At 51.4% G+C, this 57671-nt stretch carries 50 protein-coding genes, 2 tRNA genes, 3 rRNA genes and 1 pseudogene (2 of these 56 running past the window's edge); 33 read left to right on the top strand and 23 right to left on the bottom strand.

From position 1 onward, the window contains the following. The 8 genes from ACO7SM_RS21395 to ACO7SM_RS21360 form a co-directional block, all read right to left on the bottom strand. Positions 1–251, bottom strand: the 5' portion of a protein-coding gene (locus ACO7SM_RS21395; RefSeq protein ID WP_490469144.1) for a cytosine permease. 973 nt of this gene lie to the left of the window's left edge; only the first 251 of its 1224 coding nucleotides appear in the window; it begins with the start codon at positions 249–251; its stop codon lies beyond the left edge, outside the window. Positions 252–276: 25 nt separating this feature from the next. Beyond that, positions 277–666, bottom strand: coding sequence for an allophanate hydrolase-related protein (locus ACO7SM_RS21390; RefSeq protein WP_490470996.1), 390 nt, complete (start codon positions 664–666; stop codon positions 277–279). A gap of 18 nt (positions 667–684) precedes the next feature. Further along, on the bottom strand, positions 685–1641 hold the full coding sequence (locus ACO7SM_RS21385) for a carbamate kinase (protein WP_490470995.1): 957 nt from the start codon (positions 1639–1641) through the stop codon (positions 685–687). Continuing rightward, positions 1641–3059, bottom strand: a complete 1419-nt coding sequence (locus tag ACO7SM_RS21380; protein WP_490469143.1) for a YlbE family protein — start codon at positions 3057–3059, stop codon at positions 1641–1643. The genes ACO7SM_RS21385 and ACO7SM_RS21380 overlap by 1 nt, the downstream gene beginning before the upstream one ends. Further along, positions 3056–4615: an acyl-CoA synthetase FdrA gene (gene fdrA / locus ACO7SM_RS21375; protein ID WP_490469142.1), complete on the bottom strand. Its 1560-nt coding sequence runs from the start codon at positions 4613–4615 to the stop codon at positions 3056–3058. Before fdrA ends, ACO7SM_RS21380 begins: the two co-directional genes overlap by 4 nt. Before the next feature lie 94 nt (positions 4616–4709). Continuing rightward, entirely contained in the window at positions 4710–5573 is an 864-nt protein-coding gene (locus tag ACO7SM_RS21370; RefSeq protein ID WP_490469141.1) for an oxamate carbamoyltransferase subunit AllH family protein, read from the bottom strand. Positions 5574–5578: 5 nt separating this feature from the next. Then, positions 5579–6247, bottom strand: coding sequence for a cysteine hydrolase family protein (locus ACO7SM_RS21365; protein ID WP_490469140.1), 669 nt, complete (start codon positions 6245–6247; stop codon positions 5579–5581). A 249-nt stretch (positions 6248–6496) separates the two neighbouring features. After that, positions 6497–7306: a dienelactone hydrolase family protein gene (locus tag ACO7SM_RS21360; protein WP_490469139.1), complete on the bottom strand. Its 810-nt coding sequence runs from the start codon at positions 7304–7306 to the stop codon at positions 6497–6499. Positions 7307–7566: 260 nt separating this feature from the next. Here ACO7SM_RS21360 and udp point away from each other — a divergent pair, with 260 nt between their 5' ends. Continuing rightward, positions 7567–8328, top strand: a complete 762-nt coding sequence (gene udp / locus ACO7SM_RS21355) for a uridine phosphorylase (protein ID WP_490469138.1) — start codon at positions 7567–7569, stop codon at positions 8326–8328. 133 nt (positions 8329–8461) lie between these two features. Here udp and ACO7SM_RS21350 read toward each other — a convergent pair whose 3' ends face one another. From ACO7SM_RS21350 to ACO7SM_RS21340, 3 genes are read right to left on the bottom strand one after another with little or no spacing between them, the layout of a single operon-like run. Beyond that, positions 8462–8764, bottom strand: coding sequence for a PTS sugar transporter subunit IIB (locus ACO7SM_RS21350; RefSeq protein WP_490469137.1), 303 nt, complete (start codon positions 8762–8764; stop codon positions 8462–8464). A gap of 10 nt (positions 8765–8774) precedes the next feature. After that, entirely contained in the window at positions 8775–10085 is a 1311-nt protein-coding gene (locus ACO7SM_RS21345) for a PTS sugar transporter subunit IIC (RefSeq protein ID WP_490469136.1), read from the bottom strand. Positions 10086–10097: 12 nt separating this feature from the next. Continuing rightward, on the bottom strand, positions 10098–11516 hold the full coding sequence (locus tag ACO7SM_RS21340) for a glycoside hydrolase family 1 protein (RefSeq protein ID WP_490469135.1): 1419 nt from the start codon (positions 11514–11516) through the stop codon (positions 10098–10100). 586 nt (positions 11517–12102) lie between these two features. On the opposite strand from ACO7SM_RS21340, the gene rmuC reads away from it, so the two are divergent. From rmuC to tatD, 8 genes are all read left to right on the top strand, one after another. Continuing rightward, entirely contained in the window at positions 12103–13530 is a 1428-nt protein-coding gene (gene rmuC / locus ACO7SM_RS21335; protein ID WP_490469134.1) for a DNA recombination protein RmuC, read from the top strand. 94 nt (positions 13531–13624) lie between these two features. Further along, the gene (gene ubiE, locus ACO7SM_RS21330) at positions 13625–14380 is read left to right on the top strand and encodes a bifunctional demethylmenaquinone methyltransferase/2-methoxy-6-polyprenyl-1,4-benzoquinol methylase UbiE (protein ID WP_490469133.1); all 756 of its coding nucleotides are present in this window, start codon (positions 13625–13627) and stop codon (positions 14378–14380) included. A 13-nt stretch (positions 14381–14393) separates the two neighbouring features. Then, on the top strand, positions 14394–14999 hold the full coding sequence (gene ubiJ, locus ACO7SM_RS21325) for a ubiquinone biosynthesis protein UbiJ (protein ID WP_490469132.1): 606 nt from the start codon (positions 14394–14396) through the stop codon (positions 14997–14999). Beyond that, positions 14996–16636, top strand: a complete 1641-nt coding sequence (gene ubiB, locus ACO7SM_RS21320) for a ubiquinone biosynthesis regulatory protein kinase UbiB (RefSeq protein WP_490469131.1) — start codon at positions 14996–14998, stop codon at positions 16634–16636. The genes ubiJ and ubiB overlap by 4 nt, the downstream gene beginning before the upstream one ends. A gap of 78 nt (positions 16637–16714) precedes the next feature. Further along, positions 16715–16969 (top strand): Sec-independent protein translocase subunit TatA, encoded by a 255-nt coding sequence (tatA, locus tag ACO7SM_RS21315; RefSeq protein ID WP_162380358.1) that lies wholly within the window; start codon positions 16715–16717, stop codon positions 16967–16969. A 3-nt stretch (positions 16970–16972) separates the two neighbouring features. Beyond that, on the top strand, positions 16973–17518 hold the full coding sequence (gene tatB / locus ACO7SM_RS21310; RefSeq protein ID WP_490469130.1) for a Sec-independent protein translocase protein TatB: 546 nt from the start codon (positions 16973–16975) through the stop codon (positions 17516–17518). A 2-nt stretch (positions 17519–17520) separates the two neighbouring features. Beyond that, positions 17521–18318, top strand: a complete 798-nt coding sequence (tatC, locus tag ACO7SM_RS21305) for a Sec-independent protein translocase subunit TatC (RefSeq protein ID WP_490469129.1) — start codon at positions 17521–17523, stop codon at positions 18316–18318. 41 nt (positions 18319–18359) lie between these two features. Then, positions 18360–19142 (top strand): 3'-5' ssDNA/RNA exonuclease TatD, encoded by a 783-nt coding sequence (gene tatD, locus ACO7SM_RS21300; protein WP_490469128.1) that lies wholly within the window; start codon positions 18360–18362, stop codon positions 19140–19142. Here tatD and rfaH read toward each other — a convergent pair. Continuing rightward, a complete protein-coding gene (gene rfaH, locus ACO7SM_RS21295) occupies positions 19139–19627 on the bottom strand; it encodes a transcription/translation regulatory transformer protein RfaH (protein ID WP_490469127.1) in 489 nt (162 codons plus the stop codon). The two genes, tatD and rfaH, sit on opposite strands and share 4 nt — an antisense overlap. A gap of 167 nt (positions 19628–19794) precedes the next feature. Here rfaH and ubiD point away from each other — a divergent pair, with 167 nt between their 5' ends. Continuing rightward, positions 19795–21288 (top strand): 4-hydroxy-3-polyprenylbenzoate decarboxylase, encoded by a 1494-nt coding sequence (gene ubiD / locus ACO7SM_RS21290; RefSeq protein WP_192613935.1) that lies wholly within the window; start codon positions 19795–19797, stop codon positions 21286–21288. Between the two features lie 41 nt (positions 21289–21329). Beyond that, the gene (gene fre, locus ACO7SM_RS21285) at positions 21330–22031 is read left to right on the top strand and encodes an NAD(P)H-flavin reductase (protein ID WP_490469126.1); all 702 of its coding nucleotides are present in this window, start codon (positions 21330–21332) and stop codon (positions 22029–22031) included. Between the two features lie 167 nt (positions 22032–22198). Here fre and fadA read toward each other — a convergent pair whose 3' ends face one another. Beyond that, a complete protein-coding gene (gene fadA, locus ACO7SM_RS21280) occupies positions 22199–23362 on the bottom strand; it encodes an acetyl-CoA C-acyltransferase FadA (protein WP_490469125.1) in 1164 nt (387 codons plus the stop codon). Positions 23363–23371: 9 nt separating this feature from the next. After that, positions 23372–25561, bottom strand: coding sequence for a fatty acid oxidation complex subunit alpha FadB (gene fadB / locus ACO7SM_RS21275; protein ID WP_490469124.1), 2190 nt, complete (start codon positions 25559–25561; stop codon positions 23372–23374). Positions 25562–25747: 186 nt separating this feature from the next. Between fadB and pepQ the strand changes: the two genes are divergently transcribed. The 9 genes from pepQ (at position 25748) to rrf (ending at position 35318) form a co-directional block, all read left to right on the top strand. Then, positions 25748–27079, top strand: coding sequence for a Xaa-Pro dipeptidase (pepQ, locus tag ACO7SM_RS21270; RefSeq protein WP_490469123.1), 1332 nt, complete (start codon positions 25748–25750; stop codon positions 27077–27079). Then, a complete protein-coding gene (locus ACO7SM_RS21265; RefSeq protein ID WP_490469122.1) occupies positions 27079–27693 on the top strand; it encodes an IMPACT family protein in 615 nt (204 codons plus the stop codon). Before pepQ ends, ACO7SM_RS21265 begins: the two co-directional genes overlap by 1 nt. Before the next feature lie 37 nt (positions 27694–27730). After that, entirely contained in the window at positions 27731–29182 is a 1452-nt protein-coding gene (trkH, locus tag ACO7SM_RS21260; protein WP_203359433.1) for a Trk system potassium transporter TrkH, read from the top strand. 11 nt (positions 29183–29193) lie between these two features. Further along, the gene (hemG, locus tag ACO7SM_RS21255) at positions 29194–29739 is read left to right on the top strand and encodes a menaquinone-dependent protoporphyrinogen IX dehydrogenase (protein WP_490469121.1); all 546 of its coding nucleotides are present in this window, start codon (positions 29194–29196) and stop codon (positions 29737–29739) included. A 376-nt stretch (positions 29740–30115) separates the two neighbouring features. Next, positions 30116–31657: ribosomal RNA gene (locus tag ACO7SM_RS21250) — 16S ribosomal RNA — on the top strand. A gap of 70 nt (positions 31658–31727) precedes the next feature. Then, positions 31728–31804: transfer RNA gene (locus ACO7SM_RS21245), tRNA-Ile, on the top strand. A 110-nt stretch (positions 31805–31914) separates the two neighbouring features. Then, positions 31915–31990: transfer RNA gene (locus ACO7SM_RS21240), tRNA-Ala, on the top strand. A gap of 206 nt (positions 31991–32196) precedes the next feature. After that, positions 32197–35104: ribosomal RNA gene (locus tag ACO7SM_RS21235) — 23S ribosomal RNA — on the top strand. Between the two features lie 98 nt (positions 35105–35202). After that, positions 35203–35318 (top strand): 5S ribosomal RNA (rrf, locus tag ACO7SM_RS21230). Together the 16S, 23S and 5S rRNA genes with 2 tRNA genes alongside form the textbook arrangement of a ribosomal RNA operon. Before the next feature lie 141 nt (positions 35319–35459). On the opposite strand, the gene mobB is transcribed toward rrf, so the two are convergent. Further along, complete coding sequence (gene mobB / locus ACO7SM_RS21225; protein ID WP_490469120.1) at positions 35460–35981, bottom strand: molybdopterin-guanine dinucleotide biosynthesis protein MobB; 522 nt, start codon at positions 35979–35981, stop codon at positions 35460–35462. Continuing rightward, a complete protein-coding gene (gene mobA, locus ACO7SM_RS21220) occupies positions 35963–36547 on the bottom strand; it encodes a molybdenum cofactor guanylyltransferase MobA (protein WP_490469119.1) in 585 nt (194 codons plus the stop codon). Before mobA ends, mobB begins: the two co-directional genes overlap by 19 nt. Before the next feature lie 69 nt (positions 36548–36616). Between mobA and ACO7SM_RS21215 the strand changes: the two genes are divergently transcribed. From ACO7SM_RS21215 to dsbA, 3 genes are all read left to right on the top strand, one after another. Further along, positions 36617–36886, top strand: a complete 270-nt coding sequence (locus ACO7SM_RS21215; RefSeq protein WP_042325406.1) for a YihD family protein — start codon at positions 36617–36619, stop codon at positions 36884–36886. 76 nt (positions 36887–36962) lie between these two features. Further along, positions 36963–37949: a serine/threonine protein kinase gene (locus ACO7SM_RS21210; RefSeq protein ID WP_490469118.1), complete on the top strand. Its 987-nt coding sequence runs from the start codon at positions 36963–36965 to the stop codon at positions 37947–37949. A gap of 25 nt (positions 37950–37974) precedes the next feature. Next, positions 37975–38598: a thiol:disulfide interchange protein DsbA gene (dsbA, locus tag ACO7SM_RS21205; protein ID WP_490469117.1), complete on the top strand. Its 624-nt coding sequence runs from the start codon at positions 37975–37977 to the stop codon at positions 38596–38598. A gap of 12 nt (positions 38599–38610) precedes the next feature. Here dsbA and yihG read toward each other — a convergent pair whose 3' ends face one another. Continuing rightward, complete coding sequence (gene yihG, locus ACO7SM_RS21200; RefSeq protein ID WP_490470994.1) at positions 38611–39465, bottom strand: 1-acylglycerol-3-phosphate O-acyltransferase, YihG family; 855 nt, start codon at positions 39463–39465, stop codon at positions 38611–38613. Between yihG and ACO7SM_RS21195 the strand changes: the two genes are divergently transcribed. From ACO7SM_RS21195 to spfP, 3 genes are all read left to right on the top strand, one after another. Then, positions 39359–39694 carry a hypothetical protein gene (locus ACO7SM_RS21195; RefSeq protein ID WP_490471013.1) on the top strand — a complete coding sequence of 112 codons (336 nt, stop codon included), beginning with the start codon at positions 39359–39361 and terminating at the stop codon, positions 39692–39694. The genes yihG and ACO7SM_RS21195 overlap by 107 nt on opposite strands. 215 nt (positions 39695–39909) lie before the next feature. Further along, positions 39910–42696, top strand: coding sequence for a DNA polymerase I (polA, locus tag ACO7SM_RS21190; RefSeq protein ID WP_490469116.1), 2787 nt, complete (start codon positions 39910–39912; stop codon positions 42694–42696). A 165-nt stretch (positions 42697–42861) separates the two neighbouring features. Next, positions 42862–42909, top strand: a complete 48-nt coding sequence (gene spfP, locus ACO7SM_RS21185; RefSeq protein ID WP_071892919.1) for a small protein SpfP — start codon at positions 42862–42864, stop codon at positions 42907–42909. A gap of 233 nt (positions 42910–43142) precedes the next feature. Here the strand turns inward: spfP and yihA are convergent, their stop codons facing one another. Continuing rightward, positions 43143–43775 (bottom strand): ribosome biogenesis GTP-binding protein YihA/YsxC, encoded by a 633-nt coding sequence (yihA, locus tag ACO7SM_RS21180; protein WP_490469115.1) that lies wholly within the window; start codon positions 43773–43775, stop codon positions 43143–43145. A 280-nt stretch (positions 43776–44055) separates the two neighbouring features. Here yihA and ACO7SM_RS21175 point away from each other — a divergent pair. The 3 genes and pseudogenes from ACO7SM_RS21175 to hemN all read left to right on the top strand — a co-directional run bounded on the left by ACO7SM_RS21175 (position 44056) and on the right by hemN (position 46428). Further along, positions 44056–44239 (top strand): annotated as a pseudogene (locus ACO7SM_RS21175) (hypothetical protein). A 117-nt stretch (positions 44240–44356) separates the two neighbouring features. Continuing rightward, positions 44357–44866, top strand: a complete 510-nt coding sequence (yihI, locus tag ACO7SM_RS21170) for a Der GTPase-activating protein YihI (protein ID WP_490469114.1) — start codon at positions 44357–44359, stop codon at positions 44864–44866. 188 nt (positions 44867–45054) lie between these two features. Beyond that, complete coding sequence (hemN, locus tag ACO7SM_RS21165) at positions 45055–46428, top strand: oxygen-independent coproporphyrinogen III oxidase (protein WP_490469113.1); 1374 nt, start codon at positions 45055–45057, stop codon at positions 46426–46428. A gap of 79 nt (positions 46429–46507) precedes the next feature. On the opposite strand, the gene glnG is transcribed toward hemN, so the two are convergent. The 3 genes from glnG to glnA all read right to left on the bottom strand — a co-directional run bounded on the left by glnG (position 46508) and on the right by glnA (position 50657). After that, a complete protein-coding gene (gene glnG, locus ACO7SM_RS21160; RefSeq protein WP_490469112.1) occupies positions 46508–47917 on the bottom strand; it encodes a nitrogen regulation protein NR(I) in 1410 nt (469 codons plus the stop codon). Positions 47918–47928: 11 nt separating this feature from the next. Beyond that, positions 47929–48978 carry a nitrogen regulation protein NR(II) gene (glnL, locus tag ACO7SM_RS21155; protein WP_490469111.1) on the bottom strand — a complete coding sequence of 350 codons (1050 nt, stop codon included), beginning with the start codon at positions 48976–48978 and terminating at the stop codon, positions 47929–47931. Between the two features lie 269 nt (positions 48979–49247). Further along, complete coding sequence (gene glnA, locus ACO7SM_RS21150; protein ID WP_203359421.1) at positions 49248–50657, bottom strand: glutamate--ammonia ligase; 1410 nt, start codon at positions 50655–50657, stop codon at positions 49248–49250. A 378-nt stretch (positions 50658–51035) separates the two neighbouring features. On the opposite strand from glnA, the gene typA reads away from it, so the two are divergent. The 4 genes from typA to ACO7SM_RS21130 all read left to right on the top strand — a co-directional run bounded on the left by typA (position 51036) and on the right by ACO7SM_RS21130 (position 56171). After that, complete coding sequence (gene typA, locus ACO7SM_RS21145; RefSeq protein ID WP_490469110.1) at positions 51036–52859, top strand: ribosome-dependent GTPase TypA; 1824 nt, start codon at positions 51036–51038, stop codon at positions 52857–52859. Positions 52860–53101: 242 nt separating this feature from the next. After that, a complete protein-coding gene (locus tag ACO7SM_RS21140; RefSeq protein ID WP_490469109.1) occupies positions 53102–53812 on the top strand; it encodes a GntR family transcriptional regulator in 711 nt (236 codons plus the stop codon). 7 nt (positions 53813–53819) lie between these two features. Beyond that, on the top strand, positions 53820–54800 hold the full coding sequence (locus ACO7SM_RS21135) for a sugar phosphate isomerase/epimerase family protein (protein WP_490469108.1): 981 nt from the start codon (positions 53820–53822) through the stop codon (positions 54798–54800). Positions 54801–54905: 105 nt separating this feature from the next. Further along, positions 54906–56171 (top strand): MFS transporter, encoded by a 1266-nt coding sequence (locus ACO7SM_RS21130; protein ID WP_490469107.1) that lies wholly within the window; start codon positions 54906–54908, stop codon positions 56169–56171. A gap of 64 nt (positions 56172–56235) precedes the next feature. On the opposite strand, the gene ACO7SM_RS21125 is transcribed toward ACO7SM_RS21130, so the two are convergent. Together ACO7SM_RS21125 and ACO7SM_RS21120 are read right to left on the bottom strand one after the other, a co-directional pair. Next, positions 56236–57024, bottom strand: coding sequence for a DeoR/GlpR family DNA-binding transcription regulator (locus ACO7SM_RS21125; protein ID WP_490469106.1), 789 nt, complete (start codon positions 57022–57024; stop codon positions 56236–56238). Between the two features lie 39 nt (positions 57025–57063). After that, positions 57064–57671: the 3' portion of a sugar kinase gene (locus tag ACO7SM_RS21120; protein ID WP_490469105.1), read on the bottom strand. The gene runs 289 nt beyond the window's last position; only the last 608 of its 897 coding nucleotides appear in the window; its start codon lies off the right edge, out of view; it ends in the stop codon at positions 57064–57066.

Genomic DNA, 57671 nt, shown 5'->3' with positions numbered 1-57671 from the left:
TTTTCACCAAACGCATATTTCACAATCCCGTAGGTTGGCAGGCGCGCCTTTTCACCCACGCTAATGGTAATGGCCGCCAACAGGGTAAGTATGGCGCCACCCAACAGCACTACGCTGATTAAACTGCTGCTGGAAAGCTGATTACCCAGACTGGAGGATGACAACAGAACAGGTGTCACCGCGATACCCAGCAAAATCATGGCAATATGCAAGCCAGATGCCGTATTGATATTCTCTTCTGTTTTACGCATATCATGTTCCCTCTCAAAATGCGCGTTACACAGTATGGAAATGCCCAGTGTATTTGCGCCAGCTTCCTGATTCAGTAATTTCCCGTTGGCCTTCCGTCAGCCAGTTTTCGGCTAGCACACCCAGTACTTCACTGCCGTCGGCGAGTTTGACTTTACCAATCGCCAACCCGGCGGGTTCGCTCATCAATAGTTCTGCGAAACTTGCCAACGGCAGTTCCCAGATTTCCAGTTCGACATGCGTGCCGCCCTCAGCCACACGGATCATGCCCGGATGGCGGTCATTGATGCTCCACAAACGGTAGTGAGCATCGGTACGGTCTTCACGGACAAAAATACCGCCCGCTTTTTGCATATTGGGGTTCAGTTCCAGACCGCGCATCAGAGTTCCGTTTACGGCCAGTAAGGTGGTGGTCATCATGCTTTTCTCCAAAATCTAAGGGGTTATCCATGTGCCGCTCTGATGCGCCAATGCGGCTTTGATCGCCTGTGGGCTGGTAATGAGGCCGCTGGCGTTTTTGCCCTGTTGCTGGCTGGCATTGATAAAGCTGAGGATGGCTTCGATTTTCGGCTGCATGCTGCCCACGCCAAAATGTCCTTCCTGTAACAGGGTTCGTGCTTCGGAGACGTTAATGGCATCAAGCCATTGCTGTTGCGGAGTGCCGAAATGGATCGCCACTTTTTCCACGCCGGTTGGAATAACCAATAGATCGGCGCTTAACTGGTTGGCGAGCAGGGCAGAGGCGAGATCTTTATCAATCACCGCTTCAACGCCTTTAAGTTGATTTTCCTCGCGTACTACGGGGATTCCACCGCCACCACAGGCGATCACGATGTAACCCTGGCGCACCAGATGGGCGATGGTGTCGTGTTCGATAATGGCTAATGGTGTAGGCGAAGGTACGGTGCGTCGCCAGCCTCGACCGGCATCCTCCATCAGTGTCCAGCCGAGTTGCTGCTGGCGTTCTTGTGCCGTCACTTCATCAAGAAACACGCCAATCGGCTTACTGGGGATGGTGAACGCGTTGTCGTGCTGGCTGACCAGCGTTTGGGTCACGAGAGTGATCACCGGTTTTTGAATGCCACGGCGTGCTAACTCGTTATGCAGCGCCTTCTGGAACATATAACCAATCGCGCCCTGAGTATCGCCAACCGCGTAATCCAACGGTACTGGCGAAACCTCGTTACTGGCTAACTCGGAACGGCGCATAATAAAACCCACCTGCGGTCCGTTGCCGTGGGTGAGCACCAGATCCCATCCGCTCTCGACCATATCGACGATAGGCTTCACGCTTTCCATAACGGCGGCGTACTGATCGGGGATACTATTGTGACGATCATCTAAGATCAGGGCGTTGCCGCCAACGGCAACAACCGCTAAGGGTTTGCTCATCATTTTTCCCCCCCAGCGACAGCCTGCGCCAAAGCGGTGATTGCCTCGACAAAACAGGACATTGGCGCGGTGGTGATCCCCGCACCAATCTGTCCGATACCTGCCTGTTTATGGGCGATCCCTGTATTGATGATCGGCAAGATGCCGCGGTCAGCAACCTTGCGTGCATCGATACCTGCCGCGGTGGGGGCGAAATTAAGTGCGGGTAGTGTAAATGCCGGATTACCGCCCAGCGTGATCGCCTGCATACGCCGACTGTTATTGGTGGCATCGGCAGGCGTACCGCCTACAAACTTCACAATTGCCGGCGAAGAGGCCATCGCGAACCCTCCGACGCCTGCGGTTTCGGTAATTGCGCTGTCACCCAGATCGGCCGCTGCGTCATCTACATCGAAACCGGGGAAGAATAGCCCTTCGACAGCATTCGCTGGTGCCTGAAACCAGCGGTCACCGGAGCCTGAAAGGCGAATGCCGAAATTCACACCGTTGCGTGCCATTACCGTGACCATTGAACTGAACGGGATGTTGGCAGCGGCATCCATCATTGCCTTGCAGGCCGCCATTGATAGATTAAGGAAGAAGTGGTCGTTACTGGTGATGAAGTTCACTGTTCGCTGTACGCTTTCCAGAGGCAATTGGCAGCTCAGCAGGGCAGGCAGTAGTCGTTTAATGAGTAAACCCGTGGCTGCAGCATTGCGGTTGTGGACTTCATCGCCCATATGCAGTGCCTGTGCCATCAGCGGTTTTAGCTCCAGTTCGCCGAGTTGCGCGAGTGCGGCTTTTAACGCAGGTGCCAGTTCGTCGCGCATCCAGTACAGGCGATTAAGAACTTCATCATTATTTGCACCGAAGCGGAGCACCTTACCCAGGCCTTCGTTGAAATTACTGAAGGCACGCTGACCGTTGGTTTTATTTTCAACCACCCATAACGGCATGGACGGGCTGATAATGCCTGCCATCGGCCCAACGGCATGGTAATGATGGCAAGGTTCAAGAGCGATGCTACCTGATGACACCAGGCGTTCAGCGTCTTCATGGTTGCTGGCCCAGCCTTCAAACAGCACGGCACCGACGATCGCTCCTTTAACCGGACCACACATATTTTCCCACGCGATCGGCGGGCCGGAGTGCAAAATCAGTTTGTGTGCAGCCATCTCCGGGATCGCATCGCGAGCAGACATCACGTCGACCAGCGCTGGCTGCGCGTTGAGATAGCGATCCATGGCAACCTGGTTGGCCTCTTCGACCTGCGGATGGCGCATCAGCGCGGCCAGATCCAGCCCAGCTTCGACATCACCCTGCGCAGGCGGCTGCCAGTTGAGGGCAACCACTTCGCCCCCGACTGCCTGAATATTGCTGGCGAAGCTCTGAAGCCCGGCATTGACCACTTTCAGTGGTTGAGAAAATAAGGTGTTCATACACGGGTCTCCTTCTTCTGAGCCTGAATCTGTGCGACCTGGCTGGCCCACAGTGCGGCCTGAGCATTGCAACCGGCGATGATGACGCCAGCGTCACGTAACGCTGCAACCTGTTGGCTACGTTGTTGGGGGTCTGCTTCTGTTCCGCAAACGTGCGCAATCAGCAGTGGCGTGTTGGTTTTATCGATATGGGTAAGTAGTTCCAGCAACTCTCTGGCGGGGGTCTCGGACGCGCCATAACCCAGTACCAGATCAAACAACACAACGGCAGTGTGCGGATCGTTCAGTTCCGCGAGGAGTCGCTGATTACGCAGCGTGGGATCGATCATGGGGTGCGGTTTGCCACGCGTGAAATCATCGTCACCCATGTCGATAAGCGAGTGGTTGCGGCTTTGCCAGAGATTTTCTAACGGCTGATTACCTGATACGGGCGTATTGGATGAGGCTATGAACCCTTTTTGCTGACAGATAAGTTGGGCTTCATAGCAGAAGGTGCCGCCTGCAAACACGCCACGGATATCCTGACGATGGGCTGAAAGCGGCTCACAGGCTTGCTGCAACATGGTGAGGTCTTGCGATAGCAGTTCATATTTCTTTTCTATGGGTGACTGTCCGTTAAGCAACGCCACGGCGACATCGGCAGCACCCGCAAGGGTGGTGGCGGCGATAACGTTCGGCCGGGTTATCTTTGCCGGGTCCGCGCCGAGGAAATTTACGACCACAGGTTTCCCCGTCGTCTGTGCTCGCTCAAGAATACGTTGTGCAACAACCGGTGAGGGGGGCTTCGAAATCAGGACGATAACGCGGGTTGCGTCATCTTGTGCCAGTGCGTCCAGGCCAAACAGCATAGAGATGCCGCCAATCTCTTCACTGAGATCGTGCCCGCCAGTGCCCAGAGCCTGAGAGATCCCGGCACCATGCTGATCAATGCGGCAGGTCACTTCTTGCAAGCCGGTACCGGAAGCGCCAACAATACCGATTTCACCGCGCTTCACCACGTTGGCGAATCCCAGAGGGATTCCGTTGATAATTGCAGTGCCACAGTCCGGCCCCATCACGATACGGTGACGAGTACTGGCTAGCATTTTGATTTTTTTTTCCTGCGCAATGCTCACGTTGTCGCTGAACATCATCACATTCATGCCAAGATTCAGCGCCTTGATGGCTTCCGCCGCAGCGTAATCTCCGGGGACAGAAATCAACGCCAGGTTAGCGTCAGGTTCTTTTTCCAGCGCCATCTCGATACTCACCATTTCGGGAGTGTAGATGCCACTACCGTTATCTTCCGCTGGTTTGCTGGTGAGGTGTTGCTCTGCAAGCGATAGCGCCTCATCGCAGACGTCATCTTCGCCCATCACAGCGATCACCAGATTGTTCGGGCCTGCAGTAATGTTACTGCCGAAGTTTGCATCCTTGAGCTGTTCAAGGTTGGTGAGCGTACCCATCACCACGGACGCTTGTTGAACGCCGGGCAACTTACTGATTTGTGCAGAAATCTGCATTAGAGAAACAGAGTCCTGGTAGAGATTTTCGAAAATTTTATATTTAACTTTCATTGCGTTATGCCTGTTTCTTGCTGCCCGAAAGCTATTTTTGGGCAATGCGATCCCCTGTAGCATTGCGAAAGTGCTACCGGAGAGAGGGGTTAATTCAAAATGTTGTGTTCAGGGTTCTCATGCCGTGAAGGAGACCGGCGAGACAGTCCACCCCTGATGACGCGCCAAATTGCATGACGTCTTCTGCGCAGGCGGCGATTGTGGTGGGCGACGCGTTCTGGGTCAGTTGCTCAAGCAAATGGCAAATCGGCTGTGAGAAGTGCCCGTGTAGCGCGCGGCTCAGGTAGTGCCTGCTGATATCCGTTGTATGTTGCAAATTTTGCTCAATACGTTGTCCCAGTCTGCGGCGGTGGTCGGCGAGTGGTGTAGAAAGCTGCCATGGCCAGAGTGCCGCAAGATAACCCACCAGATAATCATCGCCGTCTGGCGTCAGCCCCTTGCCATAACCAATCAGCTTTGGAATCTGGCGCTCAAGCTGTTCTGGCGATTCCTGCAACTGTCGTCCGTGGTAACTCATCTCTCGTCCACGCCAGCGCAATGCGCTTTCAACCTGATGTTCCAGGCAGAAAAGCAGAAGCTGCGAGGCTAGCGTCGGAAAATGGCGCTGCGCGTTAGGGAATACATCCGGCGTCAACGAGTTTCCCGTTATCTGCGGTTGCCATATTGTCGCGGTGCGCATCTCCACGCTGAAACGGCTGGTTTGCAATCGACCGTGAGTCAAACGAAGTGGTTCAGCGACGGTGGTCGCTTGTCGCCAGTCCCAGCGCGTAGGCAGCGCGACGCGTAGCGCATCGGGCAGGTTTTGATACGTCTGCGCGCATAACACCGTGATGAGAGAACCCTCTTCTGCACGCAGGTTAATCGCGCGTGCAAACACGCTATGTACGCGTAAAACCTGCGAGCCACTCAGAGGGAAGAGATACCCTGCTGAGTGTGCGAAGAGCGCTACCTGCTCCATCTGCGTTACCCTTTCAGTCCTGTAATGATGGCGTTTGCATCGCTAACCCAACCAAAAATCGCCCCCTGCGCTTTGATCATCTCCAGCGCGTATTTCTGGAATTCCGGGAAATAGGAGCCCACGCAATCTTGCGGAATAATGCACTCATAACCGCGATCGTTTGCTTCACGAACGGTGGTGTTGACACAGACTTCAGTGGTGACACCACAAACAATCAGCGTTTTGATGCCGTGGTTTTGCAGAATCAGGTGCAGGTCGGTTTGATAAAATGCGCCCTTACCCGGTTTATCAATCACCGGTTCGCCTGCGACAGGATACAGTTCAGGGATGATGTCGTGACCGGCTTCGCCTCTGACCAGAATGCGTCCCATCGGTCCCGGCTCGCCAATAAAGGTTTTTCCACCACGTGTGAGCTTGGCTTTTGGGCAATCGCTGAGGTCGGCACGATGACCTTCGCGAGTGTGGATAACCAGTAATCCTTTTTCGCGAGCCGCGGACAGCACCGCTTTACAAGGGGCAATTGCGCTTCGAACCAGCGACACATCGTTACCCAACGCTTCGCCAAATCCACCGGCTTCAACAAAATCACGCTGCATATCGATCATCACCAGCGCGGTCGTTTGGGGATCAAAAGGTAAAGCAAAAGGTAGGGCGTGGAATTCGTGCTGCGTCATGGTTAATCTCCTGTTTGCAAATGAAACAATCCGTTTGTTCTGATCGTGAGTATTCAGGAGAAAAACGGTGTTAGACAGGAAAAAAGTTTGGTGCACAGCAACGAAAATTTTGTATTCAGCCAGAGCGCGGGAGACGAATGTGAAGAGGGTCATAACAACGCGTGCAGCAACAAAATAATTGATGCTGTACGCGTTTGAGCTTAAAAAAATTGTTGCAATAGTGTGAGCTAACCCACCTGTTTTCGGTGGTTACTTTTTACTTCCGTACTGCGCAAACCACGCCAGCATTCTCTGCCAGCCGTCTTTCGCGGATTCTTCGTGATAGCTCGGGCGATAATCCGCATTAAACGCATGTCCCGCATCCGGGTAGACGACAATCTCCGCGTTGGCATTGGCGGCACGGAGTGCATGACGCATGGTTTCCACGGAATCAACGGGAATGCTGGGGTCTTGTCCGCCGTACAGCCCCAGAACCGGGGCATTCAGATCGGTTGTGATATCCACGGGCTGTTTCGGGGAGTTCAGCGTTTTGTCGCCCACCAGTTTGCCGTACCACGCCACGGCTGCTTTTAACTGTGGGTTATGCGCGGCATACAGCCAGGTAATGCGACCACCCCAACAGAAACCGGTGATCATCAGGCGATGGACATCACCACCGTTGCGGGAAGCCCAACTGGCGACATGATCCAGATCCGCCAGCACTTGCGAATCAGGAACTTTAGCCACCAGACCACTCAATAGCGTGGGGATATCGGCAAAATCGTTGGGATCGCCTTCGCGGAAATAGAGTTCTGGCGCGATAGCCAGAAACCCTTCCAGCGCCAGGCGGCGGCAAACGTCGCGAATATGTTCATGCATGCCAAAAATTTCTTGTACCACGATGACAATCGGCAGTGCGCCTTCGCTGTTTTTAGGGCGCGCGTGGTATGCCGGCATATCATCGCCCTGAGAGGGAATCGACGTCAGTCCAGCGATGATGGCGTCATCCGTCGTATGAACAATGGTAGAGGCAAGAGGTGAAGCTGCAGGTGCAAAACCCGGTTGTTGTGTCTTTGTCATGGTATTCTCCGTACCCTTAAGAAAATTAGCGCAATGTTAAATATAGACAGCATGCAACAAATCACATTGCCTGAAACGGTCTATCTTTTGTGCAACGGAGAGTGATACTGATAGGTTTATGTGATGTAGATCGCTATTTTGTGGAAATCCAATGCAATTTATTTACATCATGGTGATGAGTGTCACGAAATTGTTTTGAGTCCTTCGGTAGAGTGTCTTTTTGCTTCTTCTGACAAAACCAATTCACAGAGGAGTTGTATATGTCCAAGTCTGATGTTTTTCATCTCGGCCTCACTAAAAACGATTTACAAGGGGCTACGCTTGCCATCGTCCCTGGCGATCCGGAGCGTGTGGAAAAGATCGCCGCGCTGATGGATAAGCCGGTTAAGCTGGCATCCCATCGCGAGTTCACTACGTGGCGTGCTGAGCTGGATGGTAAAGCAGTGATTGTTTGCTCTACCGGTATTGGCGGCCCGTCTACCTCTATTGCTGTGGAAGAGCTGGCACAGTTGGGCATTCGTACTTTCCTGCGTATTGGTACTACTGGCGCGATCCAACCGCACATTAACGTTGGCGACGTACTGGTCACTACCGCTTCTGTTCGTCTGGACGGTGCGAGCCTGCATTTTGCGCCGATGGAATTCCCGGCCGTGGCAGATTTTGCCTGTACCACCGCGCTGGTTGAAGCGGCGAAATCCATTGGTGCGACGACGCACATTGGTGTGACGGCGTCTTCTGATACCTTCTATCCAGGCCAGGAACGTTACGATACCTTCTCTGGTCGTGTAGTGAGCCGTTTCAAAGGCTCCATGGAAGAGTGGCAGTCGATGGGTGTCATGAACTATGAAATGGAATCCGCAACGCTGCTGACCATGTGTGCAAGCCAGGGTCTGCGTGCCGGTATGGTGGCGGGCGTTATCGTCAACCGTACCCAGCAAGAGATTCCCAATGCAGAAACGATGAAGCAAACAGAAAGCCACGCAGTGAAAATTGTGGTGGAAGCGGCGCGTCGTCTGCTGTAATTCTCTCTTCTCTTGTCAAAGGCCGACGCGTTCGGCCTTTTTCGTGTCAACACCCTCACCGGAAAACGCAGGACACGGCGAAATGCACGGCATCCTGCTCTGAACGTACGCAATAACTGAGGCGAAAGACGCGCTATTTTTTTAGCTGTAGCGCCAGAGCCAGTACTCCCGGGCCATTCATCCGACCATAATCCACCATAGGAATGGCTTCGACAGGTACGCTTCCTGCAGTCACTGTTTCTACGCGGGACTTCAGATAGCTCACCTGGGGGCCTAACAAAATAACATCCGCTTTTTTCCATTCTTCGTTAAGTTTGGCATCAGGAATCGCCCAAATATTGGCCTCTATCCCCTGTTGTTTAGCCGCGTCGACCATTTTATTCATCAACATGCTGGTGGACATACCGGCGTTGCAGACAAGCATAATATTAATCATGTGATTACCCTCAGGATGATGTTGCCTGCGCCAGAGCGACACGCTCGGCAAATTTCAGGAAAGGAAGATAGATACCAACGGTAATGGCGATTATCAGTATCTGGAGAACGGAGGCTCTCCAGTCTCCGCCGGTCGCCAGGAAGCCAGAAATAATCGGCGGCGTAGTCCAGGGAATTTGTACCGTGACGTGGTTAATCCAGCCCCAGGCTGTGGCGTAATAGGCAATAGTCAGGCCAATCACCGGGGAGAGAACAAAAGGAATAATCAGCGCGGGGTTGAACACAATCGGGAGACCAAAAATGATGGGTTCGCTGATATTGAACACGCACGGCGCCGTAGACAGTTTGGCGATATCCCGGTAATCGGTTTTGCGGCTAAAGAGGTAAATCGCAATCAGCAGAGCAATCGTATTACCGGAGCCGCCCATCACCCCGAATGTGTCTTTAAATGCCATACAGATAATATTCGGAATGTCCTGGTGCTGGGCAAAGGCAAGGGTATTTTCCTGCATATTATTAAGCAGAAAAGGGTCCAGCAGCGCACCTGAAATTACCCCCTGATGGATGCCCACGGAAAAGAACAAATTGGCGATAGTCGTTATCAACAAGAATCCAGGCAGACTGGTCGTGACGGATTTCAACGGCTGCTGTATCAGGGTTGCAATGAGCGAATTAACATCCATGCCGCTAATGCTTTGAACTGTGAACGAAAACAGAGCAAAGATAACCATGGTCAACATAATAGGAATCAGTGAATTAAACGAGCGGACCACCGCCGGAGGGATTGCGCCGCCGCTGATTGTCACCTGCAATTTTTTTGCCGAGGAGAGGCGGATAAACAGAGATGTCACCACCAACCCCGTTAATATTCCCACGAACATACCGGCAGACCCGGTGGACGCGAAGGAAATCCCCCCAGTGACCGTGACGTGCTGATGCGTGAAAACATCCGTCAGTTGAATACTTTCCGGCATGAAAATGACGACGGTGGCGATAGATAGCAGAACTGGCGCAATCGGGTCGGCATAGCCTTTGTTTTGGCAAAGATGGTACGCAATGGCACCCGCAATCAGCACCGAGATGAAGTTCAGCGAGCCGTTAACCACCGCATTGCCGACCTGCTGCCAGTGAATCAGGGAGGCATTGCTGATGAACCCCGCAAGCACGCCGTCAGGTTTGATGAGCGTATTATTGATAAGTACCATCAGACCCGCCAGGACAAAGAAAGGCATTAAGGTGGCAAAGGCATCACGTAACGAGCGTAAATGAACCTGCCCGCCGATGCGCTGGGCTACATTGACTGCTTGATCCAGGAGTTTCATACCGCATTAACCTCAAAAGTCGACATACAATCCATTGAAATAAAACCCGTTCTGTTGGCTCAGCGCCTGATAGAACTTGCCGCTTTTCTTGATGGTGCGTTGCTGCGTTTTCAGATCGAGGCTGACCAGGCCGTAGCGATTCTTGTAGGCATTGATCCATGACCAGCAGTCGATAAATGTCCACAGGTGATAGCCTTTAATATTGCATCCATCAGCAATGGCCTGATGCAGGTACGCAAGGTGGTTCTGAATAAACCCGATTCGGTAATCATCCTGTACCTGGCCTGCGTGAATAAAGCGTTCTTCGTTGGCTACCCCCATCCCATTTTCAGAAATGAAAGCCTCGATATTGCCGTAGTTATCACGGATATCGACGCACAAATCGTAAATACCTTGCTCGTAAATTTCCCATCCGCGATGTGGATTAAATTTCCTGCCCGGCAGGACATAACTTTCAAAATACCATTCAGGCATAAAAGGGGCGTCGGGACTGAAGGCTGACGTTCGAGCCTTGACTCTGCGGGGTTCGTAATAATTAAGACCCAATATCTGAACGGTGTTTTCGCGAATGTCGCATAAATCCTGTTCAGTGTATTCAGGCATAAGATCGTGGACGCGCAGAGCATCAACCAGTTTAGGTGGGAAGATGCCTTTGACTGAAGGGTCGAGAAAACTACGGTTGTAAAACAGATCGGCGTATTCTGCGGCTTCTACGTCCCTGGGATGTTCGCTTCGCGGATACGTCGGGCTGAGATTAAGGATGATGCCCACTTTGCTTGTTAACTGATGCCGTTTAAACGCTTTAACGGCCAGCGCGCTCGCCAGAATGGTGTTGAATCCTACCTGAACACCGCGTTTGAAATCGATGACATTCGGGTAGTGGAAATCTTCCATATACCCGCCCAGTACGGGGCCAAGAGGTTCGTTGAAGGTAAACCAGTGAAAAACAAGATCGCCAAATTCCTGAAAACACGTATCGCAGAAATGCACATACGCAGCCACAACAGCGCGGTTTTCCCATCCGCCTGACTGCATCATCGCTTCCGGCATATCAAAATGGTAGAGATTCGCAAAAGGCTTGATCCCCTTTGCGTTCATTTCGCTTAACATTGCCCGATAAAACGCGACGGCATCCTGACAAACCTCTCCGGTGCCTTCAGGGAACAGCCTGGCCCAGGAGATCGACAGACGAAACGAGTTGTGCCCGGTCTGTTTCATCAACTCAATATCATCGACATATCGGTGGAAGAAATCGGTAGTGATATCGGTGTTTATACCCTGGTAAAAACGGTGTGGATATTTATCCCATGACATATCCCACTGGGTGCGGCCTTTGCCCGTGTTACCCCGTCCTTCAGCCTGCTCAGCAGACCAGGCGCTTCCCCACCAGAAATCATCAGGAAAACGCATAAACTGGGGTTGAATGTTCATTTCCCCACCCCTTCATTCAGGCCCGTCACTGTCTGTTCATAGTCAACATTTTCGAGATTCATTTTATTTACCAATGAAATAATTAGCTATCTAAGTAATCATATTCCCCTGTAATTTGTTTAGTAAACGCTTTGTTTTTTGGTGTTTTGTTTTTGTGATTGGCTTCACTTAAGGGCAATGATTGGCTGTTACTGCTCATAGTTGCGCTTACGATGGCGTTTAATTCTCTTTTTTAGTAAACAGCGAAGGAGTACGCGGCGCGGACGTAACGCTATGACAAAACAGACGTTACAGACAAAATAATGCCGTCAGTACAAAAGAGGACGGGAGGAATGCAGATGATGGTCAGAGTGAGAGACATTGCGGCCAGCAACAGAAGATATTCTCCTGCCCGTACAACTGATCGTTCGGGCCAGCACGTAATGTTGTCAGACAGCTACGGACTCTCGCAAGCGCGATCCTGATTGAGATTTGCGTAGCGCCTCGCAGGAAACTCCTTTTAAACTGGACGTTTATACAGCACAATTCTATTTTGTGCGGGTAAAGTCTGTTCCATCAGGCTTACGTCGTTTATGCAGGAGGCGTTGTGGATATCTCAATCATTGTTTATGCGGTTATCGCATTGGTGGGCATTGCGATTGGCTGGTTGATGGCCAGCTACCAGCATGCGCAACAGAAAGCCGAACAATTTGCCGAGCGCGAAGAGCTGGTCGCGGATTTAAGTGCGACAAAACAGCAGCTTGCTCAGAGCGATCACTGGCGCGATGAATGTGAGCTTCTCAACAATGAGTTACGTAGTCTGCGGAGTATTAATACCTCCCTGGAAGCTGACCTGCGTGAAGTCACCACCCGCATGGAAGCGACACAGCAGCATGCAGAAGACAAAATCCGCCAGATGATCAACAGCGAACAGCGTCTGAGCGAGCAGTTCGAAAACCTGGCAAACCGGATATTTGAGCAAAGTAACCGTCGGGTCGATGAGCAAAACCGCCAGAGCCTTAACGGCCTGCTGACGCCACTGCGCGAACAGTTGGATGGCTTTCGGCGTCAGGTGCAAGACAGCTTTGGTCAGGAAGCGCGTGAACGCCACACTCTGGCGCATGAAATTCGCAACCTCCAACAGTTGAATGCACAGATGGCGCAGGAAGCGGTCAACCTGACGCGTGCGCTCAAAGGTGACAACAAAACCCAGGGTAACTGGGGAGAAGTGGTGTTGACACGCGTGCTGGAGGCATCGGGTCTGCGTGAAGGTTATGAATACGAAACGCAGGTGAGCATTGAGAACGATGCCCGTTCCCGGATGCAGCCAGATGTGATTGTGCGTCTACCGCAGGGCAAAGACGTCGTGATTGACGCCAAAATGACGCTGGTGGCTTACGAGCGCTATTTTAACGCACAAGATGATTACACCCGCGAAAGTGCGATGCAGGAACACATTGCGTCGGTACGCAATCATATCCGTTTGCTGGGGCGTAAGGATTATCAACAGTTGCCAGGGTTGCGCTCGCTGGACTATGTCCTGATGTTTATCCCTGTTGAACCCGCTTTTCTGCTGGCGTTGGACAAACAGCCCGAACTGATTACCGAGGCGCTTAAAAATAATATTATGCTGGTAAGCCCAACAACCCTGTTGGTGGCGCTACGCACAATCGCCAACTTGTGGCGCTATGAACATCAAAGCCGTAATGCCCAGCAAATTGCCGATCGGGCCAGCAAGCTCTATGACAAAATGCGGTTGTTTGTCGATGATATGTCGTCCATTGGTCAGAGCCTGGATAAGGCGCAGGACAACTATCGGCAGGCGATGAAAAAACTCGCCTCAGGCCGTGGAAACGTGCTGGCCCAGGCGGAGGCGTTTCGCGGGTTGGGGGTGGAAATTAAACGCGAAATCAATCCGGATTTGGTTGAACAAGCCACGACGCAGGATGAAGAGTACCGTTTACGCTCTGTTCCAGAGCAGGCACAGGACGCTGCTTACCCTGATGATGAGGGAGGAAAGCAGCAATCACGCTAGCCCATTCGGGGTAGTTGAACCCAGTAGAAGGGTAGGGCAAATTGCCCCAATCTGTTACACTTCTCGAACATTTTATTGATGAGCAGGCACTGAGATGGTGGAAGATTCACAAGAAACGACGCACTTTGGCTTTCAGACCGTCGCTAAAGAGCAGAAAGCTGAGATGGTGGCCCACGTTTTTCATTCTGTGGCGTCAAAATACGACGTCATGAATGACTTAATGTCATTTGGCATTCATCGTTTGTGGAAGCGCTTCACCATTGATTGTAGCGGCGTTCGACGTGGGCAGACCGTTCTGGATCTGGCGGGCGGTACGGGCGACCTGACCGCGAAGTTTTCACGGATGGTGGGTGAGACGGGTAAAGTCATCCTGGCGGATATTAACGACTCAATGCTCAAAATGGGGCGTGAGAAGCTGCGTAATATCGGCGTCATTGGCAACGTTGAGTACGTTCAGGCGAATGCGGAAGCATTGCCATTCCCGGACAATACCTTTGACTGCATTACCATTTCGTTCGGGCTACGTAACGTAACGGATAAAGATAAAGCATTGCGTTCGATGTATCGCGTCTTGAAGCCGGGTGGGCGTTTGTTGGTGCTGGAGTTCTCCAAACCCATCATTGAACCGCTGAGCAAAGCCTATGATGCGTATTCATTCCACATCCTGCCGCGAATTGGTTCGATGGTCGCAAGTGATGCGGAAAGTTACCGTTATCTTGCCGAGTCCATCCGTATGCATCCCGATCAGGACACCCTAAAAGGGATGATGCAGAACGCCGGATTTGAAAGCGTCGACTATTACAACCTGACGGCCGGTGTTGTTGCTCTGCATCGCGGTTACAAGTTCTGACAGGAGATCGGGGATGCCTCTTAAACCCTTAGTGACCGCAGGAATCGAAAGCTTGCTCAACACCTTTCTGTACCGTTCGACTGCATTAAAGTCAGCGCGGGCGCGCTTGCAAAGCAAGGTACTGCGTGTAGAGCTGAAAGGATTTTCGACGCCATTAGTATTGGTGTTCAGTGAACGCCAGGTCGATGTACTGGGGGCATGGGAAGGTGAGGCCGACTGTACGGTGATAACGCATGCCAGCGTATTGCCAAAATTACGCGACCGGCAGCAACTTACTACGCTTATTCGCCGTGGTGAACTGGAAGTGCAGGGCGATATTCAGGTGGTGCAGAATTTTGTTGCGCTGGCCGATCTGGCTGAGTTAGACCCTGCGGAACTGCTGGCACCCTACACTGGCGATATCGCTGCGGAAGGGATCAGCAAAGCGTTGCGCGGTGGGGCGAAATTTTTGTGTCACGGGGTTCAACGCCAGCAACGTTATGTCGCTGAAGCGATCACTGAAGAGTGGCGCCTGGCGCCAGGCGCGCTTGAAGTTGCCTGGTTTGCGGAAGAAACCGCCGCCGTGGAGCGTGCGGTTGACGCGCTGGCTAAACGGCTGGAAAAACTGGAGGCCAAATGACGCCAGGTGAAGTACGGCGCCTTTATTTCATCGTTCGCACCTTTTTAAGTTACGGCCTTGATGAACTCATCCCAAAAATGCGTATTACGCTGCCGCTTCGGTTATGGCGTTATACATTGTTCTGGATGCCGAATAAGCACGAAGACAAACCGCTGGGAGAGCGACTAAGACTGGCGTTGCAGGAATTAGGGCCAGTGTGGATCAAGTTTGGTCAAATGCTCTCCACTCGCCGTGATCTTTTCCCTCCTCATATCGCCGATCAGCTTGCGTTACTGCAGGACCGGGTTGCCCCGTTTGATGGGAATCTCGCCAAAGCACAAATCGAGGAAGCGATGGGCGGATTGCCTGTCGATGCCTGGTTTGATGATTTTGATATCCAGCCATTGGCCTCTGCGTCGGTTGCTCAGGTGCATACCGCGCGCCTGAAATCGAATGGCAAAGAGGTGGTGATTAAAGTGATCCGCCCGGACATTCTGCCGGTTATTAAAGCGGACATGAAGCTTATCTACCGACTTGCTCGCTGGGTTCCACGCTTATTGCCGGATGGTCGCCGTCTGCGCCCAACCGAAGTGGTGCGAGAGTATGAAAAAACGCTGATTGATGAACTTAATCTGCTGCGTGAATCTGCCAACGCCATTCAACTGCGTCGTAATTTTGAAGGCAGCCCGATGCTCTACATCCCGGAAGTCTATTCCGATTACTGTAGCCAAAATATGATGGTTATGGAGCGGATTTACGGCATTCCTGTCTCGGATGTGGTGACGCTGGAAAAGAACGGTACCAACATGAAGCTTTTGGCTGAACGTGGGGTACAGGTCTTTTTTACCCAGGTCTTTCGCGACAGTTTTTTTCATGCGGATATGCACCCGGGGAATATTTTCGTTAGCTATGAGCATCCTGAAAACCCCAAATACATAGGCATCGATTGCGGGATCGTCGGCTCGCTGAATAAAGAAGATAAGCGCTACCTGGCGGAGAACTTCATCGCGTTCTTTAATCGTGACTACCGTAAAGTCGCGGAGCTGCATGTGGACTCCGGTTGGGTTCCAGCAGACACCAATGTCGAAGAGTTTGAGTTTGCCATTCGTACGGTATGCGAACCGATCTTTGAAAAACCGCTGGCGGAAATCTCGTTTGGCCATGTGTTGCTGAATCTGTTTAATACTGCGCGCCGGTTTAATATGGAAGTTCAGCCCCAGTTGGTATTGCTGCAAAAGACCTTGCTGTATGTTGAAGGTGTCGGACGTCAGCTTTATCCACAACTCGATCTGTGGAAAACCGCCAAGCCATTCCTCGAATCCTGGATTAAAGATCAGGTCGGTATTCCTGCACTGGTGAGAGCATTTAAGGAAAAAGCCCCGTACTGGGTCGAAAAAATGCCAGAATTACCTGAACTGGTGTATGACAGTTTGCGCCAGGGCAAATATTTACAACACAGTGTTGATAAGATTGCGCGCGAGCTTCAGGCGAATCATGTACGCCAGGGACAATCCCGTTATTTACTGGGGATTGGTGCCACCTTATTGTTAAGTGGGACATTCCTGCTCATCAACCGTCCCGAATGGGGTTTGATGCCTGGCTGGTTAATGGCGGGTGGTCTGGTTGCCTGGATTATCGGCTGGCGTAAAACGCGCTGATTTTTTCATCGCTCAAGGCAGGTCGTGTAACGTATAATGCGACCTTATTAATTCATCATCTATCACAGAGGAACATGTATGGGTGGTATCAGTATTTGGCAGTTGTTGATCATTGCCGTCATCGTTGTACTGCTATTTGGCACCAAAAAGCTCGGCTCCATCGGTTCCGATCTCGGCGCGTCAATTAAGGGTTTCAAAAAAGCCATGGGCGATGATGATACGAAGCAGGATAAAACCAGTCAGGACGCTGATTTTACTGCTAAATCTATCGCTGATAAGCAAAGCGAGCCTAAAAAAGAAGACGCCAAGAGCCACGATAAAGAGCAGGTATAATTCGTGTTTGATATCGGTTTTAGCGAACTGCTATTGGTGTTTGTCATTGGCCTCATCGTTCTGGGGCCTCAACGCTTACCTATAGCGGTAAAAACGGTAGCGGGCTGGGTTCGCGCATTGCGATCCCTTGCAACCACTGTTCAGAACGAACTGACCCAGGAGCTTAAGCTCCAGGAGTTTCAGGACAGCCTGAAGAAGGTTGAAAAGGCGAGCCTGGATACCCTGACCCCTGAACTGAAGGCATCAATGGATGAACTTCGTCAGGCTGCGGAGTCAATGAAACGTTCCTACAGTGCTAACGATCCTGAAAAGTCGAGCGACGAAGTACACACCATCCATAATCCGGTGGTGAAAGGAAACGAAGCGCAGCACGAGGGCGTCACCCCTGCCACCGCTGAAACACAGGCCAGTTCACCGGAACAAAAACCGGAGGCGGTTGCTGCAACGCCTGCGCCGACGGAGACCGTTTCCGCGAACGTGACGGACGCAGAAAAGAAATCCGCCGCGCCTGTTCTCGAATCCTCCCCTTCGCCGAGTGATAAACCGTAAACATGGCTGTAGATGATACTCAACCCCTTATTACGCATCTGATTGAGCTGCGTAAGCGCCTTTTGAACTGCATTATTGCGGTTATCCTGATTTTTCTGGCGTTGGTTTACTTTGCCAACGACATTTATCATTTGGTTGCTGCGCCGCTGATCAAACAGTTGCCTCAGGGGGCGACGATGATCGCCACAGATGTGGCCTCGCCGTTTTTCACCCCGATCAAACTCACCTTTATGGTGTCGTTGATTTTGTCAGCGCCGGTGATCCTGTATCAGGTGTGGGCGTTTATTGCTCCTGCGCTGTATAAGCACGAACGCCGTCTTGTCATGCCGCTGCTGGTATCCAGCTCACTGCTGTTCTATATCGGTATGGCATTCGCCTACTTTGTGGTCTTCCCGCTGGCATTTGGTTTTCTGGCAAACACCGCACCGCAAGGCGTACAGGTTTCTACTGATATCGCCAGTTATCTCAGCTTTGTGATGGCGCTGTTTATGGCATTCGGCATCTCCTTTGAGGTTCCGGTCGCCATTGTGCTGCTGTGCTGGATGGGGGTAACGACCCCTGATGATTTACGCAAGAAGCGCCCTTATGTGTTAGTCGGCGCATTCGTTGTGGGGATGTTGCTGACCCCGCCTGATGTCTTCTCGCAAACGCTGCTGGCGATACCGATGTATTGCTTGTTTGAAGTTGGCGTCTTTTTCTCTCGTTTCTATGTGGGTAAACGACAAACGCGAGATGAAGACAACGAGGCTGAGAACGAGAAAGCTGAAAACGCTGAGAAAGCAGAGAAAACCGAAGAATAAACACAACCGCCCGTCAGGGCGGTTGTTGTATTGGAGGCAGCATGTTTGACATCGGGGTAAATTTAACCAGCTCGCAGTTTGCGAAAGACAGAGACGAGGTTGTGTCGCGTAGCCTGGCTGCAGGTGTGGACGGTATGCTTCTGACAGGAACCAATCTGCACGAAAGTCAGCAGGCGCAAGCGCTGGCGCGGCAATATACGCGCTGCTGGTCGACGGCTGGCGTTCATCCACATGATAGTAGTCACTGGCAAGCATCAACCGAAGAGGCGATAGTCGCGCTGGCAGGTCTGCCGGAAGTCGTGGCAATTGGCGAATGCGGTCTGGATTTCAATCGCAATCTCTCCACGCCGCAAGAGCAGGAGCGGGCTTTTCTGGCGCAGTTACATATTGCCGCAGAATTACAGATGCCTGTTTTCATGCACTGTCGCGATGCGCATACCCGTTTTTTGACGCTACTGGAACCCTGGCTGGATAAACTGCCTGGCGCTGTACTGCACTGTTTTACTGGAACTCGTCAGGAGATGCAGGAGTGTGTGGACAGAGGGCTTTATATTGGCATCACGGGGTGGGTTTGCGACGAACGCAGAGGGCTTGAGCTACGCGAGTTGTTACCTTTTATCCCGGCAGAAAAACTGCTGATTGAGACGGACGCGCCGTATCTTCTGCCCCGGGACATCTCTCCCAAGCCAGCATCAAGACGTAATGAACCCGCCTGGTTGCCGCATATTCTTGAGCGTATCGCGACGTGGCGTGGGGACGATCCGCAACACCTGGCAGCAATAACAGACGATAACGTCAGAGCGCTGTTTGGGATCGCGTTTTAAATCTTACGAAATCCGGTATTTTTCACGCTCTGCTTTACCTCTTTATTCAACAGGTTAAGCAACAGCATTGAACGCGCTTCGCCATCGGGTTCGGTAAAGATAGCCCGCAGCCCTTCGAATGCCCCTTCTGTAATGAGTACGCTGTCGCCAGGATAAGGCGTTTCTGGGTCGACAATATCGTGATGTTTGCAGATAGAGAGCTGATGAATCACGCTGGAGGGGACTGTTGCGGGCTGTGCGCCAAACCGTACAAAATGGCTGACGCCGCGCGTGGCGTTGATCGTCGTGGTATGAATCACTTCCGGATCAAACTCGACGAACAGATAATTAGGGAAAAGAGGCTCACTGACTGTGGTACGTTTACCGCGTACTATTTTTTCCAGGGTAATCATCGGCGTCAGGCAATTCACCGCCTGTCTTTCGAGGTGTTCCTGGGCACGCTGAAGTTGCCCGCGTTTGCAGTACAGTAAATACCAGGATTGCATAATGACTCTTATTTCCTTATTAGGGGCGCAAGCATAGCAAAAGCTATGCGCTAAGTTAATTATAATCCCCGGGTTTGCTTGCTTCGCCGAAGTTCACGCTAATTTAACAAAAATACAGCATCACGATGATGAACGCCGTATAATGAGGCGCTTACGAAGAGGCCATAATGGACGCCATGAAATATCACGATTTACGCGACTTCCTGACGCTGCTTGAACAGCAGGGCGAGCTCAAACGCATCTCGCTTGAGGTCGATCCTCATCTGGAAATCACCGAAATTGCTGACCGCACGTTGCGTGCCGGTGGGCCTGCCCTGTTGTTTGAAAACCCCAAAGGCTATTCAATGCCGGTGCTGTGTAACCTTTTTGGTACGCCGAAGCGTGTTGCCATGGGGATGGGGCAGGAGGATGTTTCTGCTCTGCGGGAAGTGGGTAAGCTATTGGCGTTTTTAAAAGAGCCGGAACCGCCGAAAGGGTTTCGCGATCTGTTTGATAAACTTCCGCAGTTCAAACAAGTCCTCAACATGCCAACAAAGCGTCTGCGCGGCGCGCCCTGCCAGCAGAAAGTGTTCTCTGGTTCAGAGGTGGATTTAAACCGCATTCCCATCATGACCTGTTGGCCGGAAGATGCCGCCCCGCTCATCACCTGGGGTCTTACGGTGACGCGTGGGCCACACAAAGAGCGGCAGAATCTCGGTATCTATCGTCAGCAGTTGATTGGCAAGAACAAACTGATCATGCGCTGGTTATCTCATCGCGGCGGCGCGTTGGATTTTCAGGAGTGGTGCGCTGCGCATCCGGGCGAACGTTTCCCGGTGGCTGTGGCGCTGGGCGCCGATCCGGCGACGATTCTCGGTGCGGTAACGCCTGTGCCTGACACTCTCTCGGAATATGCGTTTGCAGGTTTGTTACGCGGCACAAAGACAGAAGTCGTCAAATGTATTTCCAACGATCTTGAAGTCCCTGCCAGTGCGGAAATCGTGCTGGAAGGCTATATCGAGCCGGGTGAGCTGGCGCCGGAAGGCCCTTATGGCGACCATACTGGCTACTACAATGAAGTGGATAGCTTCCCGGTCTTTACCGTCACGCATGTGACGCAGCGTGAAGATGCTATCTATCATTCGACATACACCGGCCGGCCGCCCGACGAACCTGCGGTGCTGGGCGTGGCGCTAAACGAAGTCTTCGTTCCCATTTTGCAAAAGCAGTTCCCGGAAATCGTCGATTTTTATCTGCCGCCGGAAGGCTGCTCTTATCGACTGGCCGTGGTGACAATTAAAAAACAGTACGCCGGTCATGCGAAGCGCGTCATGATGGGGGTGTGGTCATTTTTACGCCAATTTATGTACACCAAATTTGTTATCGTCTGCGATGATGATGTCAACGCACGCGACTGGAATGATGTCATTTGGGCGATAACTACCCGTATGGACCCGGCCAGGGATACCGTGCTGGTAGAAAACACGCCAATTGATTATCTGGATTTTGCCTCGCCAATCTCTGGGCTTGGTTCAAAAATGGGGCTGGATGCCACCAACAAATGGCCTGGTGAAACCCAACGTGAGTGGGGGCGTCCCATTAAAAAAGATCCTGACGTTACCGCGCGTATCGATGCGATCTGGGATGAGCTGGCCATCTTCAACAACGGTAAAGGCGCCTGAGGCGCGATCGTTTTGCCCTATAGACCCGACAGAGGGAGCGCATGACAACCTTAAGCTGTAAAGTGACCTCGGTAGAAGCTATCACCGATACCGTATATCGCGTACGTTTAGTGCCAGACGCAGCGTTTTCTTTTCGCGCTGGTCAGTATTTGATGGTGGTAATGGACGAGCGGGACAAACGTCCGTTTTCTATGGCATCCACGCCGGATGAGCAAGGGTTTATTGAGTTGCACATCGGTGCCTCGGAACTCAATCTGTATGCCATGGCAGTGATGGACAGAATCCTGAAAGACAGAGAAATCGTGGTGGATATGCCGCACGGTGAAGCCTGGCTACGTGATGATGAAGAGCGTCCGCTGATCCTGATTGCCGGGGGAACTGGATTCTCTTACGTGCGTTCAATTCTGCTTACTGCGCTGGCGCGTAACCCGCAACGCGATGTCACTATTTATTGGGGCGGTCGGGAAGAAAAGCATCTTTACGATCTCTCTGAGCTGCAAGCGCTTGCGGTCAATCATCCTCATCTGCGTATTGAGCCGGTGGTTGAACAACCAGAAGCGCAATGGCGTGGCCGCACGGGAACGGTATTAACTGCGGTCTTACAGGATCATGGTACGCTGGCTGGACATGATATCTACATCGCCGGACGTTTTGAGATGGCGAAAATCGCTCGCGACCTGTTCTGCAACGAACGCAGCGCGCGGGAAGACCGTCTGTTTGGTGATGCGTTCGCTTTTATTTAACGCAATAAAAAACCCGCCCCTGACAGGCGGGAAGAACGGCAACTAAACTTTCTTTCTTCGCCATTGACACCAATGGCGTTGAGATAACACGGTTGTAGGCCGGGCAAGCGAAGCGCCCCGGCATTTTGCCCGATGGCGCGTTGCTTATTGGGCCTACGTTATCTTGCTTAAACCCGCTCAAACACCGTCGCGATCCCCTGACCCAATCCGATACACATCGTCGCCAGACCAAACTGGACGTCTTTGCGTTCCATCAGGTTTATCAGGGTGGTGCTGATACGTGCGCCAGAACAACCGAGCGGATGACCCAGGGCGATCGCGCCGCCATTCAGGTTGATCTTCTCGTCGATCTGCTCCATCAGCCCCAGATCTTTAATACACGGCAGGATCTGTGCGGCGAACGCTTCGTTCATCTCAAATAAACCGATATCACTGGTCGAAAGCCCTGCTTTTTTCAGCGCCAGTTTTGAGGCTGGCACAGGGCCGTAGCCCATGATTGAAGGGTCACAACCCACGACGGCCATTGAGCGAATGCGCGCGCGCGGTTTCAGACCCAGCTCACGTGCACGACTTTCGCTCATCACCAGCATGGCGGCAGCGCCGTCGGAGAGGGCAGAGGAGGTGCCTGCGGTGACCGTACCGCTGACCGGATCAAACGCGGGTCGCAGTGTGGACAATGCTTCGACGGTGGTTTCCGGGCGGATAACCTCATCGTAGTTAAACTGCTTTAGCACGCCGTCGGCATCATGACCGCTGGTCGGGACGATTTCGTTTTTAAAGGCGCCGAACTGCGTGGCCGCCCAGGCGCGGGCGTGTGAACGCGCAGCGAAGGCATCCTGCATTTCACGGCTGATACCGTGCATGCGGGAGAGCATTTCTGCCGTTAATCCCATCATGCCCGCGGCTTTCGCCACATTGCGGCTTAAGCCGGGATGGAAATCGACGCCGTGACTCATCGGCACATGGCCCATATGTTCCACACCGCCAATCAGGCACGCCTGCGCATCGCCGGTCATGATCATCCGCGCGGCGTCATGCAATGCCTGCATTGATGAACCACACAGACGGTTGACGGTCACCGCAGGGACAGAGTGCGGCACTTCCGCCAACAGCGCGGCGTTACGGGCAATGTTGAAGCCCTGTTCCAGCGTCTGCTGTACACAACCCCAATAAATATCGTCAAGGGCGGCGGGTTCCAGCGCGGGGTTACGCGCCAGAAGACTACGCATTAAGTGGGCGGAGAGATCTTCTGCCCGCACGTGACGAAACGCACCACCTTTCGAACGGCCCATCGGGGTACGGATCGCATCAACAATTACAACCTGTTCCATTGTGACTCCTTAAGCCGTTTTCAGGTCGCCAACCGGACGGGCAGGCTCAACCGAGGGATAGTACGGTTCGTTATGGCGCGCTTTGTTACGCAGACCTTCCGGTACTTCATACATCGGGCCGAGATGCTGATACTGTTGCGCCATATCGAGATATTTTGCGCTGCCAAGCGTGTCCAGCCAGCGGAATGCGCCGCCGTGGAACGGAGGGAAGCCCAGACCGTAAACCAGCGCCATATCGGCTTCTGCCGGGCTGGCAATGATGCCTTCTTCCAGGCAACGCACCACTTCGTTGACCATCGGGATCATCATACGGGCGATAATCTCTTCGTCGCTGAAATCACGCTTCGCTTTGCTGACGTCAGCCAACAGATTGTCCACGGTGGCGTCTTCTTCTTTCTTCGGCTTACCTTTGCTGTCTTCTGTATAGCGCCAGAAGCCCAGACCGTTTTTCTGACCGAAACGGTCAGTCTCAAACAGTGCATCGATAGCGTCGCGATAGTCTTTCTTCATACGCTGTGGGAAGCCTGCTGCCATCACCGCCTGCGCGTGGTGTGCGGTATCAATGCCCACGACATCCAGCAGGTACGCCGGGCCCATTGGCCAACCAAACTGTTTCTCCATCACTTTGTCAATTTTGCGGAAGTCCGCGCCGTCACGCAGCAACTGGCTGAAGCCTGCGAAATACGGGAACAGTACGCGGTTAACAAAGAAGCCAGGGCAGTCGTTCACCACAATCGGCGTCTTGCCCATCTTGCTGGCCCAGGCCACCACTTTGGCGATGGTTTCATCTGAACTTTTCTCGCCGCGAATGATCTCAACCAGCGGCATCCGGTGAACCGGGTTAAAGAAGTGCATGCCGCAGAAGTTTTCCGGGCGTTTCAGGACGCTCGCCAGTTCGCTAATGGGAATCGTGGACGTATTCGACGCCAGTACGGTGTCCGGACGAACTTTATCTTCCGTCTCCGCCAGTACGGCTTTTTTCACTTTCGGATTCTCAACGACCGCTTCCACCACCACGTCGACGCGCTCAAAACCGGCATAGTTCAGCGTTGGGTGAATGGTAGAAATCACGCCCGCCATTTTCAGACCGTCGATCTTACTGCGCTCAAGCTGTTTGTTCAGCAACTTGGCGGCTTCGGTCATACCGAGGGTGAGTGATTTGTCGCTGATATCTTTCATGATAACCGGTACGCCTTTCCAGGCGGACTGATACGCGATCCCCCCACCCATGATTCCGGCACCCAGTACGGCAGCCTGCTTCGGTGTTTCAACGTCTTTGGTGAGCGTCTTCGCTTTGGCTTTAACGAACTGATCGTTGAGGAAGATACCGACCAGTGCGCGGGCTTCATTGGTGTGCGCCAGCGGGACAAAACTCTGGTTTTCCAGTTTTAATGCTTCTTCACGACCAAAACGGGCAGCAGCTTCAATGGTCTTCACCGCCGTGAGCGGCGCCGGGTAATGTTTACCTGCGGTTTGCGCGACCATCCCTTTGGCGATGGTAAAACTCATTGCCGCTTCAATTTTGCTGAGTTTCAGCGGCTCGAGCTTCGGCTGACGTTTGGCTTTCCAGTCAAGGTCACCATTGATTGCCTGATGTAGCACCGCCAGTGCGCCATCAATCAATTTCTCTGGCTTCACCACGCCATCGACCAGACCGATTTTCAGTGCCTGTTCAGCACCGACATCTTTACCTGCCGCGATGATCTCCAGCGCGCTGTCTGCGCCCAGCATACGGGGCATACGAACGGAACCGCCAAAGCCAGGCATGATCCCCAGCTTCGTTTCTGGCAGACCGATACGCAGATCTGGCGTCGCCAGGCGGTAGTCGGTCGCCAGAACGCATTCGCAGCCGCCGCCCAGCGCATAACCGTTGACGGCGGAAAGGGTGGGAACAGGTAAATCTTCCAGACGGTTAAAGACGCTGTTGGCAAAATGCAGCCACTGGCTTAACTGCTCTTCGGGAACGAGAAACAGTGAAAGGAATTCGGTGATATCTGCACCGACAATAAAGGCCGCTTTATTGGAACGCAGTAGCAGCCCTTTTAAATCTGTTTGCTTTTCCAGCACGTCAAGCGCCTGGCCGAGGCTGGCGACGGTCGCGGTGTCGAGTTTGTTGACCGAGCCTGGAGCATCGAACACCAGTTCGGCAATGCCATTTTCCAGCCAGTCGAGGTACAGGGTGTCGCCTTTGTAAAGCATGTCAGTCTCCTGAATCTGCAAGGTGATCTGGTCATACCAGATTAAGCGAGTGTGTATTTTGTGTTAATAAAATGCAAACGACTGATTAAAAAAATGACGATTTGATCACGCTTGGCAGAAATCACGCAGCCACAATGCGATGTGCTAAGATGCGAAGACTTGAGGTCAAAAACAGAAGGGAAAAAAATGGAATCACTGGCCGCACTCTATAAAAATCATATTGTTACCTTGCAAGAACGGACTCGTGATGCGCTGGCTCGCTTTAAGCTGGATGCGTTACTGATTCACTCTGGTGAGCTCATTAACGTCTTCCTCGACGATCATCCGTATCCGTTCAAGGTCAATCCGCAGTTTAAAGCCTGGGTGCCGGTGACGCAGGTGCCCAATTGCTGGTTGCTGGTCGATGGCGTAAACAAGCCAAAACTGTGGTTCTATCTGCCGGTCGATTACTGGCACAACGTCGAGCCGCTGCCGACCTCCTTCTGGACCGAAGACATTGAAATCATTGCGCTGCCAAAAGCCGACGGCATTGGTAGCCAGTTGCCAGCCGCACGCGGCAACATTGCTTATATTGGCCCGGTGCCAGAGCGTGCATTACAGCTGGATATTGCTGCCAACAACATCAACCCGAAAGGGGTGCTCGACTACCTGCACTATTACCGTTCCTATAAAACGGATTATGAACTGGCCTGCATGCGTGAAGCGCAGAAAATGGCGGTGAACGGTCACCGTGCCGCAGAAGAAGCCTTCCGTTCCGGTATGAGCGAATTTGACATCAACCAGGCTTATCTGACGGCGACCGGGCATCGTGACACGGATGTACCGTACAGCAACATTGTCGCGCTCAACGAACATGCGTCAGTCCTGCATTACACGAAGCTGGATCATCAGGCTCCGTCTGAAATTCGCAGCTTCCTGTTAGATGCCGGCGCGGAGTACAACGGCTATGCGGCTGACCTGACCCGTACCTGGTCTGCCAACAGCGATAATGACTACGCTCAACTGGTTAAAGATGTGAATGACGAACAACTGGCGTTGATTGCTACGATGAAATCAGGCGTCAGCTATGTGGATTATCACATTCAGTTCCATCAGCGCATCGCGAAGCTGTTACGTAAGCATCAGCTTGTGACCGACATGAGCGAAGAGGCGATGGTGGAAAACAATCTTACCGGGCCGTTTATGCCGCACGGTATTGGTCATCCGCTGGGGCTGCAGGTACATGACGTGGCCGGTTTTATGCAGGATGATACTGGAACGCATCTCGCTGCGCCGTCGAAATACCCTTATTTGCGTTGCACTCGTGTGCTTGAGCCGGGAATGGTATTAACCATTGAGCCGGGGATTTATTTCATCGAGTCACTGTTGGCGCCGTGGCGTGAAGGGCAATTCAGCAAACACTTCAACTGGCAGAAAATCGAAGCGCTGAAACCGTTTGGCGGCATTCGTATTGAAGACAACGTGGTTATCCACGCAAACAACGTTGAAAACATGACGCGTGATTTGAAACTGGCGTAATGGACAGTTGGTTAATCCCTGCATCGCCGGTCACTGTTGTTGAAGAGATCAAAAAGAGCCGCTTTATTACGCTGCTGGCCCATACGGACGGCGTAGAAGCGGCGAAAGCGTTTGTGGAATCTGTCAAAGCGGAACACCCGGCGGCCCGCCACCACTGTGTGGCGTGGGTGGCGGGTGCGCCGGACGACTCGCAGCAACTGGGTTTCTCGGATGACGGCGAACCGGCGGGCACGGCAGGGAAACCGATGCTCGCACAATTAATGGGCAGCGGTGTCGGTGAGATTACCGCCGTGGTGGTTCGCTACTATGGCGGTATTCTGCTGGGTACTGGGGGGCTGGTGAAGGCCTATGGCGGCGGCGTGAATCAGGCGCTGCGACAGTTAACCACGCAACGCAAGACGCCATTAACCGAATATACTTTGCAGTGTGAATATGGTCAGTTGACCGGGATTGAAGCATTGCTGGGACAGTTTTCCGGTAAGATCGTTACCAGCGATTATCAGGCATATGTTCTGTTACGGGTGGCGCTTCCTTATGCAAAAGTGGATGAATTTACAGCAAAACTGGCAGATTTTAGCCGTGGTTCATTGCAATTATTAGCGATTGAAGAATAATCCCCACCTCATTTTTAGAACAAAGGAAGCGGCAGAGATGCATTTTCGCGCCATTACCCGAATCGTTGGACTACTGGTCATCTTATTTTCGGGGACAATGATTCTCCCAGGGTTGGTTGCGTTGATCTACCGTGATGGGGCGGGTCGGGCATTTACCCAAACTTTCTTTGTCGCGTTGGCAATTGGTTCTTTACTGTGGTGGCCAAACCGTCGGGAGAAAGGCGAGCTGAAATCCCGCGAAGGGTTTCTCATCGTGGTTCTGTTCTGGACCGTACTGGGTAGTGTGGGTGCGCTACCGTTTATCTTCTCTGAGCAACCGAACCTCACCATTACTGATGCGTTTTTTGAATCCTTTTCCGGGTTGACAACAACCGGCGCCACCACGCTGGTGGGGCTTGATTCGCTGCCACATGCCATTCTCTTTTATCGTCAGATGCTGCAATGGTTTGGCGGTATGGGGATCATCGTCCTGGCGGTGGCCATTCTGCCTATCCTCGGCGTTGGGGGAATGCAGCTTTATCGGGCAGAAATGCCAGGGCCGTTGAAAGATAACAAAATGCGCCCGCGCATTGCCGAAACCGCAAAAACCCTGTGGCTGATTTATGTGTTACTGACCGTGGCGTGCGCGCTGGCGCTGTGGTTTGCGGGGATGCCCGCCTTTGATGCCATTGGGCACAGCTTTGCCACCATCGCCATTGGCGGTTTTTCAACGCATGATGCCAGCGTGGGGTATTTTGACAGCCCTGCTATCAATACCATTATTGCTATCTTCTTACTGATCTCCGGTTGTAACTACGGCCTGCACTTCTCTTTATTGAGCGGGCGCAGCCTGAAGGTTTACTGGCGTGACCCAGAGTTTCGGATGTTTATTGGTGTACAGTTGACGCTGGTGGTCATCTGCACCCTGGTTCTATGGATCCACAATACCTACGCCTCGGCGCTAACGACGCTGAACCAGGCTTTTTTCCAGGTGGTGTCGATGGCGACAACCGCTGGGTTTACAACGGACAGTATTGCGCGCTGGCCGCTCTTTCTGCCTGTTCTCCTGTTGTGTTCTGCCTTTATCGGCGGCTGTGCGGGATCTACCGGTGGTGGCCTGAAGGTGATCCGCATTCTGTTGCTGTTTAAGCAGGGGAACCGCGAACTGAAGCGACTGGTTCACCCGAATGCGGTGTACAGCATAAAGTTAGGAAACCGTGCGTTGCCGGAACGTATCCTCGAAGCCGTCTGGGGTTTCTTCTCCGCGTATGCATTAGTCTTTATCGTCAGCATGCTGGCTATTATCGCCACTGGTGTGGATGACTTCTCTGCCTTTGCTTCTGTTGTCGCAACGCTCAACAACCTGGGGCCAGGCCTTGGTGTCGTTGCAGACAACTTTGCCAGCATGAACCCTGTTGCGAAATGGATCCTGATCGCCAATATGCTGTTTGGTCGTCTGGAAGTCTTCACCTTGCTGGTGCTGTTTACCCCCACTTTCTGGCGTGAATAATGGAGTAACACGTGAAAACACTCATTCTCTTCTCTACCCGGGATGGACAAACGCGCGAGATTGCCTCGTATTTGGCTTCTGAATTAAAAGAGCTGGGGATCTGGGCGGATGTCGTTAATCTTCATCGTACTGAGGAGCCGGACTGGCAAAGTTATGATCGCGTGGTGATTGGGGCGTCTATTCGCTACGGTCATTATCATGCGGCTTTCCAGGAGTTCGTGAAGACACATTCTGCAAGATTGAACGCAATGCCGAGTGCGTTCTATTCGGTGAATCTTGTTGCGCGTAAGCCGGAAAAGCGAACGCCGCAGACAAACAGCTATGCGCGCAAGTTCCTGATGAACTCGCCGTGGCGTCCCGATCGTTGCGCGGTGATTGCGGGGGCGCTTCGTTATCCTCGTTATCGCTGGTACGACCGCATTATGATTAAGCTCATCATGAAGATGTCAGGCGGTGAAACGGACACGAATAAAGAAGTGGTATATACCGACTGGGAACAAGTGGCGATCTTCGCCCGTGAAATCGCGCAATTAACCAGCAATTCGTCGTCAAAATAGGCGTAAAGAATAAAAAATAAGCACTCGGAAGATTATTTTAAATTTCCACTTGTCAGCCTGAAATAACTCCCTATAATGCGCCTCCACTGACACGGAACAACGGCACGCAAGCCGCCGGGTCAGCGGGGTTCCACTGAGAACTCCGGCAGAGAAAGCAAAAATAAATGCTTGACTCTGCAGCGGGATGGCGTAATATGCACACCCCGCGCCGCTGAGAAAAAGCGAAGCGGCACTGCTCTTTAACAATTTATCAGACAATCTGTGTGGGCACTCGAAGATACGGATTCTTAACGTCGCAAGACGAAAAATGAATACCAAGTCTCAAGAGTGAACATACGTAATTCATTACGAAGTTTAATTCACGAGCATCAAACTTAAATTGAAGAGTTTGATCATGGCTCAGATTGAACGCTGGCGGCAGGCCTAACACATGCAAGTCGAACGGTAGCACAGAGGAGCTTGCTCCTTGGGTGACGAGTGGCGGACGGGTGAGTAATGTCTGGGAAACTGCCCGATGGAGGGGGATAACTACTGGAAACGGTAGCTAATACCGCATAACGTCGCAAGACCAAAGAGGGGGACCTTCGGGCCTCTTGCCATCGGATGTGCCCAGATGGGATTAGCTAGTAGGTGGGGTAACGGCTCACCTAGGCGACGATCCCTAGCTGGTCTGAGAGGATGACCAGCCACACTGGAACTGAGACACGGTCCAGACTCCTACGGGAGGCAGCAGTGGGGAATATTGCACAATGGGCGCAAGCCTGATGCAGCCATGCCGCGTGTATGAAGAAGGCCTTCGGGTTGTAAAGTACTTTCAGCGAGGAGGAAGGCGATACGGTTAATAACCGTGTTGATTGACGTTACTCGCAGAAGAAGCACCGGCTAACTCCGTGCCAGCAGCCGCGGTAATACGGAGGGTGCAAGCGTTAATCGGAATTACTGGGCGTAAAGCGCACGCAGGCGGTCTGTCAAGTCGGATGTGAAATCCCCGGGCTCAACCTGGGAACTGCATCCGAAACTGGCAGGCTAGAGTCTTGTAGAGGGGGGTAGAATTCCAGGTGTAGCGGTGAAATGCGTAGAGATCTGGAGGAATACCGGTGGCGAAGGCGGCCCCCTGGACAAAGACTGACGCTCAGGTGCGAAAGCGTGGGGAGCAAACAGGATTAGATACCCTGGTAGTCCACGCCGTAAACGATGTCGACTTGGAGGTTGTTCCCTTGAGGAGTGGCTTCCGGAGCTAACGCGTTAAGTCGACCGCCTGGGGAGTACGGCCGCAAGGTTAAAACTCAAATGAATTGACGGGGGCCCGCACAAGCGGTGGAGCATGTGGTTTAATTCGATGCAACGCGAAGAACCTTACCTACTCTTGACATCCACGGAATTTAGCAGAGATGCTTTAGTGCCTTCGGGAACCGTGAGACAGGTGCTGCATGGCTGTCGTCAGCTCGTGTTGTGAAATGTTGGGTTAAGTCCCGCAACGAGCGCAACCCTTATCCTTTGTTGCCAGCGGTTCGGCCGGGAACTCAAAGGAGACTGCCAGTGATAAACTGGAGGAAGGTGGGGATGACGTCAAGTCATCATGGCCCTTACGAGTAGGGCTACACACGTGCTACAATGGCATATACAAAGAGAAGCGACCTCGCGAGAGCAAGCGGACCTCATAAAGTATGTCGTAGTCCGGATCGGAGTCTGCAACTCGACTCCGTGAAGTCGGAATCGCTAGTAATCGTGGATCAGAATGCCACGGTGAATACGTTCCCGGGCCTTGTACACACCGCCCGTCACACCATGGGAGTGGGTTGCAAAAGAAGTAGGTAGCTTAACCTTCGGGAGGGCGCTTACCACTTTGTGATTCATGACTGGGGTGAAGTCGTAACAAGGTAACCGTAGGGGAACCTGCGGTTGGATCACCTCCTTACCTTAAAGAACCTGCCTTTGTAGTGCTCACACAGATTGTCTGATGAAAATTAGCAGTAAGAAATCTCTGCAGGCTTGTAGCTCAGGTGGTTAGAGCGCACCCCTGATAAGGGTGAGGTCGGTGGTTCAAGTCCACTCAGGCCTACCAAATTTATCCTGATACTGCGTTGTGAAACGACTCGCATACTTCAGTATGCTTCGCCATTCCACGCCTTGTCTCAGTATAAATTACCGGTAATGAGATTTAGCATTTGTGATGGGGCTATAGCTCAGCTGGGAGAGCGCCTGCTTTGCACGCAGGAGGTCTGCGGTTCGATCCCGCATAGCTCCACCATTACTTACTGCAAAAACACAAGAAAACTTCAGAGTGTACCTGAAAAGGTTCACTGCGAAGTTTTGCTCTTTAAAAATCTGGATCAAGCTGAAAATTGAAACGACACACTGTGTCTGTTCTCCGTAATAAGAACAGATAAGCGGTGTGTTCGAGTCTCTCAAATTTTCGCAACACGATGTGTTTTACGAAACACCTTCGGGTTGTGAGGTTAAGCGACTAAGCGTACACGGTGGATGCCCTGGCAGTCAGAGGCGATGAAGGACGTGCTAATCTGCGATAAGCGTCGGTAAGGTGATATGAACCGTTATAACCGGCGATTTCCGAATGGGGAAACCCAGTGTGTTTCGACACACTATCATTACGTGAATACATAGCGTAATGAAGCGAACCGGGGGAACTGAAACATCTAAGTACCCCGAGGAAAAGAAATCAACCGAGATTCCCCCAGTAGCGGCGAGCGAACGGGGAGCAGCCCAGAGTCTGAATCAGCATGTGTGGTAGTGGAACGGTCTGGAAAGTCCGGCGATACAGGGTGATAGCCCCGTACACAAAATCGCATGTGCTGTGAACTCGAAGAGTAGGGCGGGACACGTGGTATCCTGTCTGAATATGGGGGGACCATCCTCCAAGGCTAAATACTCCTGACTGACCGATAGTGAACCAGTACCGTGAGGGAAAGGCGAAAAGAACCCCGGCGAGGGGAGTGAAAAAGAACCTGAAACCGTGTACGTACAAGCAGTGGGAGCCTCTTTAATGGGGTGACTGCGTACCTTTTGTATAATGGGTCAGCGACTTATATTCTGTAGCAAGGTTAACCGAATAGGGGAGCCGAAGGGAAACCGAGTCTTAACTGGGCGTTAAGTTGCAGGGTATAGACCCGAAACCCGGTGATCTAGCCATGGGCAGGTTGAAGGTTGGGTAACACTAACTGGAGGACCGAACCGACTAATGTTGAAAAATTAGCGGATGACTTGTGGCTGGGGGTGAAAGGCCAATCAAACCGGGAGATAGCTGGTTCTCCCCGAAAGCTATTTAGGTAGCGCCTCGTGAACTCATCTTCGGGGGTAGAGCACTGTTTCGGCTAGGGGGTCATCCCGACTTACCAACCCGATGCAAACTGCGAATACCGAAGAATGTTATCACGGGAGACACACGGCGGGTGCTAACGTCCGTCGTGAAGAGGGAAACAACCCAGACCGCCAGCTAAGGTCCCAAAGTCACAGTTAAGTGGGAAACGATGTGGGAAGGCACAGACAGCCAGGATGTTGGCTTAGAAGCAGCCATCATTTAAAGAAAGCGTAATAGCTCACTGGTCGAGTCGGCCTGCGCGGAAGATGTAACGGGGCTAAACTGTGCACCGAAGCTGCGGCAGCGACACTATGTGTTGTTGGGTAGGGGAGCGTTCTGTAAGCCGTTGAAGGTGGCCTGTGAGGGTTGCTGGAGGTATCAGAAGTGCGAATGCTGACATAAGTAACGATAATGCGGGTGAAAAGCCCGCACGCCGGAAGACCAAGGGTTCCTGTCCAACGTTAATCGGGGCAGGGTGAGTCGACCCCTAAGGCGAGGCCGAAAGGCGTAGTCGATGGGAAACAGGTTAATATTCCTGTACTTGGTGTTACTGCGAAGGGGGGACGGAGAAGGCTATGTTGGCCGGGCGACGGTTGTCCCGGTTTAAGCATGTAGGCGGAGCGTTTAGGTAAATCCGGACGCTTATCAACGCTGAGGTGTGATGACGAGGCACTACGGTGCTGAAGTAACAAATGCCCTGCTTCCAGGAAAAGCCTCTAAGCATCAGGTAACACAAAATCGTACCCCAAACCGACACAGGTGGTCAGGTAGAGAATACCAAGGCGCTTGAGAGAACTCGGGTGAAGGAACTAGGCAAAATGGTGCCGTAACTTCGGGAGAAGGCACGCTGATATGTAGGTGAAGCGACTTGCTCGTGGAGCTGAAATCAGTCGAAGATACCAGCTGGCTGCAACTGTTTATTAAAAACACAGCACTGTGCAAACACGAAAGTGGACGTATACGGTGTGACGCCTGCCCGGTGCCGGAAGGTTAATTGATGGGGTTATCCTTAGGGAGAAGCTCTTGATCGAAGCCCCGGTAAACGGCGGCCGTAACTATAACGGTCCTAAGGTAGCGAAATTCCTTGTCGGGTAAGTTCCGACCTGCACGAATGGCGTAATGATGGCCAGGCTGTCTCCACCCGAGACTCAGTGAAATTGAACTCGCTGTGAAGATGCAGTGTACCCGCGGCAAGACGGAAAGACCCCGTGAACCTTTACTATAGCTTGACACTGAACACTGGTCCTTGATGTGTAGGATAGGTGGGAGGCTTTGAAGTGTGGACGCCAGTCTGCATGGAGCCAACCTTGAAATACCACCCTTTAATGGCTGGTGTTCTAACGTAGACCCGTGATCCGGGTTGCGGACAGTGTCTGGTGGGTAGTTTGACTGGGGCGGTCTCCTCCTAAAGAGTAACGGAGGAGCACGAAGGTTAGCTAATCCTGGTCGGACATCAGGAGGTTAGTGCAAAGGCATAAGCTAGCTTGACTGCGAGAGTGACGGCTCGAGCAGGTGCGAAAGCAGGTCTTAGTGATCCGGTGGTTCTGAATGGAAGGGCCATCGCTCAACGGATAAAAGGTACTCCGGGGATAACAGGCTGATACCGCCCAAGAGTTCATATCGACGGCGGTGTTTGGCACCTCGATGTCGGCTCATCACATCCTGGGGCTGAAGTAGGTCCCAAGGGTATGGCTGTTCGCCATTTAAAGTGGTACGCGAGCTGGGTTTAGAACGTCGTGAGACAGTTCGGTCCCTATCTGCCGTGGGCGCTGGAGAATTGAGGGGGGCTGCTCCTAGTACGAGAGGACCGGAGTGGACGCATCACTGGTGTTCGGGTTGTCATGCCAATGGCATTGCCCGGTAGCTAAATGCGGAAGAGATAAGTGCTGAAAGCATCTAAGCACGAAACTTGCCCCGAGATGAGTTCTCCCTGAGACAATAAGTCTCCTGAAGGAACGTTGAAGACTACGACGTTGATAGGTCGGGTGTGTAAGTGTAGCGATACATTGAGCTAACCGATACTAATGAACCGTGAGGCTTAACCTTACAACGCCAAAGGTGTTTTGGTGGAAGAAAGACATCAATATCAGCTTGATACAGATTGAATTAATGTGTTCAAAGGACATGTTAATAAACAGAATTTGCCTGGCGGCTGTAGCGCGGTGGTCCCACCTGACCCCATGCCGAACTCAGAAGTGAAACGCCGTAGCGCCGATGGTAGTGTGGGGTTTCCCCATGCGAGAGTAGGGAACTGCCAGGCATCAAATAAGCAAAAAAGCCCATCCTGACGGATGGGCTTTTTTGCGTCTGCGGTTTGCGGAAAATGCCTGATGGCGCTGCGCTTATCAGGCCTACAGGTAGGATAAGCGAAGCCGCCATCAGGCAATCCAAATGACACGGCTCATAAATTCCGCATCCATTGCTCAATAAAATCAGTGAGTTGTTCGACATCATTGATATCTAATTGCGGAACATCAACCCTCAATGGCACATCGCTGGCGACGGCAATCACATGTGCATCAATCACCAGCTCTTCCTGACTGCGCCCGGTTTCCTCGCGAAACAACACGATCTTCGCAATGTCCTCATGCTTGAATCCTTCTACCAGAATCAAATCCAACTTTGAGGCATCCATTCTGCTGGCCAGAAAGTCGAGATCCAGTTCCTCTTCTTCCGGCGTTTCCGTCATGAGCGCCCAACGCTGTTGGCTGGCAACCAGCGTTTGTGCAGCGCCCGCTTTGCGTAGCTCATAGCTGTCCTTACCGGGTTTGTCGACATCCATATTGTGGTGAGTGTGCTTAATCAGTCCTGGACGAATTCCTCTGACGCACAGTTCCGGAATCAATTTTTTGAGCAGCGTGGTTTTTCCCGTACCGCTCCATGCGGCAATGGCAAGTAGAGGGATCATTGTTTCTCCTGCCATCTGGCAAGTTCTTCAGGGGTATTCACATTAATAAATGCGTCTTTTTGGTCACTAAAATCAACGGCATGTCCACCGGCAAGACGCATAAAGACCATGACTCGACGCTCGCCGGACTGAAGGTAATCCTGTAGTAAAGGTTGTACTGAGCGGTTTACTAAAGCGATAGTTGGGTGATCCCGCTCGCCATCATGAACCCATACTACGGCTGAATCGTTGCGTTGGGCCTTTAAACGCGCAACCAGATCGCGAGGAATATACGGTGTGTCACAGGGACAAAACAGAAACCAGTCGCCTTTTTCCTGCAGAAAAACGGAAAGCATACCCGCCAATGGACCCGGAAAATCTGCAAGTGAATCGGGGATCACTCTCAGACCACTTTTTTGGTAAATATTTTGATGACGATTGGCATTAACCACAACAGTTTCAAGCTGCGATAAAAGATTATCGGCAACGTGTTTCCAGAGAGGTTTGCCGTCCAGTTCAAGTAAACCTTTGTCGGCCCCGCCCATTCGGCGAGCTTTACCTCCCGCCAGTACAACCCCCGTTATTGCACTATCCAGATTCACTGATATCGCCTCTTTTATTGTGGGATTGACCCTGCTAACGTATCTATATCAAGAGTAAGGAGCACAACCATGAAATGTAAACGCCTGAATGAAGTTATCGAACTCCTGCAACCAGCCTGGCAGAAAGAACCCGATCTTAACCTGATGCAATTTTTGCAGAAACTGGCGAAAGAGTCAGGTTTTGACGGTGAGCTTGCGGATTTAACTGACGACATTCTGATCTATCACCTGAAAATGCGTGACTCAGCAAAAGATGCCGTGATCCCTGGGATTCAAAAAGACTATGAAGAAGATTTCAAAACGGCGTTATTGCGTGCACGTGGTGTTATTAAAGAGTAAAACCTTGTAAGTGACTCCACGAAAAGCGTTATGAAATGATATCCTGAACTATTCGTAGTATTTTCCGGATGATGGGATGAACGACAGCGCTTTTACTTTCCAGACACTACACCCGGATACCATCGTGGATGCACTGTTTGAGCAGGGGATCCGGGTGGATTCCGGTCTTACTCCGCTCAACAGTTATGAAAACCGCGTCTATCAATTTCAGGACGAAGATCGTCGACGTTATGTCGTTAAATTTTACCGTCCTGAGCGTTGGTCTGTGGATCAAATACTGGAAGAACACCAGTTTGCATTAGAATTGGTCAATGACGAGGTTCCGGTGGCGGCCCCCATTGTGTTTAACGACCAGACGTTGTTAAACCACGAAGGGTTCCACTATGCCATCTTTCCCAGTGTCGGCGGCAGGCAGTTTGAAGCCGACAATATTGATCAAATGGAAGCCGTAGGGCGCTATCTTGGCCGCTTGCACCAGACCGGACGTAAACGTCCTTTTGCCTCCCGACCGACAATCGGCCTCGAAGAATATCTCTTCGAACCCCGTAAGTTGTTCGAAGATGCGCCGCTGATACCCTCAGGCCTGAGGGGCGCTTTTCTGAAAGCAACCGATGGACTCATTTCTGCTGTTACCGAAAGATGGCATACCCGTTTTGACACGCTACGCTTACATGGCGATTGCCATGCAGGGAATATTCTGTGGCGTGACGGCCCACTGTTTGTCGACTTAGACGATGCCCGCAATGGGCCTGCCGTGCAGGATCTCTGGATGTTGCTCAATGGCGATAAAGCAGAGCAGCGGATGCAACTTGAGACGATCATTGAGGCTTATGAAGAGGTGAGTGAATTTGATACCTCTGAACTCGGACTGATTGAACCTTTACGCGCCATGCGTTTAGTTTATTATCTTGCCTGGCTTATGCGTCGTTGGGCTGATCCTGCATTTCCCAAAAACTTCCCATGGCTCACTGGGGAAGATTACTGGCTGCAGCAAACGGCGACGTTTATCGCGCAGACAAAAACGCTGCAGGAACCCCCTTTACAATTAACGCCAATGTATTAATCGAACACATCAGGAGAGAGATTACATGAAAAAGATTTGGCTGGCGCTGGCTGGTATGATTTTAGCATTTAGCGCATCGGCAGCGCAGTTCAGTGATGGCAAACAATACATCACGCTGGAAAAGCCGATCGCTGGCGAGCCTCAGGTTTTAGAGTTTTTCTCGTTCTACTGCCCGCATTGCTATCAGTTTGAAGAGGTTCTTCATGTTTCTGAAAACGTGAAGAAAAAACTGCCGGAAGGCGTGAAAATGACCAAATACCACGTTGAGTTCCTGGGGCCGTTGGGCAAGGATCTGACGCAAGCATGGGCCGTTGCGATGGCGCTGGGTGTGGAAGACAAAATCACCGTTCCGATGTTTGAAGGTGTGCAGAAACTGCAGACCGTCCAGTCTGTCGCGGACATTCGCAAAGTCTTCGTTGATGCGGGGATCAAAGGTGAAGATTACGATGCGGCATGGAACAGCTTTGTCGTGAAATCACTGGTTGCCCAGCAGGAAAAAGCCGCTGCTGACCTGCAGCTTCAGGGTGTACCGGCGATGTTCGTCAACGGTAAATATCAGATTAACCCGCAAGGGATGGATACCAGCAGCATGGATATCTTCGTGCAACAGTACGCTGATACTGTAAAACACCTGGTTGAAAAGAAATAACGAAAACGCCGGTTACTGACCGGCGTTTTTATTTGATGTCTTAATCTCTTCTATTAGTTCGTCTTTCTGAACCCACAGCGTATTCAACCAAAGCTGAAAGCGGCGTTTAAATCCTTTGTCATTAACATAATCCCCGTGCAATTCTTCCTGTACAGGCTCGAGGTTTACACGTACGACGATACGGGTCAGTTTACCGCTCAACATGTCGTAGAAGGGACGACGGCTGTTTTCCGGATAGCACAGCGTGACATTGAGCAACTTATCAAATTGCGATCCCAGGACGTTCAACGCCATAGCAATCCCCGCCGCTTTGGGAGGCAACAAGTTTTTGTAGGGTGATCGCGTCTGCTGGTGCTTCTCATCGGTAAACCGTGAGCCCTCGACGAAATTCACAATGGTCGTTGGATGCGCGCGAAACTTCTCGCAGGAGCGTCGGGTGGTTTCCACATCCTTGCCACGCTGCTCAGGGTGACGCAGCAGATAGCTGCGTGAGTAACGCTTCATAAAGGGCATATCCAGCGCCCAGCATGCCAGGCCGATAAACGGTACCCAGGCCAGTTGCTGTTTGAGAAAATATTTATTCATCGGGATGTGCTTACGGAACAGGACGCAAAGCACAACAATATCTGCCCAGCTGTAATGATTACAAATGAGCAGATACCAGTTTTTCTTGTTCAGCCCCTCCAACCCTTCTACGTCCCACTTTAGCCATGGGTTGAGGTGCAGGAGCAGCGCGAGGCCTTCACACCAGCAAAACATCATGAAATTGCAGAAGACGGAAACCTTGCGCCAGACGAAAGGAATGGGCAAAAGGAGTTTCACGATTCCGGCGATGATTATCGGTACAGAACATAAAATCGTAACCAAAATGGTCAATACGATACTCAGCAAAAGTGTTATCGCAGCGAGTATTCTCGTCATAATTAAATTATTCAAAAGGTTAGCCATAAATAGTGCGTTAAAGACACGCAAGGGGCAGATTTTATCAGAAAACGGACCAAATAATGGGTCTTCGCGAAATAGAAAAGTTAACTATATCTATCCACATCCAGATATCGGCATCATTTTAAGAATAAATTTTCAGGTTTGTGCCTAACATAATGAAAAGAATGAATAAAAGTCATGAAATTTAAAGCATTATACCTGAGATAAACTAAATTAAATTATTTATGCACAAAGTTATCCACAATTTACTTTGCGAGGGATCCAGAAGATCTGCAAAAGTTTTACGACAAATACGGTGAAAAACTCATGTTTTCATCCTGTCTGTGGCATCCTTTAACCATAATCTGATAAACAGGCACGGACATTATGGTTCAGATCCCAGAAAACCCCCTTATCCTTGTAGATGGTTCCTCTTATCTCTATCGCGCATATCACGCGTTCCCGCCGCTGACGAATGGTGCGGGGGAACCAACGGGCGCGATGTACGGCGTTCTTAACATGCTGCGCAGCCTGATTATGCAGTATCAGCCAACGCATGCGGCCGTGGTATTTGATGCTAAGGGTAAAACCTTCCGTGATGAATTGTTCGAGCATTACAAATCTCATCGCCCGCCGATGCCTGACGATCTGCGGGCGCAGATCGAACCTTTACATGCAATGGTAAAAGCGATGGGCTTGCCGCTGTTGGCGGTTTCCGGTGTTGAAGCGGATGATGTCATCGGTACGCTGGCGCGTGAAGCGGAGAAAGTCGGTCGCCCGGTACTCATCAGTACTGGCGATAAGGACATGGCCCAGTTAGTGACGCCGAACGTTACGCTCATCAACACCATGACCAATACCATTCTTGGCCCGGATGAGGTGGTGAATAAGTACGGTGTCCCGCCTGAGTTGATCATCGACTTCCTGGCCTTGATGGGAGACTCCTCCGATAACATTCCGGGCGTTCCGGGTGTCGGCGAAAAAACCGCACAGGCTTTGCTGCAGGGGCTGGGTGGCCTTGATACGTTGTATGCCGAATCAGACAAAATTGCCGGCCTGACTTTCCGTGGTGCGAAAACCATGGCGGCGAAGCTCGAGCAGAACAAAGATATGGCGTATCTGTCTTATACGCTGGCGACGATCAAAACCGACGTCGAGCTGGAATTGACCTGCGAACAACTTAACGTCCAGCCGCCTTGCGCGGACACGTTGGTGGATCTGTTTAAAAAGTACGAATTTAAGCGCTGGATTGTCGATGTTGAAGCCGGGAAATGGCTGCAGGCAAAAGGCGCAAAGCCCGCAGCAAAATCGCAAGAAACCATCGTGGTTGACGAAACGCCTGAAGAACCCGTAGCGGCGCTCTCTTATGAAAACTATGTGACGATACTGGACGAAGCCACGCTGGTAAGCTGGATTGAGAAACTGAAAAAAGCGCCAGTCTTTGCATTTGATACCGAAACCGACAGTCTCGATAACCACTCTGCGAATCTGGTGGGTCTGTCTTTCGCCATTGAACCGGGTGTAGCGGCTTACGTCCCGGTTGCTCATGATTATCTTGATGCGCCCGATCAGGTAGCCCGCGACCGCGCTCTGGAACTGCTAAAACCGTTACTGGAAGATGAGAATGCTCGTAAGGTCGGGCAAAACCTGAAGTATGACCGTGGCGTATTGCAAAACTATGGCATTGAGCTGCGCGGTATCACTTTCGATACGATGCTGGAGTCTTACATCCTGAATAGCGTTGCAGGCCGACACGATATGGATAGCCTGTCCGATCGTTGGTTGAAGCACAAAACAATCACCTTCGAAGAGATTGCCGGCAAAGGTAAAAACCAACTGACGTTTAACCAGATTGCGCTGGAAGAAGCCGGACGTTATGCCGCGGAAGACGCCGACGTCACCCTGCAACTGCATCTGAAAATGTGGCCAGAACTGCAGAAGCACAAAGGGCCGCTGAATGTCTTTGAAAACATCGAAATGCCGCTGGTGCCCGTGCTGTCTCGTGTTGAACGTAACGGCGTGAAGATCGACCCCGTCGTGTTGCACAAACATTCGGAAGAGCTGTCGTTACGTCTGGCGGCGCTGGAACAAAAGGCGCATGAGATCGCGGGAGAAGCGTTTAATCTCTCCTCCACAAAGCAGCTTCAAACGATTCTGTTTGAAAAGCAGGGAATTAAGCCGCTGAAGAAAACGCCGGGTGGCGCGCCGTCAACGTCGGAAGAGGTGCTGGAAGAGCTAGCGTTAGACTACCCGTTGCCGAAGGTGATTCTGGAATATCGCGGTCTGGCGAAGCTGAAATCGACCTACACCGATAAGCTGCCGCTGATGATCAACCCGAAAACCGGACGCGTGCATACCTCTTATCATCAGGCGGTCACTGCAACAGGCCGTTTATCATCAACCGATCCAAACCTGCAAAATATTCCAGTACGTAACGACGAAGGCCGCCGTATCCGTCAGGCATTCATTCCACCGCAGGATTATCTGATTGTCTCGGCGGATTACTCGCAAATCGAACTGCGTATTATGGCGCATCTCTCGCGAGACAAAGGGCTGTTGGCCGCTTTTGCACAAGGAAAAGATATTCACCGCGCAACAGCCGCAGAAGTCTTTGGTCTGCCGTTGGAGAGCGTAACGGGTGAGCAGCGTCGCAGCGCAAAAGCCATTAACTTTGGCCTGATCTACGGCATGAGCGCTTTCGGGCTTGCGCGCCAACTGAACATTGCGCGTAAAGAAGCGCAGAAGTATATGGATTTGTACTTCGAACGATACCCTGGCGTGCTGGAGTATATGGAACGCACGCGAGCACAGGCAAAAGAGCAGGGATTCGTTGAAACTCTGGAAGGGCGTCGTCTTTACTTACCAGACATCACGTCGAGCAATGCTGCGCGGCGTGCAGGTGCTGAACGTGCGGCGATCAACGCACCGATGCAGGGAACGGCAGCAGACATCATCAAACGTGCGATGATTGCCGTTGATGACTGGCTGCAAACCGAGCAACCTCGGGTGCGCATGATCATGCAAGTGCATGATGAACTGGTGTTTGAAGTGCACAAAGACGATCTCGATGCCGTATCGAAAAAGATCCATCAATTGATGGAAAACTGTACGCGCATTGATGTGCCGTTGCTGGTGGAAGTGGGAAGCGGCGAAAACTGGGATCAAGCGCACTAAGGCTTTACTGAACCACGCTCTTTTTCGTAACTAAGCAACATAAGATAGTGCGTTTTGTGATGATCATTAGAATTCCCTATGCAAGGAATGAAAAAAAATTACAAAAAGTGCTTTCTGAGCTGCTCAAAAAAGAGTAAAGTTATTCGCGTAGGGTACAGAGGTAAGATGTTCTATCTTTCAGACCTTTTACTTCACGTAATCGGATTTGGCTGAATATTTTAGCCGCCCCAGTCAGTTAATGACTGGGGCGTTTTTTATTGTACTTTTCATACTTCACGCTGCAGGTGCGTTGGTTTTCTCGCTCACCTCAGTCACTTACTGATGTAAGCTCCCGCGTCGCCGCCTTCCTGCAACTTAAATTATTATGAGTAAAAGCGAAAACACGATCCGTAGGCCGGATAAGCCACGTTAGCGACATTATCCGGTACAACATTCGTAGGAAGGGATTATTCTGCGTCCTGGTTCTCTTCAATTGGCGCCAGTTCGCTAAACCAGGTATCCAGCTTCTGACGCAACTTATCCACGCCTTGCTTCTTCAGCGACGAAAATGCTTCTACCTGCACATCACCGTTAAACGCCAGAACGGCTTCACGCACCATATTGAGCTGAGCTTTACGCGCTCCGCTGGCCAGTTTGTCTGCTTTCGTCAGCAGAACCAAAACCTGAACATTGCTCTCAACGGCCCACAGAATCATCTGCTGGTCGAGATCCTTCAGCGGGTGGCGAATGTCCATCAGCACCACCAACCCTTGCAGGCTCTGACGCTTTTCCAGGTATTCCGCCAGCGCACGCTGCCATTTGCGTTTCATCTCTTCCGGGACTTCGGCATAACCGTATCCTGGCAGGTCGACAAGACGTTTACCGTCCACGACTTCAAACAGGTTGATCAACTGTGTGCGACCAGGTGTTTTGGAGGTACGCGCCAGACTCTTCTGGTTCGTCAGGGTATTCAGTGCGCTGGATTTGCCTGCATTGGAACGGCCAGCGAACGCCACTTCGATTCCGGTATCGGAAGGTAAGTGGCGAATATCAGGCGCACTCATCACAAAGTGCGTCTGTTGATAATTCAAATTAATCAAAGGGGTCGTCTCCGTCAGTCAAAGCTTTGCAGCGATTATACCTGAACCCCAGCAAAAGACGGATGTTTCGACATATGCCCGTGTAAGTAAAAACCCTGTAGTTTGTGAGACATTGACGATTGCAGATATACGAAATTCCAGAGTCATTGCCGGGTGATAAGTCATTTAGCTTAAACAAATCATTACGTTATTTTTTTAATGGTGCTCTTACACGTCGAAAACGTCGTGTGGGTCACTTGTCTGTCTGACCTGATCGCGTAAAGTAGTGCTCATAGCGAGGATGCTAACAGGACAGATGGACTCAGGATGAGGGTCAGGAGCGCCAGGAGGCGAAGACACAGGATTGTCAGGGAGACAAGCGTCCGGAGACGTATGTAAAAGGAAATGGAAGCAACACGGAATGTTTCAGGCTAAAGGAAAGACAGGGTGTGTTGATGGCCGACAAGGAATGTAGAACCCGTTAAGGGCTATGAGTAAAGAAAAAAGGCGACAGATGACTCTGTCGCCTTTTTTCTTTACTTGCTTTCTGCTAGATTCCGCCGCAAATGTATACTGAATAAAACGGCCAAAGACGAATTATTATGAAATCAACTTCTACACCACGCGGCAAAGGTCCCGCAAAAGCGCGCCGTAAAACACGCGAAGAGCTTAACCAGGAAGCTCGTGACCGTAAGCATCAGAAAAAACACCGTGGCCATGCGGCGGGTAGCCGTGCGACGGGCAGCGAAGGTGCTTCTGGTTCTAAGAATACGAACAAACAAAAAGATCCACGCATTGGCAGTAAAACCCCCATTCCATTGGGTGTGACTGAAAAAGTCACCAAACAGCACAAACCGAAGAGTGAGAAACCTATGCTTTCACCGCAGGCTGAGTTGGATTTACTGGAAACGGATGAGCGCCTGGATGCGCTGTTAGAACGTCTTGAAGCAGGCGAAACCCTCAGTGAAGAAGATCAGTCCTGGGTTGATGCTAAGCTGGATCGCATCGATGAACTGATGCAGAAGCTGGGTCTTTCTTATGAAGACGATGAAGAAGAAGAAGAGGACGAGAAGCAGGAAGATATGATGCGCCTGCTCAAAGGCGGCAACTAACGGGTTTACACCGTGGGTCTTCCCGTCCTGCTTATAACCCTTCCGGTTATATGTTATCTGGTGTGGTTATTCGTTAAACTACAGCGGTTGTCGCGGCGACAGAAGTGGCTGCGCAACCGGCTTATCACCCGTAGTGGGGGAAAGCCGGTACGCCGTACCCGCCAGCGACGCCATCGGAAGGAGTGAGCATGTCTGAACAGCTAATAGACTGGGATCTGGCCCTGATCCAGAAATATAACTATTCCGGGCCACGATATACGTCGTATCCCACCGCGCTGGAGTTTTCTGAAGACTTTGGCGAAGAGGCATTCCGACACGCTGTGGCGCGTTATCCTGAGCGCCCGCTGTCTCTCTATGTACACATCCCATTCTGCCATAAGCTCTGCTACTTCTGCGGTTGCAACAAGATTGTGACCCGCCAGCAGCACAAAGCCGATCAGTATCTTGATGCCTTAGAGCAAGAAATAGTGCACCGTGCGCCGCTATTTTCCGGACGCAACGTTAGCCAACTGCACTGGGGGGGCGGTACGCCAACCTATCTGAATAAAGCGCAAATCAGCCGCTTAATGACGTTGCTGCGCGAACACTTCCATTTTAATGCAGATGCGGAAATCTCGATCGAGGTCGATCCCCGTGAGATTGAGTTGGATGTGCTCGATCATTTACGCGCAGAAGGTTTTAACCGTCTGAGCATGGGCGTACAGGACTTCAACAAAGAGGTTCAGCGTCTGGTCAACCGCGAGCAAGACGAAGCGTTTATTTTTGCCCTGCTGAATCACGCGCGTGACATCGGTTTTACCTCCACCAACATCGATCTGATTTACGGTTTGCCGAAACAGACGCCGGAAAGCTTCGCATTCACCCTGAAACGCGTGGCGGAACTGAAGCCTGACCGTCTGAGCGTCTTTAACTACGCGCATCTGCCGACCCTGTTTGCCGCGCAGCGTAAAATTAAAGATGCCGATCTGCCCAGCGCGCAGCAGAAACTGGATATTCTACAAGAGACTATCTCTTCGTTAACCGAAACGGGTTATCAGTTTATCGGGATGGACCACTTTGCCCGTCCGGATGATGAGTTAGCCGTCGCGCAACGTGAAGGCGTACTGCACCGTAATTTCCAGGGCTACACCACCCAGGGCGATACCGACCTGCTGGGGATGGGCGTTTCCGCCATCAGTATGATTGGCGACTGCTACGCGCAGAACCAAAAAGAGCTGAAGCACTATTATCAACGCGTTGATGAGCAGGGAAATGCGCTGTGGCGCGGTATTGCATTGACCCAGGATGACTGTATTCGCCGGGATGTTATTAAGTCGCTGATTTGCAACTTCCGTCTGGATTACACGACGATTGAGCAGCAATGGGCGCTGAATTTCGCAGACTACTTTGCTGAAGATTTGAACCTGCTGGCGCCATTGGCAAAAGATGGGCTGGTGGACGTCAATGAAAAAGGGATTCAGGTGACGCCAAAAGGGCGTTTGCTGATCCGTAACATTTGCATGTGCTTTGATGCGTATCTGCGCCGTAAAGCGCGGATGCAGCAGTTCTCTCGCGTCATTTAAAAACGCCCCAGTGGCGTGCGCTTACCGGGTCTACGATGCTCAGACCTGATAAGCGTAGCGCCATCGGGCGTTTTGTTCGTTACTCCATTCCTAACTCTTTGAGCTTGCGTGTCAGGGTATTACGACCCCAGCCGAGCAATCTTGCCGCTTCCTGTTTATGCCCCTGCGTATGACGTAACGCGGTCGTTAACAGTGTGCGCTCCATTTCCGGTTGCGCTTCCGAAAGCAGGTTTTGATGACCGGAACGTAACGCCCGATCGGCCCACTGCGCCAACAGCGTGGCCCAACTGTCTGGCTGCATATGTGAAGGACTGTCGGGAACGGCAACGTCAAACAACTCGCTGGGGAGATCCTGAATTAACACTTCCTGTCCGGCGGCCATGACGGTGAGCCAACGGCAGGTGTTTTCCAACTGGCGCACGTTACCCGGCCATGCCAGGCGCGTCAGGGCGGCTTCGGTTTCCGGGTGTAATTGTTTGGCTTCAACCCCTAATTCCTGCGCGGCGTCTTGCAGAAAATGACGCGCCAGACGGGGTATATCTTCCCGACGCTCACGCAGCGGCGGCAAATGAACGCGAATTACGTTCAGGCGATGGAACAAGTCTTCACGAAACTTGCCTTCCTGCACGCGTAATTCCAGATTCTGGTGAGTGGCGGCGATGATACGCACATCCACTTTCACTGGCGCATATCCGCCGACGCGATAAAACTGCCCGTCAGCGAGGACACGCAATAAGCGTGTTTGTACGTCCAGCGGCATGTCGCCAATTTCATCCAGAAACAGCGTCCCACCGTCAGCCTGTTCAAAACGCCCCTGACGAATGGTATTGGCGCCGGTAAATGCCCCTTTTTCGTGACCAAATAACTCAGATTCAATCAAATCCTTCGGAATGGCCGCCATATTCAGGGCGATAAACGGGGCTTTGGCACGCGGGCTGTGGCGATGCAGGGCATGGGCAACCAGCTCTTTGCCGGTGCCGGACTCGCCGTTGATCAGCACACTGATGGAAGAGCGAGACAACCGACCAATAATACGAAAGACATCCTGCATGGCAGGGGCTTCACCAATGATATCGGTCGTCGGGCCGCTGTTCTGGATATTCCGGGGCTGTTGCTGCTCCTGATAATGGCTGATGGCGCGCTCAACCAGCGCGACTGCCTCGTCAATATCAAACGGTTTTGGCAGGTAATCAAATGCGCCCTGCTGGTAAGCGCTGACGGCAGCGTCCAGATCGGAATGTGCCGTCATAATGATGACCGGCAGCATCGAGTGGCGTTGCTTAATCTGTTTTAACAGCGCCAGACCGTCCATTCCCGGCATACGGATATCTGACAGCAGAACATCTGGCGTTTTGCTTGCCAGCGCGTCCAGCACCTCGTTACCGCTTTCAAATGTGGTGCAGTTCAGCCCTGCTCCGGCGAGCGCACGTTCAAGCACCCAACGGATGGAACTATCGTCATCGACGACCCAGACTATTCCTCGTTGCATAAACGTCACCTTTATTTCCTGATAGGCAGGTAAACCGAGAACTCGGTATGACCCGGCCAACTGGTAAATTCAATCTTGCCGGAATGTTGATCAATCAAATTACGGGCGATGGACAGACCCAGCCCGGTACCGCCTTCACGACCACTCACCATGGGGTAAAACAACGTATCCTGCAAATGAGAAGGAATGCCCGGGCCGTTGTCTTCTACGTCGATACGCGCCGCCAGACGATAACGCATCCCGTGCAGGGTTAGCTGGAACGCGGTACGGGTGCGCAGAATAATTTCTCCGCCGTTCGGCCCCAGTGCCTGAAGGGCGTTACGCACGATATTTAGCAGCACCTGCTCGATTTGGTCCGGATCGTGCGCCAGCTCAGGCAGACTCGGATCGTAATCACGAATCAGCGTCACGTTTTCTGGCAGCTCCATTGAAACCAGCGCCACCACACGTTCTGCGACCTTATGAATACTTTCGTTGATGTGCATACCTGGATGTTGTGGCCCCAGCAGGCGGTCAACCAGATTACGCAACCTGTCCGCTTGTTCGATAATGACTTTGGTGTATTCCAGCAGCGCCGGATCGGGAAGCGCCTTGCTCAGTAACTGCGCCGCGCCGCGTAAACCGCCAAGCGGATTTTTAATTTCATGTGCCAGCCCACGCACCAGATCGCGAGCAGCAATTTGTTGAGCATGCTGCAACTGCTCCTGGCTCAGACGGCGTTGGTTATCCATTGGCGCCATTTCCAGCAGGATAAGGCCATCTGGCAGCCTCTGTGCGGTCACGGAGAGGATATGTGAGTGACTGTCTAACACCAGGGTGACTTCGTTGTCTGTAAAGCCCTGGCCGGCTTCTAAGCTTTCGCGCATCAGCGCAATGTTTAACGAAAAATAGCTCAACAATTCAGGTAGCGGCGAGCCATACAGTTTGCGGGAACTCTGGGCGAGCAACTGCTGCGCGGCGGGATTGGCGTAATGCACCACCAACTCGTCATCGACAAGTAAGATGCTATTGATTAACGAATTAAGGATCTGCCCAGCATCGGGCAGCATGCCAGTTGCCATTCAGCAGTCTCCTGGAAAAGTTTGCACCAATTTAGTGCATTATAGCTTTTTACTGATAAAAAGCGCGTGAAGTCCGGTTGTTGGTGGAGAAAAAAGCCCATCCGGAGATGGGCTAAAAGTTTCCACGGCAACTAAAATTCTCCGTATCTTTCTTACCGCAGCGGTGTTGGCTGCTTTCAGTCACCCGAATCACTTAGTGGACTAAGCTCATCGGGATTCCTTCGATTGCCGCCTTGCTGCAATAAGAAATCTACGCGAATTACAACTCATTAAACGCTGTAGTACAGTTCAAACTCTACCGGGTGCGGCGTCATGCGTACGCGGTCATCTTCTTCACGACGCAGCGTAATGTACGCATCGATTGCTTCGTCGGTGAACACGCCGCCTGCGGTCAGGAACTCACGGTCCAGATCCAGTTCTTTCAGGGCTTCTTCCAGAGAGCCAGCAACCTGTGGGATCTCTTTCGCTTCTTCCGGCGGCAGGTCATACAGGTTTTTGTCCATCGCTTCGCCCGGGTGGATCTTGTTCTTAATACCGTCAAGACCCGCCATCAGCAGGGCAGCAAAGCACAGGTACGGGTTAGCCGCCGGATCCGGGAAGCGCACTTCGATACGACGCGCTTTCGGAGAAGCAACAACCGGAATACGGATAGAGGCAGAACGGTTACGGGCAGAGTAAGCCAGCATGACCGGTGCTTCATAACCCGGAACCAGACGCTTGTAGGAGTTAGTGGTCGGGTTTGCCAGGGCGTTGATCGCTTTAGCGTGTTTGATAACGCCGCCGATGTAGAACAGCGCCTGCTCAGACAGACCGGCATATTTGTCGCCAGAGAACAGGTTTACGCCGTTCTTGGACAGAGACATGTGGCAGTGCATACCGGAACCGTTATCGCCAAACATCGGTTTCGGCATAAAGGTTGCGGTTTTACCGAAGCGGTGCGCAACGTTGTGAACCACATATTTGTAGATCTGAATTTCGTCCGCTTTTTTGGTCATGGTGTTAAAGCGGGTCGCGATTTCGTTCTGGCCTGCGGTTGCCACTTCGTGGTGATGTGCTTCAACAACCAGACCCATCTCTTCCATGATCAGACACATGGTGGAACGAATGTCCTGAGAAGAGTCTACCGGAGGAACCGGGAAGTAGCCGCCTTTCACGCCAGGACGGTGACCTTTGTTACCACCTTCATATTTGGTGGAAGAGTTCCATGCACCTTCGATATCGTCGATAGCGACGTGGGAACCGGAGATAGATGCGCCGAAACGAATGTCATCAAACAGGAAGAATTCTGGCTCTGGCCCGAACAGAACGGTGTCTGCGATGCCGGTAGCGCGCAGGTATTCTTCAGCGCGTTTGGCGATGGAGCGCGGGTCACGGTCATAGCCCTGCAGCGTGCCTGGTTCCAGGATGTCACAACGGATAATCAGAGTCGATTCTTCAAAGAACGGGTCGATGAGCGCAGTGGATGCATCTGGCATCAGTACCATGTCAGATTCGTTAATGCCTTTCCAGCCGCCGATGGAGGAGCCGTCAAACATTTTGCCTTCTTCGAAGAATTCGGCATTTACCTGATGAGCAGGAATAGTGACGTGCTGTTCTTTACCTTTGGTATCGGTGAAGCGCAAATCAACAAACTTCACTTCGTGCTCGTTCAGCATCGTCAATACGTGTTCAGCGGACATACTTTAACTCTCCCGGATTGGTCATTGTCGTCGTGGTAACGAGGTCTACAATTCTGCAAAAATTGGCCGTGTCGCCGTAAAAAATATAAAGCGAAATCTGTGCCAACTTTTAAATTGCCCCTAAAAGGCGTTATCATGCGCACCATCGTGCAAAAGGGCTGCACCATGGTGAGCACGCTGCACCAATATAGTGCTTCAATGTGAACATTAAGCACCATGTTGGTGCAATGAGCAATGAGTAACCCTTTTAACGCTCCGTGAAAGCGATCACAAAGAAACTCTGCAATACTTGTTTGCGGAGGATGTTTGTGATCCTGTTTTGTAGTGCGATTAATCCGTGTACAATAACGCGCTATTCCTAATGCCCGAGGCAAAGTTGTGATCGAAAATTTGCGTAACATCGCCATCATCGCGCACGTTGACCATGGTAAAACTACCCTGGTCGACAAGCTGCTGCAGCAATCCGGTACGTTTGATGCGCGTGCCGAAACCCAAGAGCGTGTGATGGACTCCAACGATTTGGAGAAAGAGCGTGGGATTACCATCCTCGCGAAAAACACCGCTATCAAATGGAATGACTACCGTATCAACATCGTTGATACCCCGGGGCACGCCGACTTCGGTGGTGAAGTTGAACGTGTAATGTCCATGGTAGATTCCGTGCTGTTGGTCGTTGATGCAATGGATGGTCCGATGCCGCAGACGCGCTTCGTGACCAAAAAAGCCTTTGCTCATGGCCTGAAGCCAATTGTTGTTATCAACAAAGTTGACCGTCCGGGCGCACGTCCTGACTGGGTTGTTGATCAGGTATTTGACCTGTTCGTTAACCTTGATGCTACTGACGAACAGCTGGACTTCCCTATCGTTTACGCTTCTGCGCTGAACGGTATCGCGGGTCTGGATCACGAAGATATGGCTGAAGATATGACTCCGCTGTATCAGACCATCGTTGATCGCGTACCGGCACCGAACGTTGACCTTGATGGCCCGCTGCAGATGCAAATCTCTCAGCTGGACTACAACAACTACGTTGGTGTTATCGGTATCGGTCGTATCAAGCGCGGTAAAGTTAAACCGAACCAGCAGATCACTATCATTGATAGCGCAGGCAAAACCCGCAACGGTAAAGTCGGTAAAGTTCTGACCCATCTGGGTCTGGAACGTATCGAGAGTGACATTGCAGAAGCAGGCGATATCATCGCGATCACCGGTCTCGGCGAGCTGAACATCTCTGATACCATCTGTGATACGCAGAATGTTGAAGCGCTGCCAGCACTGTCCGTTGATGAACCGACTGTATCCATGTTCTTCTGCGTAAACACCTCTCCGTTCTGTGGTAAAGAAGGTAAATATGTTACCTCTCGTCAGATCCTTGACCGCCTGAACAAAGAGCTGGTGCACAACGTGGCACTGCGCGTTGAAGAAACGCCGGATGCGGATGCGTTCCGTGTTTCTGGTCGTGGTGAGCTGCACCTGTCTGTTCTTATCGAAAACATGCGTCGTGAAGGTTTCGAAATGGCGGTTTCCCGTCCGAAAGTTATCTTCCGCGAAATCGACGGCCGTAAACAAGAGCCGTTCGAAAACGTAACGCTGGACGTCGAAGAGCAGCATCAGGGTTCTGTCATGCAGGCTCTGGGTGAGCGTAAAGGCGACCTGAAAAACATGAATCCAGATGGCAAAGGCCGCGTACGTCTTGACTACGTGATCCCAAGCCGTGGTCTGATCGGCTTCCGTTCAGAATTCATGACCATGACCTCCGGTACCGGTCTGCTGTACTCCACCTTCAGCCATTACGACGATGTTCGTGCGGGCGATGTTGGTCAGCGTCAGAACGGCGTACTGATCTCCAACGGTCAGGGTAAAGCGGTTGCGTTCGCACTGTTCAGCCTGCAGGATCGCGGTAAGCTGTTCCTCGGTCACGGTGCAGAAGTTTACGAAGGCCAGATCATCGGTATTCACAGTCGTTCTAACGACCTGACTGTAAACTGCCTGACCGGTAAGAAACTGACCAACATGCGTGCTTCCGGTACTGACGAAGCAACCACGCTGGTTCCAGCTCAGAAAATGACTCTGGAGCAGGCTCTGGAATTCATCGATGACGACGAACTGGTAGAAGTTACCCCAACTTCCATCCGTATCCGTAAACGTCACCTGACTGAAAACGATCGTAAACGCGCAATGCGCGGCGCGAAAGAAGAGTAATTAACCCTTCTTTCTACGATAAGACCCCGCCTTCGTGGCGGGGTTTTTTTTGGATCTTTTTGGCCGCACGCAGACCTCACCGGCGCGGTTCCCTCCTGGCGCTCTTCACCTGCCAACCCCCCGTACCCTCGCCATAAGAGAGCTTTGTCACATTTATCTTCAAAGCATGTCGGCGCTGTTTGCTTTCTTTTTTAGCGTCAGCGTATGATGCTTTCACTGGTTTAAACCAAATGGGTTAAACAATGACGAGCAATCAGTCGACCGTTGAAAATGCGAAAGAGAAGCTGGACCGTTGGTTAAAAGAGGGGATCACCACGGCAGGTGGAAAGCTGCCCTCTGAGCGGGAATTAGGTGAGCTGCTGGGTATTAAGCGTATGACGCTACGTCAGGCGCTGTTAAATCTTGAGGCTGAATCCAAAATATTCCGTAAGGATCGTAAAGGATGGTTCGTCACCCAGCCTCGCTTCAATTACAGCCCGGAATTATCGGCGAGCTTTCAGCGTGCTGCGCTTGAACAGGGCAGGGAACCGTCATGGGGATTTACTGAGAAAAGCCGTATTGCCGATTTTCCAGAGATGGTTGCGCCGTTGACAACCGTCACCGCATCCGACGAACTGTATCGGGTGACGGGGTGGGGTGCACTGGAAGGGCATAAAGTTTTTTACCATGAAACGTTTATTAATCCTGTAGTGGCTCCAGGTTTTATTGATCAGCTTGAAAACCAATCTTTTTCTACCGTATGGGAACAAATCTATAAAAAAGAAACGGTAGTAAAGAAGCTGGTTTTCAAACCGGTTCGTATGCCTGGCGATATTAGTAAATTTATTGGTGGCTCCGCCGGGATGCCAGCCATTCTTATTGAAAAACATCGGGCTGATCGCGATGGGAATATCGTACAAATAGACCTTGAATACTGGCGATTTGAGGCAGTTGATCTCTTTATTAACTTGTAGGTGTATTATGGTCACAATGAATAATGCAGAAAAAATTCTGGCGCGTGTAGACAACCTTCCCCTCTATCTTCATGCATATGCTTATCATCTTAATATGCGCCTCGAGCGAATTTTACCCAATGACTTATTGGATATCGCGCATGAGAACCAGCTACGTGGTGTAAAAATCCATGTTCTTGATGGGGAACGCTATTCACTTGAAAATATGAATGACAGCGAACTTTCTGCTTTTGGTGATAAAGCACGTCAGTTGAATCTTGATGTTCATATTGAGACCAGTGCCTCAGATAAAAAAGCCATTGATCAGGTTACTGCTATTGCATTAAAAACAGGTGCGTCATCCGTTCGTTTTTATCCACGCTATGAAGGTAATCTGCAAGAAGTCATGTCGATTATCGCCAAAGATATCGCCTATATTCGTGACACTTACCAGAACAGCGGCTTAACCTTCACACTTGAACAGCATGAAGATCTGAAAAGCCACGAACTGGCCTCATTAATTAAGCAAAGTGGAATGGAGTCACTCTCTCTGCTGTTTGACTTTGCCAATATGATTAATGCGAATGAGCATCCCCTCGACGCACTGGACACAATGGCACCGTATATTACTCAGGTGCACATTAAAGATGCGCTGATCGTTAATGAAGAAGGCGGACTCGGTCATAAAGCCTGTATCTCTGGTCAGGGCGATATGCCGTTTAAAGCGTTGCTGACAAAACTGATCTGTTTAGGTGATGAAAAACCTCAGGTTATGGCCTATGGCCTGGAAGAAGAAGTTGATTATTATGCCCCGGCATTTCGTTTCGAAAATGAAGGTGATAATCCCTGGATCCCATGGCGTCAAATGAGTGAAACACCACTACCTGAAGCCAATGCCCTGGAAGAACGCCTAATAAAAGAAAAAGAAGATGCGATTAACCAGATAAAATTTGTGCGCAGTGTAGTGCAACAAATCAAAAAAGAGGCGATTGATATTCTAAATACGTAATGCTGTTTTAATTTCTCTTATGTGCATGGAAAACCATTCCTGGAGAATGGTCGGGTTGCTATTGCCTTTAGAAACAATGAATTTAGTCATACTTTAGGGGATGTTATGCTCACCAAAAAGAAATGGGCGTTGTTTAGCCTGTTAACGCTGTGTGGCGGTACAATTTATAAATTACCGTCATTAAAAGATGCGTTTTATATACCAATGCAGGAATACTTTCATTTGACCAATGGTCAAATTGGTAATGCGATGTCGGTGAACTCATTTGTTACGACGGTGGGTTTTTTCCTGTCTATCTATTTTGCCGACAAACTGCCACGTAAATACACCATGTCGTTTTCGCTGATTGCCACAGGGTTGTTAGGCGTTTATCTGACAACGATGCCAGGCTACTGGGGAATACTCTTTGTATGGGCGTTGTTTGGCGTCACCTGTGACATGATGAACTGGCCAGTGCTACTAAAATCGGTGAGCCGATTGGGTAATAGCGAACAGCAAGGGCGTTTGTTTGGTTTCTTCGAAACCGGTCGCGGGATCGTGGATACTATTGTGGCGTTTTCTGCACTGGCGGTCTTCACCTGGTTTGGCAGCGGGTTGTTGGGATTCAAAGCCGGTATCTGGTTCTATTCCATCATTGTCATTGCGGTTGGGGTCATCATCTTCTTTGTTCTGAACGATAAAGAGGACGCGCCTACGGTCAATGTCAGCGAAACCGAAGACGCGAAAAAAAGCCCGGGTATGACGACGGTACTGAAAGACAAAACGATTTGGCTAATCGCCTTTAACGTCTTCTTTGTCTATGCCGTCTACTGCGGTTTAACGTTCTTCATTCCGTTCCTGAAAAATATTTATATGCTGCCAGTCGCGCTGGTGGGGGCTTATGGCATCATTAACCAATATTGCCTGAAAATGATTGGTGGGCCTGTTGGCGGTATGATTTCAGATAAAATACTGAAATCACCGAGTAAATACTTATGTTACACCTTCATGATCAGCACGGTCGCACTGGTACTTCTCATTATGCTGCCTCATGAAAGTATGCCGGTTTATTTAGGGATGGCGTGTACGTTAGGATTTGGCGCGATCGTATTTACGCAGCGTGCTGTTTTCTTCGCACCGATTGGCGAAGCGAAAATTGCGGAAAACCATACCGGGGCCGCGATGGCGCTGGGCAGCTTTATTGGTTACGCACCTGCCATGTTCTGTTTCAGTCTCTATGGCTACATCCTGGATTTAAACCCAGGCATGGTCGGTTATAAGATTGTCTTCGGCATTATGGCCTGCTTCGCATTCTGCGGCGCGGTAGTGTCGGTGATGCTGGTTAAACGCATTAGCCAGCGTAAGAAAGAGTTGCAGGCAGCCGAAGCCTGATACTTTCTCCGAAGTAAGCATGTAAAAAAGCCGCTGATAATCAGCGGCTTTTTTATTTGAAGCGTCAGGAAGCATCCTGATCTGCAACCACTAGTTCAATGTTTTCCTCATTGAGTAATTGTTGGAATGACGTTGGAGGGGGGGCATCGGTAAAAAATACCTGCACTTTACGCGCGTTACCGATGGACACTGCGGCAGATGCCGTAAATTTGGTGTGATCGGCAACTAATAACGTATTACGCGCATGTTTCATCATTGTCCTGGCAACGAGGGCTTCGTTGACGTCAAACTCCAGCAGCGCCCCGTCATGCTCAATAGCGCCAATGCTGGTGATCAAATAGTCGGCCCTGAACTCCTCAATAAAACTCACTGCAGCAGGACCAATAATTCCCCCGTTATGCGCACGCAGAGTCCCTCCTGGTACCATTACTTCAATATCCTGGTTTTTATACAGAATTTGAGCAACCCGCAGGCTGTTGGTAATGATGCGCAAGTCCCGGCGATTGAGCAATGCTCTGGCGACCGCTTCCACAGTGGTTCCAATGGTAATAAAAACCGTACAGCGTTCTGGCAGATAATCGGCAACAGCTTCTGCTATCGCCCCTTTCTCCTGAGTGAGCGATAGCTCTCTTTGCTCAAAAGCGGTATTCATAATGCTTGATACGCGCCCGGCACCACCATGATGTCGTGTAATCAGTCCTTGTTCACTAAGTTTACGAATATCACGGCGAACCGTTTGTGTGGAAACATCAAGCAATTGTGCCAGTTCCTCGATATTCATATAGCCTCGTTCAGCGATGTAATGAACAAGCTGATCGTGTCGAGGGTTACCGGTGACTTCGGTGATGCTCATGAATACTCCTGTACTCTTCCCCTGTAAATGTTCACTATTTTACGCATAAAGTGACAAAAATGATTCGGTTTGCTCACGATTAGGAATTCCGGCGCGTCCCCCAGGCTGAGTACATTTCATTGCTGCTACTGCACTGGCGAACCTAATTGACTGTTCAATCGTCATTTTTTCTGCCAACGCGACGGCCAATGCCCCGTGAAAGACATCGCCTGCCCCGGTTGTATCAACGACATCAACAGAAAACGCAGACTGCTGGTAGAGGCGCTGATCTTCAATCCATAACGATCCTTCCCCGCCAAGTGTGACATAAACCAGGCCTTCAGTTTGTGTCGCTGCCAGACTCAAACCTGTGGTCGGGTCATCTTGTCCGGTCATGCGTTTTAACCCTGGCGTCGAAAACACCGCATGATCGGAAAGAGCAACCAGAGGCGTAATATCCTGCGGTGTCATATCTGCATCCAGCAGTGTCTGTACGCCGGCTGCCCGCGCTAGCGTAAAGGCTTTTAATGCACCTTCGTGCCAACGTACATCGGCCAGCACGATGTCATAACCCGTGAAATCAATCTCTTCTAGCCATTGCGCATCAGTGTCCAGGTCTGGACTCGGGTAGTTGACGATGATTCGTTCCCCGAGATTATCGACCAGAA

The sequence above is a fragment of the Citrobacter sp. LJND-P06 genome, assembly GCF_058188415.1.
The sequence above is the reverse complement of the archived record's forward strand: the minus strand, read 5'-3'. Positions and strand labels throughout refer to the sequence as shown.

Excerpts from the sequence above, each read along its gene's own strand:
- ACO7SM_RS21390 (WP_490470996.1), bottom strand. The coding sequence starts at position 666 with ATGACCACCACCTTACTGGCCGTAAACGGAACTCTGATGCGCGGTCTG.
- ACO7SM_RS21385 (WP_490470995.1), bottom strand. The coding sequence starts at position 1,641 with ATGAGCAAACCCTTAGCGGTTGTTGCCGTTGGCGGCAACGCCCTGATC.
- ACO7SM_RS21380 (WP_490469143.1), bottom strand. The coding sequence starts at position 3,059 with ATGAACACCTTATTTTCTCAACCACTGAAAGTGGTCAATGCCGGGCTT.
- fdrA (WP_490469142.1), bottom strand. The coding sequence starts at position 4,615 with ATGAAAGTTAAATATAAAATTTTCGAAAATCTCTACCAGGACTCTGTT.
- ACO7SM_RS21370 (WP_490469141.1), bottom strand. The coding sequence starts at position 5,573 with ATGGAGCAGGTAGCGCTCTTCGCACACTCAGCAGGGTATCTCTTCCCT.
- ACO7SM_RS21365 (WP_490469140.1), bottom strand. The coding sequence starts at position 6,247 with ATGACGCAGCACGAATTCCACGCCCTACCTTTTGCTTTACCTTTTGAT.
- ACO7SM_RS21360 (WP_490469139.1), bottom strand. The coding sequence starts at position 7,306 with ATGACAAAGACACAACAACCGGGTTTTGCACCTGCAGCTTCACCTCTT.
- udp (WP_490469138.1), top strand. The coding sequence starts at position 7,567 with ATGTCCAAGTCTGATGTTTTTCATCTCGGCCTCACTAAAAACGATTTA.
- ACO7SM_RS21350 (WP_490469137.1), bottom strand. The coding sequence starts at position 8,764 with ATGATTAATATTATGCTTGTCTGCAACGCCGGTATGTCCACCAGCATG.
- ACO7SM_RS21345 (WP_490469136.1), bottom strand. The coding sequence starts at position 10,085 with ATGAAACTCCTGGATCAAGCAGTCAATGTAGCCCAGCGCATCGGCGGG.
- ACO7SM_RS21340 (WP_490469135.1), bottom strand. The coding sequence starts at position 11,516 with ATGAACATTCAACCCCAGTTTATGCGTTTTCCTGATGATTTCTGGTGG.
- ubiE (WP_490469133.1), top strand. The coding sequence starts at position 13,625 with ATGGTGGAAGATTCACAAGAAACGACGCACTTTGGCTTTCAGACCGTC.
- ubiJ (WP_490469132.1), top strand. The coding sequence starts at position 14,394 with ATGCCTCTTAAACCCTTAGTGACCGCAGGAATCGAAAGCTTGCTCAAC.
- ubiB (WP_490469131.1), top strand. The coding sequence starts at position 14,996 with ATGACGCCAGGTGAAGTACGGCGCCTTTATTTCATCGTTCGCACCTTT.
- tatA (WP_162380358.1), top strand. The coding sequence starts at position 16,715 with ATGGGTGGTATCAGTATTTGGCAGTTGTTGATCATTGCCGTCATCGTT.
- tatC (WP_490469129.1), top strand. The coding sequence starts at position 17,521 with ATGGCTGTAGATGATACTCAACCCCTTATTACGCATCTGATTGAGCTG.
- tatD (WP_490469128.1), top strand. The coding sequence starts at position 18,360 with ATGTTTGACATCGGGGTAAATTTAACCAGCTCGCAGTTTGCGAAAGAC.
- rfaH (WP_490469127.1), bottom strand. The coding sequence starts at position 19,627 with ATGCAATCCTGGTATTTACTGTACTGCAAACGCGGGCAACTTCAGCGT.
- ubiD (WP_192613935.1), top strand. The coding sequence starts at position 19,795 with ATGGACGCCATGAAATATCACGATTTACGCGACTTCCTGACGCTGCTT.
- fre (WP_490469126.1), top strand. The coding sequence starts at position 21,330 with ATGACAACCTTAAGCTGTAAAGTGACCTCGGTAGAAGCTATCACCGAT.
- fadA (WP_490469125.1), bottom strand. The coding sequence starts at position 23,362 with ATGGAACAGGTTGTAATTGTTGATGCGATCCGTACCCCGATGGGCCGT.
- fadB (WP_490469124.1), bottom strand. The coding sequence starts at position 25,561 with ATGCTTTACAAAGGCGACACCCTGTACCTCGACTGGCTGGAAAATGGC.
- pepQ (WP_490469123.1), top strand. The coding sequence starts at position 25,748 with ATGGAATCACTGGCCGCACTCTATAAAAATCATATTGTTACCTTGCAA.
- ACO7SM_RS21265 (WP_490469122.1), top strand. The coding sequence starts at position 27,079 with ATGGACAGTTGGTTAATCCCTGCATCGCCGGTCACTGTTGTTGAAGAG.
- trkH (WP_203359433.1), top strand. The coding sequence starts at position 27,731 with ATGCATTTTCGCGCCATTACCCGAATCGTTGGACTACTGGTCATCTTA.
- mobB (WP_490469120.1), bottom strand. The coding sequence starts at position 35,981 with ATGGCAGGAGAAACAATGATCCCTCTACTTGCCATTGCCGCATGGAGC.
- ACO7SM_RS21215 (WP_042325406.1), top strand. The coding sequence starts at position 36,617 with ATGAAATGTAAACGCCTGAATGAAGTTATCGAACTCCTGCAACCAGCC.
- ACO7SM_RS21210 (WP_490469118.1), top strand. The coding sequence starts at position 36,963 with ATGAACGACAGCGCTTTTACTTTCCAGACACTACACCCGGATACCATC.
- dsbA (WP_490469117.1), top strand. The coding sequence starts at position 37,975 with ATGAAAAAGATTTGGCTGGCGCTGGCTGGTATGATTTTAGCATTTAGC.
- ACO7SM_RS21195 (WP_490471013.1), top strand. The coding sequence starts at position 39,359 with ATGAAATTGCAGAAGACGGAAACCTTGCGCCAGACGAAAGGAATGGGC.
- polA (WP_490469116.1), top strand. The coding sequence starts at position 39,910 with ATGGTTCAGATCCCAGAAAACCCCCTTATCCTTGTAGATGGTTCCTCT.
- yihI (WP_490469114.1), top strand. The coding sequence starts at position 44,357 with ATGAAATCAACTTCTACACCACGCGGCAAAGGTCCCGCAAAAGCGCGC.
- hemN (WP_490469113.1), top strand. The coding sequence starts at position 45,055 with ATGTCTGAACAGCTAATAGACTGGGATCTGGCCCTGATCCAGAAATAT.
- glnG (WP_490469112.1), bottom strand. The coding sequence starts at position 47,917 with ATGCAACGAGGAATAGTCTGGGTCGTCGATGACGATAGTTCCATCCGT.
- glnL (WP_490469111.1), bottom strand. The coding sequence starts at position 48,978 with ATGGCAACTGGCATGCTGCCCGATGCTGGGCAGATCCTTAATTCGTTA.
- glnA (WP_203359421.1), bottom strand. The coding sequence starts at position 50,657 with ATGTCCGCTGAACACGTATTGACGATGCTGAACGAGCACGAAGTGAAG.
- ACO7SM_RS21140 (WP_490469109.1), top strand. The coding sequence starts at position 53,102 with ATGACGAGCAATCAGTCGACCGTTGAAAATGCGAAAGAGAAGCTGGAC.
- ACO7SM_RS21135 (WP_490469108.1), top strand. The coding sequence starts at position 53,820 with ATGGTCACAATGAATAATGCAGAAAAAATTCTGGCGCGTGTAGACAAC.
- ACO7SM_RS21130 (WP_490469107.1), top strand. The coding sequence starts at position 54,906 with ATGCTCACCAAAAAGAAATGGGCGTTGTTTAGCCTGTTAACGCTGTGT.
- ACO7SM_RS21125 (WP_490469106.1), bottom strand. The coding sequence starts at position 57,024 with ATGAGCATCACCGAAGTCACCGGTAACCCTCGACACGATCAGCTTGTT.